The organism is Streptomyces sp. NPDC002754 (assembly GCF_053592315.1).
This window is the reverse complement of sequence record NZ_JBSFVM010000002.1, coordinates 112,967-168,041: the sequence shown is the minus strand read 5'-3', so window position 1 is coordinate 168,041 and position 55,075 is coordinate 112,967. Positions and strand designations below refer to the sequence as shown.

General features: G+C 70.6%; 46 protein-coding genes, 1 tRNA gene, 1 pseudogene and 1 riboswitch (1 of these 49 only partly in view). Of the genes and pseudogenes, 17 read left to right on the top strand and 31 right to left on the bottom strand.

Annotation, left to right across the window (positions count from 1 at the left end; all coding sequences use genetic code 11):
* From ACWD2L_RS08090 to ACWD2L_RS08075, 4 genes and pseudogenes are all read right to left on the bottom strand, one after another.
* Positions 1-475: pseudogene (locus ACWD2L_RS08090) on the bottom strand (cytochrome P450); the annotation flags it as partial.
* A 19-nt stretch (positions 476-494) separates the two neighbouring features.
* Complete coding sequence (locus tag ACWD2L_RS08085; RefSeq protein ID WP_351344036.1) at positions 495-1,160, bottom strand: response regulator transcription factor; 666 nt, start codon at positions 1,158-1,160, stop codon at positions 495-497.
* The gene (locus ACWD2L_RS08080) at positions 1,157-2,539 is read right to left on the bottom strand and encodes a sensor histidine kinase (protein WP_351344039.1); all 1,383 of its coding nucleotides are present in this window, start codon (positions 2,537-2,539) and stop codon (positions 1,157-1,159) included. The genes ACWD2L_RS08085 and ACWD2L_RS08080 overlap by 4 nt, the downstream gene beginning before the upstream one ends.
* Positions 2,540-2,636: 97 nt before the next feature.
* A complete protein-coding gene (locus ACWD2L_RS08075; RefSeq protein WP_351344042.1) occupies positions 2,637-3,521 on the bottom strand; it encodes an alpha/beta hydrolase in 885 nt (294 codons plus the stop codon).
* A 159-nt stretch (positions 3,522-3,680) separates the two neighbouring features.
* Between ACWD2L_RS08075 and ACWD2L_RS08070 the strand changes: the two genes are divergently transcribed.
* On the top strand, positions 3,681-4,316 hold the full coding sequence (locus ACWD2L_RS08070; protein WP_451187860.1) for a TetR/AcrR family transcriptional regulator: 636 nt from the start codon (positions 3,681-3,683) through the stop codon (positions 4,314-4,316).
* A gap of 109 nt (positions 4,317-4,425) precedes the next feature.
* On the opposite strand, the gene ACWD2L_RS08065 is transcribed toward ACWD2L_RS08070, so the two are convergent.
* From ACWD2L_RS08065 to ACWD2L_RS08030, 8 genes are all read right to left on the bottom strand, one after another.
* A complete protein-coding gene (locus ACWD2L_RS08065; RefSeq protein WP_351340108.1) occupies positions 4,426-4,839 on the bottom strand; it encodes a DUF3151 domain-containing protein in 414 nt (137 codons plus the stop codon).
* Between the two features lie 104 nt (positions 4,840-4,943).
* Positions 4,944-5,975, bottom strand: coding sequence for a class II fructose-bisphosphate aldolase (fbaA, locus tag ACWD2L_RS08060; protein ID WP_351340111.1), 1,032 nt, complete (start codon positions 5,973-5,975; stop codon positions 4,944-4,946).
* Between the two features lie 218 nt (positions 5,976-6,193).
* Positions 6,194-6,748, bottom strand: coding sequence for an orotate phosphoribosyltransferase (pyrE, locus tag ACWD2L_RS08055; RefSeq protein WP_351340114.1), 555 nt, complete (start codon positions 6,746-6,748; stop codon positions 6,194-6,196).
* Positions 6,749-6,783: 35 nt separating this feature from the next.
* Positions 6,784-7,578, bottom strand: a complete 795-nt coding sequence (locus tag ACWD2L_RS08050) for an aldose epimerase family protein (RefSeq protein WP_351340116.1) — start codon at positions 7,576-7,578, stop codon at positions 6,784-6,786.
* A 26-nt stretch (positions 7,579-7,604) separates the two neighbouring features.
* Complete coding sequence (locus tag ACWD2L_RS08045) at positions 7,605-8,570, bottom strand: SRPBCC domain-containing protein (protein ID WP_351340119.1); 966 nt, start codon at positions 8,568-8,570, stop codon at positions 7,605-7,607.
* Positions 8,571-9,420: 850 nt separating this feature from the next.
* The gene (locus ACWD2L_RS08040) at positions 9,421-10,944 is read right to left on the bottom strand and encodes a polyamine aminopropyltransferase (RefSeq protein WP_351340122.1); all 1,524 of its coding nucleotides are present in this window, start codon (positions 10,942-10,944) and stop codon (positions 9,421-9,423) included.
* A 113-nt stretch (positions 10,945-11,057) separates the two neighbouring features.
* The gene (locus tag ACWD2L_RS08035; protein WP_351340125.1) at positions 11,058-11,582 is read right to left on the bottom strand and encodes a DUF2617 family protein; all 525 of its coding nucleotides are present in this window, start codon (positions 11,580-11,582) and stop codon (positions 11,058-11,060) included.
* Positions 11,583-11,916: 334 nt separating this feature from the next.
* Positions 11,917-12,234 carry a hypothetical protein gene (locus ACWD2L_RS08030; RefSeq protein WP_351340128.1) on the bottom strand — a complete coding sequence of 106 codons (318 nt, stop codon included), beginning with the start codon at positions 12,232-12,234 and terminating at the stop codon, positions 11,917-11,919.
* A gap of 141 nt (positions 12,235-12,375) precedes the next feature.
* Between ACWD2L_RS08030 and ACWD2L_RS08025 the strand changes: the two genes are divergently transcribed.
* Positions 12,376-13,560 (top strand): pyridoxal phosphate-dependent aminotransferase, encoded by a 1,185-nt coding sequence (locus ACWD2L_RS08025; RefSeq protein ID WP_351340131.1) that lies wholly within the window; start codon positions 12,376-12,378, stop codon positions 13,558-13,560.
* A 104-nt stretch (positions 13,561-13,664) separates the two neighbouring features.
* On the opposite strand, the gene ACWD2L_RS08020 is transcribed toward ACWD2L_RS08025, so the two are convergent.
* Entirely contained in the window at positions 13,665-14,201 is a 537-nt protein-coding gene (locus ACWD2L_RS08020) for a YbjN domain-containing protein (RefSeq protein WP_351340134.1), read from the bottom strand.
* A gap of 105 nt (positions 14,202-14,306) precedes the next feature.
* Entirely contained in the window at positions 14,307-16,904 is a 2,598-nt protein-coding gene (gene clpB, locus ACWD2L_RS08015) for an ATP-dependent chaperone ClpB (protein ID WP_351340137.1), read from the bottom strand.
* A 136-nt stretch (positions 16,905-17,040) separates the two neighbouring features.
* Between clpB and ACWD2L_RS08010 the strand changes: the two genes are divergently transcribed.
* Positions 17,041-17,454: a pyridoxamine 5'-phosphate oxidase family protein gene (locus tag ACWD2L_RS08010; protein ID WP_351340140.1), complete on the top strand. Its 414-nt coding sequence runs from the start codon at positions 17,041-17,043 to the stop codon at positions 17,452-17,454.
* A 126-nt stretch (positions 17,455-17,580) separates the two neighbouring features.
* On the opposite strand, the gene ACWD2L_RS08005 is transcribed toward ACWD2L_RS08010, so the two are convergent.
* Together ACWD2L_RS08005 and ACWD2L_RS08000 are read right to left on the bottom strand one after the other, a co-directional pair.
* The gene (locus tag ACWD2L_RS08005; protein ID WP_351340143.1) at positions 17,581-17,937 is read right to left on the bottom strand and encodes a hypothetical protein; all 357 of its coding nucleotides are present in this window, start codon (positions 17,935-17,937) and stop codon (positions 17,581-17,583) included.
* Positions 17,934-18,137 (bottom strand): hypothetical protein, encoded by a 204-nt coding sequence (locus ACWD2L_RS08000; RefSeq protein WP_351340146.1) that lies wholly within the window; start codon positions 18,135-18,137, stop codon positions 17,934-17,936. The genes ACWD2L_RS08005 and ACWD2L_RS08000 overlap by 4 nt, the downstream gene beginning before the upstream one ends.
* 170 nt (positions 18,138-18,307) lie before the next feature.
* Between ACWD2L_RS08000 and ACWD2L_RS07995 the strand changes: the two genes are divergently transcribed.
* Both ACWD2L_RS07995 and ACWD2L_RS07990 read left to right on the top strand, forming a co-directional pair.
* The gene (locus ACWD2L_RS07995) at positions 18,308-19,279 is read left to right on the top strand and encodes a helix-turn-helix transcriptional regulator (RefSeq protein ID WP_351340148.1); all 972 of its coding nucleotides are present in this window, start codon (positions 18,308-18,310) and stop codon (positions 19,277-19,279) included.
* 47 nt (positions 19,280-19,326) lie between these two features.
* Entirely contained in the window at positions 19,327-20,253 is a 927-nt protein-coding gene (locus ACWD2L_RS07990; protein WP_451188165.1) for a LuxR C-terminal-related transcriptional regulator, read from the top strand.
* 19 nt (positions 20,254-20,272) lie between these two features.
* Here ACWD2L_RS07990 and ACWD2L_RS07985 read toward each other — a convergent pair whose 3' ends face one another.
* The 8 genes from ACWD2L_RS07985 to ACWD2L_RS07950 form a co-directional block, all read right to left on the bottom strand.
* On the bottom strand, positions 20,273-21,397 hold the full coding sequence (locus ACWD2L_RS07985) for a sugar ABC transporter substrate-binding protein (protein ID WP_351340154.1): 1,125 nt from the start codon (positions 21,395-21,397) through the stop codon (positions 20,273-20,275).
* A 217-nt stretch (positions 21,398-21,614) separates the two neighbouring features.
* Positions 21,615-22,136, bottom strand: a complete 522-nt coding sequence (locus ACWD2L_RS07980) for a GNAT family N-acetyltransferase (RefSeq protein WP_351340156.1) — start codon at positions 22,134-22,136, stop codon at positions 21,615-21,617.
* A gap of 71 nt (positions 22,137-22,207) precedes the next feature.
* On the bottom strand, positions 22,208-22,699 hold the full coding sequence (locus ACWD2L_RS07975) for a heat shock protein transcriptional repressor HspR (protein WP_451187849.1): 492 nt from the start codon (positions 22,697-22,699) through the stop codon (positions 22,208-22,210).
* Positions 22,700-22,704: 5 nt separating this feature from the next.
* Positions 22,705-23,892: a molecular chaperone DnaJ gene (gene dnaJ, locus ACWD2L_RS07970; protein ID WP_351340162.1), complete on the bottom strand. Its 1,188-nt coding sequence runs from the start codon at positions 23,890-23,892 to the stop codon at positions 22,705-22,707.
* Positions 23,893-23,928: 36 nt separating this feature from the next.
* Positions 23,929-24,606 carry a nucleotide exchange factor GrpE gene (gene grpE, locus ACWD2L_RS07965; RefSeq protein WP_351340165.1) on the bottom strand — a complete coding sequence of 226 codons (678 nt, stop codon included), beginning with the start codon at positions 24,604-24,606 and terminating at the stop codon, positions 23,929-23,931.
* On the bottom strand, positions 24,603-26,462 hold the full coding sequence (gene dnaK / locus ACWD2L_RS07960; RefSeq protein WP_351340168.1) for a molecular chaperone DnaK: 1,860 nt from the start codon (positions 26,460-26,462) through the stop codon (positions 24,603-24,605). The genes grpE and dnaK overlap by 4 nt, the downstream gene beginning before the upstream one ends.
* 331 nt (positions 26,463-26,793) lie before the next feature.
* Positions 26,794-27,924, bottom strand: a complete 1,131-nt coding sequence (locus ACWD2L_RS07955; protein WP_351340200.1) for a glycosyltransferase family 4 protein — start codon at positions 27,922-27,924, stop codon at positions 26,794-26,796.
* A complete protein-coding gene (locus ACWD2L_RS07950) occupies positions 27,837-28,253 on the bottom strand; it encodes an NAD-dependent epimerase/dehydratase family protein (RefSeq protein ID WP_351340170.1) in 417 nt (138 codons plus the stop codon). The genes ACWD2L_RS07955 and ACWD2L_RS07950 overlap by 88 nt, the downstream gene beginning before the upstream one ends.
* A 208-nt stretch (positions 28,254-28,461) precedes the next feature.
* On the opposite strand from ACWD2L_RS07950, the gene ACWD2L_RS07945 reads away from it, so the two are divergent.
* The 5 genes from ACWD2L_RS07945 to ACWD2L_RS07925 all read left to right on the top strand — a co-directional run bounded on the left by ACWD2L_RS07945 (position 28,462) and on the right by ACWD2L_RS07925 (position 36,479).
* Positions 28,462-30,744, top strand: coding sequence for a (Fe-S)-binding protein (locus ACWD2L_RS07945; protein WP_351340172.1), 2,283 nt, complete (start codon positions 28,462-28,464; stop codon positions 30,742-30,744).
* Positions 30,745-30,888: 144 nt separating this feature from the next.
* Positions 30,889-32,283, top strand: coding sequence for an FG-GAP repeat protein (locus ACWD2L_RS07940; RefSeq protein WP_351340175.1), 1,395 nt, complete (start codon positions 30,889-30,891; stop codon positions 32,281-32,283).
* A 97-nt stretch (positions 32,284-32,380) separates the two neighbouring features.
* Positions 32,381-33,619, top strand: coding sequence for an FG-GAP repeat domain-containing protein (locus ACWD2L_RS07935; protein ID WP_351340178.1), 1,239 nt, complete (start codon positions 32,381-32,383; stop codon positions 33,617-33,619).
* Between the two features lie 395 nt (positions 33,620-34,014).
* The gene (locus ACWD2L_RS07930; protein WP_451187842.1) at positions 34,015-35,496 is read left to right on the top strand and encodes a VCBS repeat-containing protein; all 1,482 of its coding nucleotides are present in this window, start codon (positions 34,015-34,017) and stop codon (positions 35,494-35,496) included.
* Positions 35,497-35,603: 107 nt separating this feature from the next.
* Positions 35,604-36,479 carry a Yip1 family protein gene (locus ACWD2L_RS07925; protein ID WP_351340183.1) on the top strand — a complete coding sequence of 292 codons (876 nt, stop codon included), beginning with the start codon at positions 35,604-35,606 and terminating at the stop codon, positions 36,477-36,479.
* Positions 36,480-36,531: 52 nt separating this feature from the next.
* Here ACWD2L_RS07925 and ACWD2L_RS07920 read toward each other — a convergent pair whose 3' ends face one another.
* Both ACWD2L_RS07920 and dcd read right to left on the bottom strand, forming a co-directional pair.
* Positions 36,532-37,041, bottom strand: coding sequence for a phosphoribosyltransferase (locus ACWD2L_RS07920; protein ID WP_351340185.1), 510 nt, complete (start codon positions 37,039-37,041; stop codon positions 36,532-36,534).
* A gap of 11 nt (positions 37,042-37,052) precedes the next feature.
* Positions 37,053-37,628 carry a dCTP deaminase gene (gene dcd, locus ACWD2L_RS07915; protein ID WP_351340187.1) on the bottom strand — a complete coding sequence of 192 codons (576 nt, stop codon included), beginning with the start codon at positions 37,626-37,628 and terminating at the stop codon, positions 37,053-37,055.
* Between the two features lie 512 nt (positions 37,629-38,140).
* On the opposite strand from dcd, the gene ACWD2L_RS07910 reads away from it, so the two are divergent.
* Positions 38,141-38,214: transfer RNA gene (locus ACWD2L_RS07910), tRNA-Gly, on the top strand.
* A 160-nt stretch (positions 38,215-38,374) separates the two neighbouring features.
* Here ACWD2L_RS07910 and ACWD2L_RS07905 read toward each other — a convergent pair.
* Both ACWD2L_RS07905 and ACWD2L_RS07900 read right to left on the bottom strand, forming a co-directional pair.
* The gene (locus ACWD2L_RS07905) at positions 38,375-39,016 is read right to left on the bottom strand and encodes a LysE family translocator (RefSeq protein WP_351340189.1); all 642 of its coding nucleotides are present in this window, start codon (positions 39,014-39,016) and stop codon (positions 38,375-38,377) included.
* 335 nt (positions 39,017-39,351) lie between these two features.
* Entirely contained in the window at positions 39,352-40,341 is a 990-nt protein-coding gene (locus ACWD2L_RS07900; RefSeq protein ID WP_351340191.1) for a chitinase, read from the bottom strand.
* 188 nt (positions 40,342-40,529) lie between these two features.
* Between ACWD2L_RS07900 and ACWD2L_RS07895 the strand changes: the two genes are divergently transcribed.
* Genes ACWD2L_RS07895 through ACWD2L_RS07885 form a run of 3 tightly spaced genes read left to right on the top strand, consistent with a single transcriptional unit; the run spans position 40,530 to position 44,316 of the window.
* Positions 40,530-40,901 (top strand): hypothetical protein, encoded by a 372-nt coding sequence (locus ACWD2L_RS07895; protein ID WP_351340193.1) that lies wholly within the window; start codon positions 40,530-40,532, stop codon positions 40,899-40,901.
* Entirely contained in the window at positions 40,901-43,243 is a 2,343-nt protein-coding gene (locus tag ACWD2L_RS07890) for a bifunctional polysaccharide deacetylase/glycosyltransferase family 2 protein (RefSeq protein WP_351340195.1), read from the top strand. The genes ACWD2L_RS07895 and ACWD2L_RS07890 overlap by 1 nt, the downstream gene beginning before the upstream one ends.
* A complete protein-coding gene (locus ACWD2L_RS07885) occupies positions 43,240-44,316 on the top strand; it encodes an acyltransferase family protein (protein WP_451187836.1) in 1,077 nt (358 codons plus the stop codon). Before ACWD2L_RS07890 ends, ACWD2L_RS07885 begins: the two co-directional genes overlap by 4 nt.
* A 167-nt stretch (positions 44,317-44,483) precedes the next feature.
* Here the strand turns inward: ACWD2L_RS07885 and ACWD2L_RS07880 are convergent, their stop codons facing one another.
* A complete protein-coding gene (locus ACWD2L_RS07880; RefSeq protein ID WP_351340198.1) occupies positions 44,484-46,250 on the bottom strand; it encodes an ABC transporter ATP-binding protein in 1,767 nt (588 codons plus the stop codon).
* Between the two features lie 94 nt (positions 46,251-46,344).
* The gene (locus tag ACWD2L_RS07875; RefSeq protein WP_351338597.1) at positions 46,345-46,485 is read right to left on the bottom strand and encodes a hypothetical protein; all 141 of its coding nucleotides are present in this window, start codon (positions 46,483-46,485) and stop codon (positions 46,345-46,347) included.
* A gap of 182 nt (positions 46,486-46,667) precedes the next feature.
* Between ACWD2L_RS07875 and ACWD2L_RS07870 the strand changes: the two genes are divergently transcribed.
* The gene (locus tag ACWD2L_RS07870) at positions 46,668-49,145 is read left to right on the top strand and encodes a polysaccharide lyase family 8 super-sandwich domain-containing protein (protein ID WP_351338599.1); all 2,478 of its coding nucleotides are present in this window, start codon (positions 46,668-46,670) and stop codon (positions 49,143-49,145) included.
* A gap of 9 nt (positions 49,146-49,154) precedes the next feature.
* On the opposite strand, the gene cobN is transcribed toward ACWD2L_RS07870, so the two are convergent.
* Positions 49,155-52,985 carry a cobaltochelatase subunit CobN gene (gene cobN, locus ACWD2L_RS07865; RefSeq protein WP_351338601.1) on the bottom strand — a complete coding sequence of 1,277 codons (3,831 nt, stop codon included), beginning with the start codon at positions 52,983-52,985 and terminating at the stop codon, positions 49,155-49,157.
* Between the two features lie 92 nt (positions 52,986-53,077).
* Positions 53,078-53,174, bottom strand: a riboswitch (cobalamin riboswitch).
* A gap of 242 nt (positions 53,175-53,416) precedes the next feature.
* Here cobN and ACWD2L_RS07860 point away from each other — a divergent pair.
* A complete protein-coding gene (locus ACWD2L_RS07860; protein WP_351338603.1) occupies positions 53,417-54,631 on the top strand; it encodes a cobalamin biosynthesis protein CobG in 1,215 nt (404 codons plus the stop codon).
* An 8-nt stretch (positions 54,632-54,639) separates the two neighbouring features.
* A protein-coding gene (locus ACWD2L_RS07855; RefSeq protein ID WP_351338606.1) for a precorrin-8X methylmutase crosses the window boundary here: on the top strand, positions 54,640-55,075 show its 5' portion. 215 nt of this gene lie beyond the right edge of the window; 436 of the gene's 651 nt are visible here — the first part of the coding sequence; it begins with the start codon at positions 54,640-54,642; its stop codon lies off the right edge, out of view.

Below are 55,075 nucleotides of genomic sequence, written 5' to 3'. Positions count from 1 at the left end.
CGAGCATTTCGGCGATGACGGCCACCGGGAGCGGTTCGGCGACCGCCGTGAGCAGGTCGCCGCCGCCATCGGCCACCAGAGCGGAGACGAGTTCGCCCGCCAACTTCTCTACGTAGGGCTGGAGTTGGCGCACGGTGCCCGGGGTGAACGCCTTCGACACCAGGCGGCGGATGCGGGTGTGGTCCGGAGGCTCCAGGTCGAGCATGCCGTGGTCGTTGAGGGTGTGGAACGGCTCGTGCTCGGGCGGTGGGGCCGTGCGGCCGAACTCCTCGTGGGCGTACCGGTGTTGGTAGGTGCGGCCGAGGCGGCGGTCGCGCAGCAGCGCCGAGACGTCGGCGTGGTGCGGGATCAGGTACTGCTTCGAGGGCTCGAACCAGTGCACCCGGCCGGCCTCGCGCAGGTCCGCGTAGGCGGGATACGGGTCGGCGACGAAGGCCGGGGACCACGGGGCGAACTTCTCCACGAACGCGTCCATGCCCGGACGCTAACCCCGCTCACCCCGGCGTGACCAGACGTGCCTCGTACGCGAACACCGCCGCCTGCGTCCGGTCACGCAGCCCCAGCTTCACCAGGATCCGGCTCACATGCGTCTTGATCGTCGACTCGGCGACCACGAGCCGCTCGGCGATCTCGATGTTCGACAGACCCTGCGCGATCAGGACGAGCACCTCCGTCTCGCGCTCGGTCAGCTCCCCGAACGCGCCCGCCTGCCGACCCGCCGTGATGCCCGGCGTCTCGGACAACTTGGCGAACTCGGTGATCAGGCGGCGGGTCACGGTCGGCGCGAGGAGGGCCTCGCCGCTCGCCACCACCCGTACGCCGTCGGCGAGTTCGCGCGCGGAGGCGTCCTTGAGGAGGAAGCCGGAGGCCCCGGCCCGCAGCGCCTGGTACACGTACTCGTCCAGGTCGAAGGTGGTCAGGACGAGCACCTTCGTGCCCTCGTCCGCCGCGACGATCTCGCGGGTCGCCTCGATGCCGTTCAGCTCCGGCATCCGGATGTCCATCAGGACGACGTCGGGGTGGAGCTCGCGGACCTTGGCGATCGCCTCCACGCCGTTGACCGCCTCGCCGACGACCTCGAAGTCCGGCATGGCGTTCAGGAGAACCGAGAAGCCCTCGCGGACCATCATCTGGTCGTCGGCGACCAGCACCCTGATCACGCCTCGTCCTCCGTCCCGGTGGCCGCGGCGCGGGCGACGGGGAGGAAGACCGCCACCTCGTACCCGCCGTCGGCCGTCCCGTCCGCCGTCATCTCGCCGTCGAGCATGGAGACACGTTCGCGCATCCCGGTGAGACCGTGGCCCGCGCCGGTGACGGAGGGCGGGCGAAGCCCTCGTTCAGGGGTGGTGGCCGGGCGGCGGGCGGGATTGACCAACCCGGTCGACGGACCGTTGACGATCCTGAGGCCGAGGCCCCCGAGGACGTACGCCACCTCGACCGCGGCCTGCGAGCCCGGGGCGTGCCGCAGCGCGTTGCTCAACGCCTCCTGCACGATCCGGTACGCCGACAGCTCGACGCCCTGCGGGAGTTCACGGGCCGCGCCCGTCACCGTCCGCGTCACGGTCAGGCCCGCCTCCCGCACGTTCTCCAGGAGCCTGTCCAGGTCGGCGAGGGTGGGCTGCGGGGCGTCGGGCGCCTCGTAGTCCGCGGCCCGTACGACACCGAGGACGCGGCGCAGCTCGGTGAGGGCCGACACCGCGTTCTCCCGGATCGTGACGAACGCCTGCTCCAGCTCGGGCGGCGGGTTCTCGACCCGGTAGGGCGCGGCCTCCGCCTGGATGGCGACGACCGACATGTGGTGCGCCACCACGTCGTGCAGCTCGCGCGCGATGTTCGTGCGCTCCTCCAGGAGCGTGCGCCGGTCCCGCTCGACGGCGGTGACCGTACGCTCCTGGACGACCTGGAGGCGCGCGGTGCGGTTGACGTGGACGAGCGCGACGATCCCGACCCCGATGCCGGACAGCACCATCATCGGGACGGCGATGCCGGAGTTCACGTCGCCGAAGACCGCCGCGGAGAGCAGCGAGTACAGCGTGGACAGGACCCACATCCAGGCTGCCGTACGCGGTCGGGTGCGCGCCGCGACCACCATCATCACGACCGTGTGGCCCATGATGCTGCCGCCCGACCACGGGTAGAGGCCGTCGCCCGTCGCCCACACCAGGAGCGGGGCGGCCGCCAGCGAGAGCCACCAGGCGAGGATCGGGCGGAGCAGGGTGAGCGCCACCGGGACCGACGCCATCAGCCCGGCGACGAGGGCGAAGAAGCTGTCGTCGAGGGCGCCGTAGCTCGCCATGCCCGTGATCAGCGTGAGCCCGGCAAGGCCGAGCACGACGGCGTGCGGCAGGAGCCCCAGGTGCCTACGGAAGCGCTCGGGGAACTGCCGGGCCCACGGCCCGTCCGTGCCCACCCGGGGCAGCGGCCGGTAGGTGAGCACCCCCCGGAACAGGTCCTCGCGCAGCCCCCGCAGCGCCGACTTGGCGAGATTTATCTCAGGGCTGTGCTCGCGCGGGCCCTGCATGGTGGTCGTGTCGGTCATGGCACTCACGGTAGGTCGCGGCAACGCCGGCCCGCGTCCGTACGGAGGAGGGTTCGGGGGCGTCCGTCCCAAGGACTAGTAGTCCCCGGGGCCGTGGTCACCAGGCGAGTTGGGCGATCTCCTCCGCGACCACCGCGCAGGCGTCCGCCGCCGGGTCGATCGGCGGGAAGTGGCCGACCCCCTCCAGGAACGTGGCGCCCACGACCTCGCCGGCCTTCGCCGCCGCGTCCGCGTACGCCTCGGCCAGCTCGAACGGCACGGTGGTGTCCGAACGCCCCTGGACCACGGTCGTCGCGACGCCGGTCGGCAGCAGTTCCACGGGGTCCGCGTACGGACGGCGCTCGTCGAACAACTGCCGCACACCGCCCAGGAGTTGGACGCACGCACCGTCGCAGACGCCCAGTTCCTCGGCGAGCACGAAGCCCACGAGCGGGGCGATGGCGACGACGCCGCGCAGCGCCGCGGAGTTCGGGGTGCGCCAGGGCGCGCCCTCCGGCAGCACGTGCCGGGCGCCCGCCCACAGTGCGAGCTGACCGCCCGCCGAGTGGCCGGTGACGATGGTGCGGCGCGGGTCCGCCGACGGCAGGTGTTCGGCGGCGAGCGCGGGCATCGCGTCGAGCGCGGTCGCCACGTCGTCGAAGGTCTCCGGCCAGCGCCCGGCGACGGGGCCCTCGGCGCCCTGATGCGGCACCGTGCTCCCCCGCCGGTACTCGACGTTGGCCACGGCGAACCCGCGCCGTGCGAGGAAGTCGCAGAACGGGGTCAGGTACTGCCGGTCGTACGGCGCCCGCCACGCACCGCCGTGCAGGACCACGACGAGCGGGGCCGCGGTCGCGCCGTCTCTCGGGGCGTAGAAGTCGACGATCTGATCCGGGTGATCGCCGTACGCGGCGCTGACGTCCGGCGGCACGGCAGGATGCGAGAAGGCCGACGCCTCCTCCGCCTCCTCGCGGGCGGCGCCGGACTGGTCGGGGTCTGGCATGCTCCAACCTCTCGACATCGTGCGGAACTTGACGGATACGCGAACGACCCGGCGGGCAGCCGATGATTCACGGTATGCGGACGCTACCAGGCCCGTGACGTGCGTCAACACGTACAGTGACCGCACAAACGGTTCCTTCGTACCGTTACCCTGTCGGTCATGACCGGTAACCCGACCGAAGCGCACGAACCCGGCACGCTCCGTCCCGGCGGGCGCACGGCCCGTGTCCGCGCGGCGGTGCTCGACGCGGCGGGCGACGTCCTCGCCGAGCACGGCTTCGACCGGCTCGACCTGGGTGACATCGCACGGCGCGCGGACGTCGGCAAGACGACCGTGTACCGGCGGTGGGGCTCGCCCACGGGACTCGTCGCCGACCTCCTCGACCAGATGGCCCAGGAGTCGCTGCCGCGCACCGAGACGGGCAGCCTGCACGGCGACCTGACCGCCAACGCACGCCTCGTGCAACGTACGTTGGCGGATCCCCGGCAGGGTCGGCTGTTCCACGCGGTGATCGCGGCGGCCGCCTGTGACCCGCGCACGGCGTCGGCGCTCGCCCGCTTCTACGAGGTCCGGGTGGCGGAGTGGGCGCCGTGCGTTCAACACGCCGTGGAGCGGGGTGAGTTGCCGCGGGGCACGGATCCGTCGGAGGTCGTCCGGGCGGTGTCCGCGCCGCTGTACTACCGGCTGTTGACGACCGGCGTCGCGCCCTGCGTCGCCGACGCGGAGCGGGCGGTCTCCGCCGTGGTGGCGGCGGCGGGCGCGGGGGCGTACGCATCAAGCCCCTGCGGCGATTGAGCAGCGGGGTCCGGGGCGGAGCCCCGGGCGTAGGACCGGTCGCCCGTCCTCCGGCCTCGGGGCGCTGCCCCGGACCCCGCGCCTCAATCGCCGGCGGGGCTTGAATTGCTCAGGTCAGCGTCTGCGCGGCTGCCTCTGAGGAGTCCTTCAGGAACTGCGTGCAGCGTTCGTACTCCGCCTGCTCACCAATCGTCCCCGCGGCCCGCGCGAGGGCATGCAGCGCCCGCAGGAAGCCACGGTTGGGCTCGTGCTCCCACGGCACCGGGCCGTGCCCCTTCCAGCCGGCACGGCGCAGCGAGTCGAGGCCGCGGTGGTAGCCGGTGCGGGCGTAGGCGTACGACTCGACGACGCTGCCGCGCTCGAACGCGTCGTCGGCGAGCTGCGCCCAGGCGAGCGAGGAGGTCGGGTACTTCGCGGCGACGTCCGCGGGAGCCGTGCCGGACGCGAGCAGCTCGCGCGGCTCCGGGTCGTCCGGGAGCTCGGTCGGGGGCGGACCGCCGAGGAGGTTCTCGTGAAGGTTCATGGGGTCAAGTGTGCCGCGCCCACGCCGTTGCCCGTCGAGCGCCCTCGTGACATGCCACGGGCCCGGCTCCCGCAAGGGGGAGGCCGGGCCCGTGAGCGTCAGGACTACTTGATGCGCGTACCCGTCGAGCGCAGGTTCTCGCAGGCCTGGACGATGCGGGCGGTCATGCTCGCCTCGGCCTTCTTGCCCCACACGCGCGGGTCGTACGTCTTCTTGTTGCCGACCTCGCCGTCGACCTTCAGGACGCCGTCGTAGTTCTCGAACATGTGGCCCGCGATGGGCCGCGTGAAGGCGTACTGGGTGTCGGTGTCGAGGTTCATCTTCACGACGCCGTTCTCGAGCGCGGTGGTGATCTCCTCGACCGTGGAGCCGGAGCCGCCGTGGAAGACGAAGTCGAACGGCTTCGAGCCGGCCGGCTGACCGTACTTCGCGGCGACGCCCTCGTTCAGGTCCTTGAGGAGGTCGGGGCGGAGCACGACGTTGCCCGGCTTGTACACGCCGTGCACGTTGCCGAAGGACGCGGCCAGCAGGTAGCGGCCCTTCTCGCCCAGGCCCAGGGCCTCGGCGGTGCGCAGTGCATCGTCGACCGTGGTGTAGAGGTTGTCGTTGATCTCGTGCGAGACGCCGTCCTCCTCACCACCGGTCGGGGTGATCTCGATCTCGAGGATGATGTTCGCGGCCTTGGCCTTGGCGAGCAGCTCCTGGGCGATCTCCAGGTTGACCTTGAGCGTCTCGGCCGAGCCGTCCCACATGTGCGACTGGAACAGCGGCAGGCCGCCGGCCTCGACGCGCTTGGCGGAGATGTCGAGCAGCGGGCGTACGTAGCCGTCCAGCTTGCCCTTGGGGCAGTGGTCGGTGTGCAGCGCGATCTTGTTGCCGTAGCGCGCGGCCGCGACGTGCGCGAACTCGGCGAGCGCCTCGGCGCCGACGACCATGTCCTTCACGCCCTGGCCCGAGAGGTACTCGGCGCCACCGGTGGAGATCTGGATGATGCCGTCGGACTCGGCCTCGGCGAAGCCCTGCAGCGCCGCGTTCAGCGTCTGCGTCGACGAGACGTTGATGGCCGGGTAGGCGAACTTCCCCGCCTTGGCCCGGTCGAGCATCTCGTTGTACTGGTCCGGGGTTGCGATGGCCATCTGCCGTCTCCTCGTAAAGCGCGGGTTGCGGGGGCTCGGGTTGTCGTTCCGTCGTTCGCGGCGACCCTCACCAAGCGTCAAGGGGTGACATCATCGTCGACCCCATCCTTCCAGACTCGGCCGAATGCTCCAGCCCGAAGTTTCTGCGGGGCTCGGTCCGAAGATTCTGCGGGGCTCAGTCCGAGACTCTGCGGGGCTCAGTCCGAGACTCTGCGGGCTCAGTCCAGGCCGAGCTCGTCCTTCGAGAACGCGAAGAGGTACGGCACCCCGGCGCCCTCGGTGATCTTCTCGGCGGCGCCGGTGGCCCGGTCCACGATGGTCGCGACGCCGACCACCTCGGCCCCTGCCTCGCGCACCGCCTGGACGGCCTCCAGCGGCGAGCCGCCGGTCGTGGACGTGTCCTCGACGACGAGCACGCGACGGCCCTTGATCTCCGGGCCCTCCACGCGCTTCTGCATGCCGTGCGCCTTGGCGGCCTTGCGGACGACGAACGCGTCGAGGCGCTGCCCGCGGGCGGCGGAGGCGTGCAGCATCGCGCCCGCGACCGGGTCGGCGCCCATGGTGAGGCCGCCGACCGCGTCGAACTCCAGGCCGGCGGTCAGGTCGAGCAGCACCTGGCCGACCAGCGGGGCGGCCTCGCCGTCGAGGGTGACGCGGCGCAGGTCGACGTAGTAGTCGGCCTCGATGCCGGAGGAGAGCGTCACCTTGCCGTGCACCACGGCCTTGTTCTTGATCTGCGTCAGCAGCGCGTCGCGCACGTCGTTCGTCGTCATGCCCATGAGCTTAAAGGGCGGGGGGAGGGCGGGTCTCAGAGGTGGCTCCAGGTCCAGGTCGTGCTCGCCTCCAGCGGCTCCACCGGGGTGACGAGGCGCGGCGCCGTGTTCAGGCCGTTCGGCGGCCCGGTCTGCGGCTCCACGCACACCGCCGCGTCCTGCTCGTCGTAGACGACGACCCACTGCTCGGGGCTCCGCACGTCGAGCTGGAGGGCGCCCGGCCAGGACAGCATGACGTCGACGCCGTCGGGCATCCCGAAGCAGTCGTCCCAGGGGCCCGGGGTCGCCTCGATGCGCTTGCCGGTCGGCAGGTGGTCCGCGCCGCGCTCCTCCTGCCAGGCCGGGTCGAAGGCGATCTGCACGCTGCTGCCGCCGTCGGTGATCGTCCGGTTGAACCAGGGGTGCCAGCCGACCTGCGCCGGGAACGAGTCGCCGTACGTCTCGATGCCGAGCGACAGGGTCAGCGAGTTCTCGGCGAGCGAGACGAGCTGTGTGACGCGTCCGCTGTACGGCCAGGGGTCGGTGAGGTCGTACGTGAAGGCCGCCTCGGTGCGGGTTTCGCGCGCGGTGGTCCACTCGGCGCCCCGGGCGAAGCCGTGGATGGCGTGCGGCGGGGAGTTCAGCGGCATCTGGTGGGTGAGGCCGCCGTTGCGGAACTGCCCGTCCCTGATGCGGCCGCACCACGGCACCATCGGGAAGCAGCCGTACTTCTCGCCCTGCCGCAGCAGTTCGGTGCCGGAGATCTTCAAGCTGCTGATACGGCAGCCGTTGCCCGGCGCCACGGTCACTTCCGCGTCGCCCGCGGTCAGCGTCGTTTCCTGTGTCGTCACGACGACTGAGCCTATGCGGGAAGGTGCTACCGGCGCCTGCGCAGGGCCCGGCCGACGACGATCGCCGAGGCGAGCGCGACGGCGGCCGCGGGGGCGGCCCAGCGCAGCGTGGCGCTGGTCGTTACGCCTTCGGGGGCGGGCACGGGGGCGTACCGCCCGCGCGGCGGCGCGTGGTCCACCTCCTCCGCGCTGCGGCCGATCATGGTGCGCCGGGCGTGCGCGGCGACCGGCTCCGCCGGGAGGTCGGACTCGGGTCCCCCGGCCGTCTCCGCCCGGAAGTCGGACTCGGGTCCCGCGGCGGGCGCGGGGTCCGCGTCGGGGTCGAGGGACGGTGGCGGGATCTCGGTGTCGAAGACGGAGGAGTGGTCGGGGGCGTGGTCTTCGGCGTGACCTCCGGAGTCGCCTTCGGAGTGGCCTTCGGTGGGCGCGAACGTCTCGCCCTCCTCACCGTTGCGGAGGTCGCCGACCGAGCTGCTGCCCGAGCCCTCGACCGTGTCGTCGACGGGTCCCGTGTCCGCGCCCGTATCCGCACCCGTATCCGCGCCCATGTCCTCGTCGGGGTCAGAGCCCGGCTCCTGGCGGGCCGCTCCGAGGTTCTCCGCGAAACGGTTCAGCAGACGGTGGGCCGCCGATGCCACGGACTCGCGCGACAGTTCCGCTACCCGGCCGTCGCCGGAGCCGGTGCCGGAGAAGGTGACCGCGGAGCCGCCGGCCGCCGCGGCGACCCGGGCGGTCAGGGCGAACTTCACGCCTCCCGTGCCGCGGGCCTCGCTGCCTTCACCCGTCACGGCGAAGGATCCGTCCGCCGACTGCGTCACGGTGACGCTGCCGCGGTACGTGATGGTGTGCCCGCCGATACGTACCTTCAGGCGGCCTCCGCCACCGGTGGCGTCGCGCTGGTAGCCGGGCAGGGCCCGGTCGACGCGTTGGGAATCGCAGAGCACCGCCCGCAGGGACTCCGCCGGAACCGGAACGAACACCTCATGCTCCATGCCGCCGAGCCTAGCGACTCCGTCGGAACCGTGAACCCTCTTCGCCACCGCGGGTCCGAGTTTCCGGCCCCACCGACGGCTCCGCCGCCCCTACGGCCCGGGCCCCCCGCGGGTCCGAGTTCCCGGCTCCGCCGACCCCCACCCCGGATCAGACGCCCACCCGGGCCCACGCCTCGGGGCTCCGCCCCGGACCCCGCTGGCTCTCGTTCGAACGGCGGGGCTTGATGTGCCCACCGTCTCGGGCGGTCTGCGCCGCCCACCCGTGACGGACGCCGCCCGCCACCCGCTTTGGGCAATCCGCCGCCCGCCCAGGCGTGCCCCGCCGACCGCCTTGAGCGGCAGGGTCGGCGAGGCGACCCCGGGGCCGGGCAACAGGCACCGACACGGAGGGCTGCAGCCCCGGGAGGGGGCGGGTGGGTGGGAGACGAGCGAGGCCGGACGACGCCGAAGACACCGGCTCCCGGCGCTTGCACCGGCGGCGCAGCGCAACAGGCACCACCACGGGGGCCCAAGCCCCCGGAGAGGGCGGGAGGGCGGGAGATGGGCGAAGCCCGGCGCAGCCGAGGGCCGGACAACGCCGAAGACACCGCCGACACCGACCCCGACACCCAGACCCACGGCCCCGCGCAACAGGCGCCACCCCGCGAGGCCGCAGCCCCCGGAGGGGGCGGGTGGGTGGGAGATGGGCGAGGCCCGGCGCAGCCGGAAAGGGGCGGCGCCGCGAACCAGCACCACAGGCCGCGACCCCGGCACAGCCCCGCACACCGTGACCACAGGCCGCCACCCCGGCACCGCCCCAGGACACCGCCCCCGCGCAACCACCCACCGGCCCCGCCCCCACCCCACCGCCTCAGTCGCCAAAGCGTGGGTGCACCAACGTGGACGGGGCGTACCCCACCCCGGGTCGCACCAGGCGCACACCCCCCGGTGGCCCCGGCCGGGCCCAGCCCGCAAGGACCAACCCCACACCCCCGTCGCCGCGATACGCCACCACCCGCAACCCCGCGGAGCGCACCGTCGCGGTGGCCGTCCCCAGCCGCGCCGCGCCGCCCCCCACCCGCACCACCACTCGCCCACGGTCCGCGAGAACCCGCCCCACCAACCCGTAGAACTCCTGCGAGTACAGCTTCGTGCTCGCCGTGCTGCCGGGGTCGGGCAGATCGCACACCACCACGTCGTACGGCCGCCCCCGCGGAGCACTCCGCAGCCACGCGAACACGTCCCCCGTCGCCACCCGCACCCGCGGGTCCCCGAGCGCCCGCCCGTTCAGCTCCCGCAGCCCCGGGTCGGTCCGGGCCAGGCGCACCACTTCCGGGTCGGGGTCGACGACGTCCACGCGCCGCACCCCGCGGGCCCGCAGCGCCTCGCGCGCGGCCAGACCGTCGCCCCCGCCGAGGATCAGGACCCGCGCGCGGGGCCCACCGTGCAGCGCGGGGCCGACGAACTGCCGGTAGGGGCGGCCCGGTTCGCGTCCGCCGGCCCGCAGCTGCCCGTCGAGGAAGAGCGACGTGCGGCGCCGCCCACCGCCCGTGAGCACGACTTCCTGCACGCCGCTCTGCTCGGCGACCCGCACATCCGCCCCGAACAGGGCGTGCCGCGCCGCCCGTTCGAAGTCGTCGACGAGGACCCAGGACGTGGCGAGCACGCCGAGCACCGTGACGTTCGCGACGATCAGCAGCCAGCGCGCCCGCCGGCTGAGGTCCCGCCGGAACAGGCCGAGGACGAGCATCACCCCCGCCACCGCGTTGACCGCCCCGGTGAGCAGCGCCCCGGTCAACTGACCGAGCAGGGGCAGCAGCAGAAAGGGAAACGCCAGTCCGCCCACCAGCGCGCCCACATAGTCCGCCGCGAACAGGTCGGCCACGGCCCCGCTCGCGTCCTGCCGCCGGATCCGCTGGATCAGCACCATCAGGAGCGGCACTTCCGCCCCGATCAGCACCCCGATCGCGAGGGAGAAGACGACGATCAGCCAGCGAGGGCCGTCCGCCCAGGCCCCGCCCCAGTCCCCGGTCCACGCGAACACCGCGTACAGCGCCATGGCACTGCAGCCGCCGACGAGCGCGAGCAGCGCCTCGATCATCCCGAAGCCCACCGCCGCGCGCAGCCGCAGCCGCTTGGCGGCGAGCGAACCGAGGCCCATCGCGAAGACCATGACGGAGAGCACGACGGAGGCCTGGGTGACCGAGTCGCCCATCAAGTACGAGGCGAGCGCGACCAGTTCGAGTTCGTAGACGAGTCCGCAGGCCGCGCAGATGAAGACGCCGACCAGGACGAGGAAGCGGGCGGTGCCCGGCTTCACCGGGAGCGGGGACCGGACCGGGCCGCCCGGGGGCCTGGGGCTCCGGGTCGTCACGGGTGAGTACGGTTCGATCACGCCTGGAACGCTACGTCACCGCTCAACCCCGTCCAGTCACCCACACGTGTGTAACCGATGCACCGCAGGCATACCCGCGACCCGGGCGCCCACCGCGAGCCGGGCTCACGCCACTACAGGGCGGCGGCCACCGGCATCCGCGCGCCCACCCGGGTGCGGGTGGCGACCAACTGGCCGTCCTGCGGGTAGGCGTGCCAGGTGCGCCAGTGCACCTGCCCCTCGTGCCGCTGGGCGAGCATCGCGGTGAAGGCGTGCGGGCTGCCGGGAAAAACGCCCGCCAGACCGTTCGGGTGGTCGGCGACCAGTGCGAGCAATTCCTGGGCGCGGCCGGCGAATTGGCCCGCCGTCAAATGTTCGACGCGGGCCGCGAATTCGTACTCCCAGTCGCCCAGGCGTTTCGCGACGCCCAGCGGGAGCGGCGTACTGCTGCCGGGAATGCACGCCACGGTCTCCGAACAGGTGCCGTGCTCCTCCTCGAGCAGCACCTGGTGCGAGGCGCCGAGCAGCCTCAACTGGAGCCTGGCATCGTCGATGTCGAGGTCGAGCGTGGCGAGCGCGGGCAACGGCTCCCGGCCGAGGGCCCAGGCCAGATCGGCCGCGCTCGTATCGGTGTAGGCGGTGTTCAGGGTCGTGAGCATGGGTCGGCTCCGCTAACACGCAAAGGGAAGTGGGGCCGGCTGGATCAAGGGGGCCGGCTCGGGCCCACGCGAACGCGATAACTACGCAGTACGAGGGCTGTGTTGACGGTTAAAGGGAATCATGGGTGGCTACGCCGTCACAGCGTTTTTACCCAACTTCGGAGGGTTTCCATCCCCCCGAGGGGGGCACAGCTCAATTGTTCAACTTCCACGGGCCTCTTTTGCGCCCGGCGCACAACCTGCGAGGGCACACCCGGACAAGCGTGCGGCCCGCGCGGACCGACTGCCCCGTGTCAGTCGTCTCCGCGCGGGCCGCCCGCCCGGACACGGTGCGTCAGCTTCCGCCGCCGCATCCACCACCACCGCCACCTCCGCACGACGAGCCGCCCCCACCACAGGAGGAGCCACCGCCGCAGGAGGAGCCCCCGCCGCACGAGTGACCGTGATGTCCGCCGCCGGAGTCACCGGACGAGGAGCACCCGTAGCCACCGCCGCCGCTCGCGGCGCCGCCACCGGCCCACCAGCTGCTCCGGCCGGCCCGGTTCTTCTTCAGTGAGGTAGTGGACGAACGGCCGCTGCCGCCCGCCCTGGCCGTTCCGAGCACGATGGCGCCAACCAGCACCACGAAGAACACGACGAAGAACACGCTCATCACCGGCCCTCCTTTCTCTTCCCCCGAATCCCCCGGACCCCGAGTCCCCCGAGGGGCCGCCCCGTGCGGGCGTGACAGGGGGATGCCCCTGCCCGGAGCTCACCAAGCAGGAGTTGAGGAACTCCAGAGGTTCGGCGCAGGATGGCCGCCATGACCTCCAGCGCACGCCCCCTCCTCAACCGCCGCCTCGCCGAGTTCGGGACCACGATCTTCGCCGAGATGTCCGCGCTCGCCGTGCGGACCGGCGCCATCAACCTCGGCCAGGGCTTCCCCGACACCGACGGCCCCGAGGAGATCAGGGAAGCCGCGGTACGGGCGCTGCGCGCGGGGCACGGCAACCAGTACCCGCCGGGCCCCGGCATCCCCGAGCTGCGCACCGCGATCGCCGCCCACCAGCAGCGCCGCTACGGCCTGGAGTTCGACCCCGACCGCGAGGTCCTGGTCACCGCGGGCGCCACGGAGGCGATCGCCGCCTCCCTCCTCGCCCTCGTCGAACCCGGCGACGAGGTCATCGCCTTCGAGCCGTACTACGACTCGTACGCGGCGAGCATCGCCCTCGCGGGCGGCACCCGCGTCCCGGTCACTCTGCGCCCCGACGGCGACCGCTTCCGCCTCGACCTCGACGAGCTGCGCGCCGCGATCAACCCCCGCACCCGCCTCCTACTCATCAACACCCCGCACAACCCGACCGGCACCGTCCTCAGCCGCGCCGAACTGACCGCCATCGCCGAACTCGCGGTGGAGCGCGACCTGCTCGTGGTCACCGACGAGGTCTACGAACACCTCACCTACGGCGACGCCGAGCACATCCCGCTCGCCACGCTCCCCGGCATGCGCGAGCGCACGGTCACCATCGGCTCCGCCGGCAAGACGTTCTCGTTCACCGGCTGGAAGGTCGGCTGGGTGACGTCCACACCGGAGCTCGTCACGGCGGTCCGCTCGGCGAAGCAGTTCCTGACCTACGTCTCCGCGGGCCCCTTCCAGTACGCCGTCGCGGAGGCCCTCGCCCTTCCCGACACGTACTTCTCCGACTTCCGCGCCACCATGACCGCCAAGCGCGAACTGCTCGCCACCGGCCTCGAGGACGCGGGCTTCACCGTCTTCCGCCCCCAGGGCACCTACTTCATCACCACCGACATCCGCCCCCTCGGCTTCGACGACGGCTTCGCCTTCTGCCGCGCCCTCCCCGAACGCTGCGGCGTCGTCGCCGTCCCGAACGCCGTCTTCTACGACGACCGGACCGCGGGCGCCCCCTTCGTCCGCTTCGCGTTCTGCAAGCAGGATGACGTCCTGAACGAGGCCGCGGCGCGACTCAAGGCGATGTAGGACCCCCACGGACCCCCACGCGCGCCCGGCCCGAACAAGCGAGAGCCCGGCCCGCGCGCCGTCGTGGTGACGGGCGCGGGCCGGGCTCCGCGGGGCTCCCCGACTTACTCGGAGTCGCCGTCCTCCGGCTTCTCGGCGGAGTCGACCTCGGCCTCCAGGCCGAGCTGCTCCACCAGCCACCGGTCGAACTCGATCGCGGCGCGCACCCAGCTGACCGTGGACGACACGAAGTGCTCGAGCGAGACTCCGGTGCCGATCAGCATCTGCGCCTCGCCGATGAGGCGGACGGTGCCGTCGTCGTGGGTGTGGCTGTAGACCTTCGGCCACAGGGTGCGGCGGTTCCAGTCGTCGATCGACTCGAGCAGCTGGGGCTTGATCTCGATGCCGTGCGGCCGGTCGTAGAACGTCCGCACCGAGAAGACCTGCTGGTCGTCCTCGCCGCGGAACATGAAGTACGTACGGAACTCCTCCCACGGCGCCGCGAGGTCACCCTCCTCGTCGGTGACGTACTTCAGCTCCATCTGCTCCAGGAGCTGCTTGACCAGCTCCTGGTCGGGAACGACGGGACCTGCCGGCCCCGCGCCGTCCTGCGGCTCGGGCTGTCCCCCGAAATTGGGAATCGAGGTCGGGTCGATGCTCACGTGCGTGGTCCCTTCGTATGGATACCGCCATCCTCTCCCACCGGGGCCCCCCGAGGGCAAGCCCGCGCCCCTTCGCAGGGACGCGGGCGTTTCGCGGCGGCGGGACTACAGCGTCTTCCCCGTCGCCGGCCCCACGATCAGCCCGTCGCCGAACGCGTCGACGCGGACCGTGTCGCCGTCCTTCACCTCGCCGGAGAGGATCTCCTTCGCGAGGCGGTCGCCGATCGCCGTCTGGATGAGGCGGCGCAGCGGGCGGGCGCCGTAGGCCGGGTCGTTGCCCTCGTCGGCGAGCCAGGTCAGGGCCTCGTCGGAGACGTCGAGCGTGAGGCGGCGGTCGGCGAGGCGCCCCGCGAGGCGGTCCAGCTGGAGCTTCGCGATGCGCCGCAGCTCGTCCTTGTCCAGGGCCGAGAAGACCACCAGGTCGTCGAGGCGGTTGAGGAATTCGGGCTTGAAGGACGCCCGGACGACCTCCAGGACTTGTTGCTTCTTTTCCTCCGCCGATGTGAGGGGTTCGACCAAGTACTGGCTGCCCAGGTTCGACGTCAGCACGAGGATCGTGTTGCGGAAGTCGACCGTGCGGCCCTGGCCGTCGGTGAGGCGGCCGTCGTCGAGGACCTGGAGGAGGATGTCGAAGACCTCGGGGTGGGCCTTCTCGACCTCGTCCAGCAGCACCACCGAGTACGGGCGGCGGCGGACCGACTCGGTGAGCTGGCCGCCCTCCTCGTAGCCGACGTAGCCGGGCGGGGCGCCGACCAGGCGGGCGACGCTGTGCTTCTCGCCGTACTCCGACATGTCGATGCGGATCATGGCCCGCTCGTCGTCGAAGAGGAAGTCGGCGAGGGCCTTGGCGAGTTCCGTCTTGCCCACGCCCGTCGGGCCGAGGAAGAGGAAGGAGCCCGTCGGGCGGTCCGGGTCGGCGATGCCCGCGCGGGTGCGGCGGACCGCGTCGGAGACCGCGCGGACCGCTTCGGACTGGCCGATGAGACGCTTGCCGAGCTCGTCCTCCATGCGGAGCAGCTTCTGGGTCTCGCCCTCCAGGAGGCGACCTGCCGGGATGCCGGTCCAGGAGGCGACGACGTCGGCGATGTCGTCGGGGCCGACCTCGTCCTTGACCATGGTGTCCTTCGACACCTCTTCCTCGGCCTCGGAGGCTTCCTCCAAGTCCCTTTCAAGGGTGGGGATTTCGCCGTAGAGGAGCTTGCTCGCGGTGTCGAAGTCGCCGTCGCGCTGGGCGCGTTCGGCCTGGCCGCGCAGTTCGTCGAGCTTCTCCTTCAACTCACCGACCCGGTTGAGGGACTGCTTCTCCTTCTCCCAGCGGGCGGTGAGGCCGCGCAGCTCCTCCTCCTTGTCGGCGAGGTCGCGGCGGAGCTTGTCGAGGCGGTCGCGGGAGGCCGGGTCGGTCTCCTTGGCGAGGGCCATCTCCTCCATCTTCAACCGGTCGACGGCGCGCTGGAGTTCGTCGATCTCAAGGGGTGAGGAGTCGATCTCCATGCGCAGGCGCGATGCCGCCTCGTCGACGAGGTCGATGGCCTTGTCGGGCAGGAACCGGGAGGTGATGTACCGGTCGGAGAGGGCGGCCGCGGCGACGAGGGAGCTGTCGGCGATCTGGACCTTGTGGTGGGCCTCGTAGCGGCCCTTCAGACCGCGGAGGATCGCGATCGAGTCCTCGACGGACGGCTCGGCCACCAGGACCTGCTGGAATCGGCGTTCGAGCGCCGGATCCTTCTCGATGCGCTCGCGGTACTCGTCGAGCGTCGTCGCGCCGACCATCCGGAGTTCACCGCGGGCCAGCATCGGCTTGAGCATGTTGCCCGCGTCCATGGCGGAGTCGCCGCCGGCGCCCGCGCCGACGACGGTGTGCAGCTCGTCGATGAACGTGACGACCTGGCCGTCGCTCTCCTTGATCTCGGAGAGGACCGTCTTGAGGCGTTCCTCGAACTCGCCGCGGTACTTGGCGCCCGCGACCATCGCGCCGAGGTCGAGCGAGACGAGCCGCTTGTCCTTGAGGGACTCCGGTACGTCGCCCTTCACGATGCGCTGGGCGAGGCCCTCGACGACGGCGGTCTTGCCGACGCCGGGTTCGCCGATGAGCACCGGATTGTTCTTGGTACGCCGCGACAGGACCTGGACGACGCGGCGGATCTCCTGGTCGCGGCCGATGACCGGGTCGAGCTTGCCCTCGCGGGCCGCCGCCGTGAAGTCCGTACCGAACTTCTCCAGCGCCTTGTAGGACCCTTCGGGGTCGGGTGTGGTCACCCGGCGCCCTCCCCTGTTCTTGGTGAATGCCTCGACCAGCTTCTTCGCGCCGGCCCCGTTCCGTGTCAGCACGTCGGCGGCGGCTCCGCCCTTGGCCGCGATGCCGATGAGCAGGTGTTCCGTGGAGAGGTACTCGTCGCCGAGCTCCTTGGCGCGCTCGGACGCGTCGGCGATGACGGCGAGCAGTTCGCGGTTGGGCTGCGGCGGCGCGACGGTGGATCCCGTCACGCTGGGCTGTGCGGCCAGCGCCCGCTCGGCGCCCGCCCGGACCTGCGCCTGGTCGGCGTCGACCGCGGCGAGGAGGTCGGTGATGTTCTCGTTGTCCTGGCCTTCGAGCAGGGCCAGGAGGAGATGCGCCGGGGTCAGATCCGGGTGGCCCCCGGACACGGCCCGGCTGCTTGCCGCGTTGATCGCGTCGCGGCTCCGGTTCGTCAGCTCGGCGTCCACGTGCCTGTTCTCCTCCGTCTACGGCTGGGTGTCCCCTGCGGAAACTCTGACTTATCCAACGTGCACAAAGTTGAGTCTATTCCACTCAAGGCCGTCCCGGGAAAGGGCCCGGCCCCTCTGGGATAGGTTCCCGTTCATGGCCAAGCGCATCGACCTCGACGCCCCCGAATCCGCCTTCCTCAGCTTCTGGCGCGAACGGCATCTGTGCACCCTGACGACGCTGCGCGCCAATGGCACGCCCCATGTGGTCCCGGTCGGGGTGACGTACGACGCCGAGGCGCAGGTCGCCCGCGTCATCACGGGCAAGGGCACGAGGAAGGTCGCCCACGCCACGGCGGGCTCGGGGCGGGTCGCGGTGTGCCAGGTCGACGGCCGGTGGTGGGCGACGCTGGAGGGAGCGGCGACGGTGCGCACGGAGCCGGCGGAGGTCGTGGACGCGGAGCGCCGGTACGCCGAGCGCTACGGGCGGGAGCCGCGGCCGAATCCGGACCGGGTGGTCATCGAGATCGCGGTGGACCGGGCGACCGCGAATCTCCCGAAGGGCCCGTAGAACGAAGGGCCCGTAGAACGAGGGGCCCGTAGAACGACCGCAGCGGCGCCACCGTGTTTCAGGTACACGGTGACGCCGCTGCAGGGGGGAAGCACCTGCGCGATCTACAGCGACGGGGGCATCGCGTCAGGCACTGCGGGGGGTGGCTGTGGTGCTGGGGTGGTGGGACTGCGGGGCGGTGTCCGAAAGGGGGTCCGCCTCGCCGACCAGCTGATGGTCCCGCTGGTCGAGGTTCACAAAGATCATCCCGTACCGGACGACCGTACGTACCGGCTGTGGAGCGCCACGCGGTCGGCGCAGGCACCGGTAGGCCCGGATGTCGTCGCCCTCACGGACCACGATGATGGGCTCTCCGAACAGGGTGACCATGAGGGAGTCACCGGAGTTCGGAACCGCGGTCACGAGGTCGATGGTGTGCCAACCGGAGCGGTAGGCGATCGCCATCTCCCGGCGTAACGACCGGTCGTCGGGCGGGGTGATCATGCGCCTGCGTCCGTGGGCGCGGAGTTCCAGATCGCGTCACCGGGGAGTGCCTGAACGGTCGTGGGCGCGGAGTTCCAGATCGCATCCGCCTGGGCCGCGGGTGCGGTGTTCCAGATGGCGTCCATCGGTCCGATCGCGCCGAGGACCAGCCCGGCGGAGAAAGCGCCGGCAACAACGGCGCGAAGTATTCCCTTACGCATAGCGGGTCTCGTCCTCACTTCCATGGATTCTCTCCCCCGGCTCTCCATGACGATGGCTCATTCGGCCACGCAAACACCACAGGGTCGATGCATCATGTTCCTGCACGTTCAGGACCCTGGGGGGTGGAGCTATGCCAAATACCAGCTCAAATCATGCGCATCCACACGCCATGACCGAGCTGTGCGACGCCGGGAGGCACTTGTACGCGACCGCTCTGCGCTCGGGACGCATCGCACGCAGCGAAGTCTCCTCGGCTCCCTGCCTGCTGGACTTCGCTCTCCTGCATCCCGATCCCGATGACTCCGCCTGGCTCCGGCCGGTTCCGCCGACAGCGGCGCTCACGCAACGGCTGCATCCGCTCGAACGCGAGATACAGGAAAGACGGGTTCTCGCGGTCGAACTCACCGATGCCTTCGAGCCATTCCTGGCCATCAGTGCCCAGCGGCAACCGACCACCCACTCCATCACGGTGCTCGAGGGCAAGGAGCGGATCAACGCCGCCATCGAACTGGCCCTCGCCGAGTGCAAGTCCGAGATGCTCACCGTCCAGCCCGGAGGAGGCCGGGACGAGCACACGCTCACCAAGGCCCTGCAGATGGGCAGGGAGATCACCGACCGCGGCATCACGATGCGCACGCTCTACCAGCACACGGCACGGCACAGTCACGGCACCCTCGCCTACGCGGAAGCCCTGGCCCAGGGAAACGTCGACATACGCACCCTTGAAGAGCTCATCGAGCGGCTGATCATCTTCGACCGCTCGGTCGCGTTCATTCCCGCACGCGAAGACCGGCAGTCCGCCCTGGAGTTGCGCCACCCGGGCCTGGTCGAATATCTGGCCAACGTCTTCGAGCAGCTCTGGCAGCGCGGGGTCCCGCTGCTCGACGAAACCCCCTACGGACCACCGACCGACGGCATCACGGGCGTCCAGCGCTCCATAGCCAAACTCCTCATCGAAGGCCACGTAGACGAGGCGATAGCACGCCGGCTCGGTATGAACGTACGCACCTGCCGCGCCCACATCGCCAAACTCGCGGCAGCACTGGGCAGCGGCAGCCGGGCCCAACTCGGCTATCTCATCGCGCAGTCCGGAATGCTCGCGACAGACGCCCCCACACCGAGCAGAAGGTTCGAGTCGTGACCCTCAGGGTTCATTCGCACGACGTCGGCGAGGTGTGCGAGGCAGGCATGCGGCTCTACACCCGCGCCCTGCGCGAAGGCCGCGTACCGCACGCGGACTCCGAGCCGGCTCCCTGTCTCGAAGCGCACGCACTGCTCCGCCCGGACCCCGAGGACCCCGGATGGCTGCGACCGGTACCCCCCGCGATCGCGCTGCCCCGACTGTTGCGGGCCGTCGAGGAGAACATCGCCCTGCGCCGCAGCCAGGAGGCGAAGCTGGCCGAGACCTTCGCCCCGCTCATGGCCCTGGACGCCGAGCGGGCGGCCGTCCCTGACGCCCCCATGATCACCGTCCTGCTCGGCTTCCGGCGCATCAACGACGCGATCGGCGAAGCCATGTCCACCTCGTCGACCGAACTGCTCACCATCCAGCCGGGCGGCCACCGCCCGGCCCCCCTGCTCGCCTCGGCCCTGCCCAAGGAGCAGGAACTGCTGGCCCGCGGCTGTCGGATGCGGACCCTCTACCAGCACACGTCACGCCACTCGCAGGCCGTGCTCGCCCACTTCGAGCAGCTGGCCGGCAACGTCCAGGTCCGCACCCTCGACGAAGTGACCGAGCGCCTCATCATGCTGGACCGCACCGTCGCCTTCATCCCCGCGAACCAGGACCGCACGGTGGCCCTGGAGCTCCGGCACCCGGCGCTGATCTCCTACCTGGCGACCACGTTCGAGCGTCTGTGGCAGCTGGCCACGCCGATGTTCCCGCACGCGGCGGTCGAGGAGCCGGTCTCGGACGGTGTCACGACGCGCCAGCGCACCATCGCGACGCTCCTCATCGAGGGCCACACGGACGCGGTGATCGCGGAGCGGCTCGGCATGAACATCCGCACGGTCCGCGTGCACATCGCGAAGCTCGCGGCGACGCTGGGCAGCGACAGCAGGGCACAACTGGGCTATCTGATCGGGCAGTCGGGCATCCTGGAGGACGCGGACTGACCCGCCCCCGCGGCGGAGATCACTTCAACCCGGCCTCCACACAGGCCTGTTCGTACTTCGCCGTGCAGATCTGCGACAGCTTGAAGATCTTGTCCTTGACGAGGGTGCTCTTGATGTTGCCCTTGGTGAGCGCGACGACGCTGACGCTCGCCGTCCTGATCTGCTTGGTCGTCGGGCTGTCGGTGCGGTCCATCGCCAGCGCCTCGAACTCGATGTCGCGCCCCTGCGAGATCCGCACGGCCATCTCGGCGGCGGTCTGCGCCTCGTCCGGGTACGGCTTGTAGACGCTCATGTACTGCTCGCCGTCCAGGATCCGCTGCACGGCGGCGAGTTCGGCGTCCTGCCCGGTGATCGGCGGCATCTCGCGGACGCCGGCCTCCTTCAGGGCGGCGATCACGCCTTCGGTCATCCCGTCGTTGGCGACGTACACGCCCGCGATGTCGTCCGCACCGAGCGCGTTGATGGCCTGCTCCATGTTGGCCTTGGCGTTGGACGCCTTCCAGCCCGCGGTGTCGTACGACTTCGCGACGGTCACGGCGTTGCCCAGCTCGGCGCGGGCGGCGCTCTTGAACTGCGCGGCGTTGGGGTCGTCGGGCGAGCCGTTGATCATCACGACCTTGTCGCGCTTGGTGGCCTTGGCCCCGCCGAGCGCGGAGACCAGCGCCTTCCCCTGGGTCTGGCCGACGAGCTCGTTGTCGAAGCCGACGTAGGCGTCCACGGGCCCCTGGGCGAGCCGGTCGTACGCGATGACGTGGATGCCCGCGTCCTTGGCCTTGCGCACGGCCGGGGCGATGTTCTCGGCGTCCACGGCGTCGACGACGATCGTGTCGACCTTGGCGTCGATCATCTGCTGCAGCTGCTTGCGCTGGAGGGCGGCGTTCTGCTTGGCATTGGCGTAGACCAGCTGCCCCTTGCCGCCGGTCAGCTTCGCCACCTGACGCTGGAAGATGGGGTGGTCGAACTTCTCGTAGCGCGTGGCCCCCTTCTCCGGGAGAAGCAGGCCGATCTTGACGTCGTTCCCCTTGGTGACGGACGCGCTGGGCTCGTTGTCGCCGCCCGGCAGCACGCCGCCACAGGCCGAGAGCGAGACGACCAGGACGGATGCGGCGCCGGCCATGGCGGCGCAACGCATACGCGTGTTCATGTGCGGATACCTCCCTGACGTGGCCGCAACGGTGCGGCCGAGGTGGCTCGAAGCCAACTCGCCCGCCCGGGGACCGTCAAGAGGTGAAGCCACACCGCAATGAAAACGGGTCCATTAGTTCTTCACATGAAGCCGAAGACGGCGAATACCGGACACCTCCGCGAGGCATCCACGAGCTTCACAGGAATCTCACAGCCCTTGGGTCCCTCATGCCTGCTCACGCCTCGAACTCCGTCAGGTCGATCGCGTACAGCCGGCAGCCCGCCACTTCGCCGGGCAGCGGCGCCATCCCCAGCTTGTGGAGAACCTTCTCCGAGGACGTGTCGTCCTCCGTCGTCACCGCGACGACCCGGTCGATGCCCCGGTCCTGAACGGCGAACTCCAGCGTGGCCTGCGCCGCCTCCGAGGCGTACCCCTGGCCCCAGAACACGCGGCCGAGCCGCCACTGGATCGCGATCTGTCCCGCCACCTGCCGCGGGACCTCCGGCACGTACAGGCCGACGGCGCCCACCAGTTCGCCGGAGCCGAGGAGTTCCACGGCGAAGACCCCGAAGCCCTCGTCGTCCCACTCCTCCTCCCAGCGCTCGATGTCCTCGAAGGTCCCGTCGAGGGAGCGCGGGGCCCGGTCGCCGACGCGGCGCATCACGGCGGGGTCGGCCTGGATCTCGGCGAGCGGGGCGAGGTCGTCGTCCGGCTGCCAGCGGCGCAGGAGGAGGCGGGGGGTGCGGATCTCGGTCATGACACCATCCTGCGGCATCCGAAAGGGCCCCGGAGACAACGCCTCCGGGGCCCTTCACGCATGAGTGCGGACTACTGCTCGGACGACCGCTTCGGCCGCCACACCACGAGCGCGCTCGTCTGCTGGACCTCCTGGTACGGGACCAGGTCCCGGCGATACGAGGCGTGCACCGCCGCCTCGCGCTGCTGGATCGCGGAGGCCGCGCCCTCCACCGCAGCGGAGAGCTCGGCGACACGGGACTGCAGCGCGGCGACCTGGTTCTCCAGCTCGATGATGCGCTTGATGCCTGCCAGGTTGATGCCCTCGGCCTGCGACAAGTGCTGCACCGTGCGGAGCAGGTCGATGTCGCGGGCCGAGTAGCGCCGACCGCGCCCGGCCGTGCGGTCGGGCGAGACCAGGCCGAGGCGGTCGTACTGGCGCAGGGTCTGTGGGTGCAGGCCGGACAGCTGTGCCGCCACCGAGATGACGTACACCGGCGTCTCGTCGGTCAGTGGCGGGGGGTACCCCCTGGACGCAGTCCTTGGGGGAGGGTTGCTGCGCCGACGACCCCGCTGCCCGTCCATCACACTCACGCTCCCTTCGCGGCCTTGAACAGTTCTGCCCGCACGTCGATGTCCTCAGTCGCCTTGCGGTACGACTCGAGGGCGCTGCGGGCGTCCTCCGAAAGGTCCTTGGGGACGTCCACCTCGACCGTCACCAGGAGATCGCCGCGCGTGCCGTCCTTGCGGACGGCACCCTTGCCGCGGGCCCGCATCGTCCGCCCGTTCGGCGTGCCCGTGGGCAGCTTCAGGGTGACGGCGGGACCGCCGAGCGTGGGCACCTTGACCTCGGCGCCGAGCGCCGCCTCGGTGAACGTCACCGGGACGGTGACCGTGAGGTTGTCGCCCTTGCGGCCGAAGACCGGGTGGGCGTCGACGTGCACGACGACGTACAGATCGCCCGCCGGGCCGCCCCGTTCACCGGGAGCGCCCTTGCCGCGGAGCCGGATGCGCTGGCCGTCGGAGACCCCCGCGGGGATCCTGACCTGCATGGTGCGGGAGGACTTCGCCCGCCCGCTGCCCTTGCAGACCTCGCACGGCGTCTCGGCGATCAGGCCGCGGCCCTTGCAGTCCACGCACGGGTCGGTGAGCGAGAAGCCGCCACCGCCGCCCCGCGAGACCTGTCCGGTGCCGACGCACGTCGGGCACACGCGCGGTGTGCCGTTCGCATCGCCGGTGCCGGAGCACGCCTTGCAGGGGGCCTGCGACGACATGCGCAGCGGGACCGTGGCCCCGTCCACCGCCTCGGTGAAGCTGAGCGTCACCTCGGACTCGATGTCCTGGCCCCGGCGCGGCTGCGTACGCGTACCCGCGCCCGCACCGCCCCGGTTGAACAGTCCACCGAACACATCGCCGATGCCGCCGCCGAAGCCGCCCTGACCCGCCTGGCCCTGGGCGCCGCCTCCGAAGAGGTCGCCCAGGTCGAAGTTGAACGAGCCGTTGCCGCCGGCGCCGCCGGGTCCCGGTCGGAACCCGCCGCTGCCGAACAGGGCGCGCGCCTCGTCGTACTCCTTGCGCTTCTTGGGGTCCCCGAGGATGTCGTTCGCCTCGGAGATCTCCTTGAAGCGCTCCTCCGCCTTGTCGTTGCCCTTGTTGGCGTCGGGGTGGTTCTCACGGGCGAGCTTGCGGTACGCCTTCTTGATCTCGGCGTCGGTGGCGTCCTTCGGGACGCCGAGGACCTTGTAGTAGTCCTTCTCGATGAAGTCCTTGGTGCTCATCGGCCTCGACGTCCCTCCTTACCCATGCGTGTGACGTCAGCCCTCTTCCGGGCCACCGTTGTCCTTCTCGGCATCCTTCTCGGCTGCGTCGTCCGCCTTCGCACCCGGCTGCGGCTCGGCCACGGCCACCCGCGCGGGGCGGATGGTGCGCTCGCCGATCCGGTAACCCGGCTGCAGGATCGCCACGCAGGTCGTCTCGGTGACGTCCGGCGCGTAGGAGTGCATCAGGGCCTCGTGCACGGTCGGGTCGAAGGGCTCGCCCTCCTTGCCGAACTGCTGAAGGCCCATCTTCGCGGCGACCGTCTCCGTGGATTCGGCCACCGACTTGAAGCCGCCGACGAGCTCGCCGTGCTCACGGGCACGGCCGATGTCGTCGAGAACGGGGAGCAGCTCGGTCAGGAGGTTCGCGACGGCGATCTCCTTGACCGTGACGCGGTCCCGCTCCACACGGCGCCGGTAGTTCTGGTACTCGGCCTGCAGCCGCTGGAGGTCCGCGGTGCGCTCGTTGAGCGCGGTACGCACCTGGTCCAGCTGCGCCGTCAGGGCAATGTCTGCTGCGGACTGAGCGGAAGCTGAGTCCCCGGCCGGGGCCGCCCCCTCCTCTTCGGAGGGAGCGGCCTGCGGCTCGGCGGCATCATCTGCGGCGGACGCCGCGCTGCCGGAGGGGACTTCAGGCTTCTCGTTCTCGTCGAAGCCCGGGGTCTCCTCGGTCACGCGGCACCGTCCTTGCGGTCCTTGTCCTCGTCGACGATCTCGGCGTCCACGACGTCGTCGTCGGCCTTGGCGTCACCCTGCGGGGCGTCGTCACCCTGCGGGGCCTCGGCGCCACCGGCGGCCTGGGCGTCGGCGTACATGGCCTGGCCCAGCTTCTGCGAGACGGCGGCGACCTTCTCGGTCGCGGTGCGGATCTCGGCCGAGTCCTCGCCCTTGAGCTTCTCCTTCAGCTCGGTGAGCGCCTCCTCGACCTCGGTCTTCACCTCGCCCGGGACCTTCTCCTCGTTGTCCTTGAGGAACTTCTCCGTCTGGTAGACGAGCTGCTCGCCCTGGTTGCGGGACTCGGCGGCCTCGCGGCGGGCGTGGTCCTCGTCCGCGTACTTCTCGGCCTCTTCGCGCATCCGGTTGACCTCGTCCTTCGGCAGCGAGGAGCCACCGGTGACGGTCATCTTCTGCTCCTTGCCCGTGCCGAGGTCCTTGGCCGTGACGTGCATGATGCCGTTCGCGTCGATGTCGAAGGCGACCTCGACCTGCGGGACACCACGCGGGGCCGGCGGCAGACCGGTCAGCTCGAACATCCCGAGCTTCTTGTTGTACGCCGCGATCTCGCGCTCGCCCTGGTAGACCTGGATCTGCACCGACGGCTGGTTGTCCTCGGCCGTCGTGAAGATCTCCGAACGCTTCGTCGGGATCGTCGTGTTGCGCTCGATCAGCTTGGTCATGATGCCGCCCTTGGTCTCAATACCCAGGGACAGCGGGGTGACGTCGAGGAGCAGGACGTCCTTGACCTCGCCCTTGAGGACACCGGCCTGGAGCGCGGCGCCGATGGCGACGACCTCGTCCGGGTTGACGCCCTTGTTGGCCTCGTTGCCCGCGGTCAGTTCCTTGACCAGCTCGGCGACGGCCGGCATACGGGTCGAACCACCGACGAGAACGACGTGGTCGATCTCCGACAGGTTGATGCCCGCGTCCTTGATGACGTTGTGGAACGGCGTCTTGCAGCGCTCCAGAAGGTCGGACGTGAGCTGCTGGAACTGGGCGCGCGTGAGCTTCTCGTCCAGGTGCAGCGGGCCCTCGGCGGACGCCGTGATGTACGGCAGGTTGATCGTGGTCTCCGTGGAGGAGGACAGCTCGATCTTCGCCTTCTCGGCGGCCTCGCGCAGGCGCTGAAGCGCCATCTTGTCCTTGCCCAGGTCCACGCCGTGGCCGTTGTTGAACTGCTTGACCAGGTAGTCGACGACGCGCTGGTCCCAGTCGTCACCGCCGAGCTGGTTGTCGCCGTTCGTGGCCTTCACCTCGACGACGCCGTCGCCGATCTCCAGGAGCGAGACGTCGAAGGTGCCGCCACCGAGGTCGAAGACCAGGATGGTCTGGTCGTCCTTGTCCAGGCCGTAGGCCAGGGCCGCGGACGTCGGCTCGTTGACGATACGCAGGACGTTCATGCCCGCGATCTCGCCGGCTTCCTTCGTCGCCTGCCGCTCGGAGTCGTTGAAGTAGGCCGGGACGGTGATGACCGCGTCCGTGACCTTCTCGCCGAGGTAGGACTCCGCGTCGCGCTTCAGCTTCTGCAGGATGAACGCGCTCATCTGCTGCGGGTTGAAGTCCTTGCCGTCCAGGTCGATCTTCCAGTCAGTGCCCATGTGGCGCTTGACCGAGCGGACCGTCCGGTCCACGTTCGTGACCGCCTGGCGCTTCGCGACCTCGCCGACCAGCACTTCGCCGTTCTTCGCGAAAGCGACGACGGACGGCGTGGTCCTGGCGCCCTCGGCGTTCGCGATGACGGTGGGCTCACCGCCCTCCAGAACGCTGACGACGGAGTTAGTCGTGCCCAGGTCGATGCCGACCGCACGTGCCATTTCGATTCCTCCAGCTACCTACTTGAGTGGAACTGACTCAAGACTGCAACACCCTCCCCCTCCGCGTCAACAGACCTGAGTCGCAGGCACTCAACTTTTATCCTGCCTTTATCGGCATGGCGACTGAGAGGAGGCTCTGACCTGGTGCTTTACGAGTGCCATCGGCGCGCGACGGCGCGGCGACGCCGACCGTCCCCGGCCGAGCAGAGGGCCGACCGGAGCCCCCGGAGGGGGCGGGCGGTGGGAGGCGGGCGGGAAACGTGTCCGCCCAGCGGCCGGTGCCCGTCCAGCGGCATGGTCGCACCGCACGTCGGCGTGCGCGACTCGCGGCCTACGCCGACAGACCGGCGTACAGGCGCTCCGTGCGCTCGGTCCACACGGCTTCCCCGTACCGCTTCGCGTACACCGCGCGGCAGTGCTCCCGCAGCGTCGGGAAGATCTTGGCGGCCACATCGAGTGCGTCGGGCAGGTGCGCGTCCAGGGTGGTGACCGTACCCGTGCCCTCGGACCGTACGGCACGCGGCACCGCCGACGCCCCGGCCCCCTCGAAGGCCAGCACCGGCAGCCCCGCCGCGAGCGCCTCCGCGTACACGAGCGGCACCGCCCTGCGCGCCCACCGCCCCGGCAGCACGATCCCCCGGTACGCCGGCAGCGCCCGCCTGAGCTCCCCCCGCCCCACGGCCCCGCACATCCGCACCGACGCGGGCGCCGCCGCCCGGCACCGCCCCTCCAGCGGCCCGGACCCGACCATGTCGAGGCGCTCAGCCGCGGGCCAGCGGCGGAGGAGTTCCAGCACGCCCCGGTCCGGCGCAAGCGGGCCGACGCACACCCAGGCGGCACCCGCCTCAACCTCCACCTCCGCCTCCGCCTCCGCCTCCGTCTCCGCCTCCGCCTCCACCTCCGCCTCCGCCCGGGCCTCCGGTTCCGCGACCGTGGGCACGAAGTCGGGCACCACGTCGAGGCGTTCCCGGGGCAGCCCGGCGCGCGCGCACGCGTCCCGGCTCGCCTCCGAGAGGACCACGAGGCGGTCGGCCCGCCGCAGCAGCGGGTCCTGCCGCAGCCCACCACGCGCCGCCCACGGGAACTGCAACGCGGCGAACCGGGAGCCGCGGTGGGGGCCGTGCCGCAGGGTGGCGACCACCGGGCCCGTCCACTCGGTGACCCAGGCGCGGCCGAAGGCCGGGTACAGGTTGTGGACGTGCACGACGTCCGGGCCGAACGCGCGCAGGGTGGCGAGCGGGCCGCGACCTCGCCCGTCCACCGCCACGAGGCGCACCTCGTGCCCGGCGCGGGTGAGCGCGGCGACCTGGTCGAGGACGGCCTCGTCCTCGCCGCCCGGAGCGCCGAACCCGTGCACGACGGCGATCCTCATGGTCAGACCCCGGCCGCGGCGGGCTGCGCGGCGGGCTCGGCGAGCAGCCGCAGCAGCGCGTCGACCGTGTCGCCCACATCCCCGCCCCAGTCCCCGTACCCGTCCTCATCGGAGACGATCAACAGCCGACGGCCGAGCCGGTGAGCGGCCTCGGCGACGGGGCCCGCGCCCACCGCTGCCAGATGGACCACCGCGTCGCAGCGGCCCGCCAGTTCGGCGACGAGCCGGGCGTCGAGGGCCGAGCCGCGCACGAAGCGGAGCCGGGGGCTGGGCCAGGCGGCGGCGAGGTTGGCGCGGCCACCCGTGGACAGGTCGTCGAGGACGACGACGGTGTGTCCCTGAGCGAGCAGCGCGTCGGTGAGGCGCGAGCCGACGAGGCCCGCGCCACCGGTGACCATGTATGTCAAAGGTGCGGTCATCCCCATAAGTTATTCCGCTATGTCCAAATATGGGGTGAATAACACGATCCGCCTTGGAGCCCGCAATAACCCCCGCAGTGATCCACGCAGTGGGACCTGCGCGACACAGATCACCAGCCTGGCGACTACATTGCGCACAGGTAAGTGGGTAGTCTCAGACGGACAACCTAAGTTACCGCTTAGTAACGCAGGCCCGAGGAGCCCCCAAATGCAACTCGCCGCGATCATCGTGTCGCTGGCCCTGATCGTCGTCGGCGTGGCTCTGTTCGCCCGAGCCATCGCGCAGATCTACCGCTACGTGCGGCTCGGCCAGAACGTCCCCGCGGGGACGCGTACCGACGAACCCGTGCAGCGCACCGTCACCGTGGCCAAGGAGTTCCTCGGCCACACCCGCATGAACAAGTGGGGCGTCGTCGGTGTCGCGCACTGGTTCGTGGCGGTGGGCTTCTTCTCGCTGCTGCTGACGATCGTCAATGCCATCGGCCAGCTGTTCGAGGCCGACTGGCTGCTGCCGATCATCGGCGAGTGGGCCCCGTACAACATGTTCGTGGAGCTCATCGGCACCCTGACGATCCTCGGCATCGCCGTACTGATCGCGATCCGCCAGCTGAGCCACCCGCGCAGGCCGGGCCGCAAGTCCCGGTTCGCGGGCTCCAACTTCGGCCAGGCGTACTTCGTCGAGGCCGTCATCCTCATCGTCGGCGTCTGCATCTTCATGCTGCACGCCCTCGAGGGTGCCCAGCACCACGTCGACGGCTACGAGGCCTCGTTCTTCATCTCGTACCCGGTCGTCGACTGGCTCTCGGGCCTGGACCTCTCCACGCTCCAGAACCTCACGTACCTGTTCGCCGGTGTGAAGATCGCGACCTCGTTCATCTGGATGATCACGGTCGCCCTGAAGACCGACATGGGTGTCGCCTGGCACCGCTTCCTCGCCTTCCCGAACATCTGGTTCAAGCGCGAGGCCGACGGCGGTGTCGCGCTCGGCGGGCTCCAGCCGATGACCTCCAAGGGCGAGCCGATCGACTTCGAGGACCCGGGCGAGGACGACGTCTACGGCGTCTCCCAGGTCGAGCACTTCTCCTGGAAGGGCCTGCTGGACTTCTCCACCTGCACCGAGTGCGGGCGTTGCCAGTCGCAGTGCCCCGCGTGGAACACCGGCAAGCCGCTCTCCCCGAAGCTGCTCATCATGTCGCTGCGCGACCACGCGCACGCCAAGGCCCCGTACCTGCTCGCCGGTGGCGGCAAGGACATGGAGGGCAACGAGCAGGCGACCGAGGAGCAGCTGAAGGACGTCCCCGCCGCCGCCCTCGCGGAGGCCGAGCGCCCGCTGATCGGTACCGCCGAGGAGAACGGCGTCATCGACCCGGACGTGCTGTGGTCCTGCACCACGTGCGGCGCCTGCGTCGAGCAGTGCCCGGTCGACATCGAGCACGTCGACCACATCGTCGACATGCGCCGCTACCAGGTGATGATCGAGTCCGCGTTCCCGTCCGAGGCGGGCACGATGCTCAAGAACCTGGAGAAGAAGGGCAACCCCTGGGGCCTGGCGAAGAAACAGCGCCTGGAGTGGCTCAAGGAGCTCGACTTCGAGGTGCCGGTCGTCGGCAAGGACATCGAGGACCTCACCGAGGTCGAGTACCTCTACTGGGTCGGCTGCGCCGGCGCCCTGGAGGACCGGGCGAAGAAGACCACCAAGGCCTTCGCCGAGCTGCTCAACATCGCGGGCGTCAAGTTCGCAATCATGGGCGGCGACGAGAAGTGCACCGGTGACTCCGCCCGCCGCCTCGGCAACGAGCCGCTGTTCCAGCAGCTCGGCCAGGAGAACGTCATGTCGCTGAACATGGCCTTCGGCGAGGAGTACGACGAGGACGGCAAGGTCACCGAGGAGTCCAAGAAGCCCCGGACCGCCAAGAAGATCGTCGCGACCTGCCCGCACTGCCTGAACACGATCGGCAAGGAGTACCCGCAGATCGGTGGGGATTACGAGGTAATCCACCACACGCAGCTGCTCCAGCACCTGGTCGACGAGGGCAAGCTGACCCCGGTCACGCCGGTCGAGGGCATCATCACCTACCACGACCCGTGCTACCTGGGCCGTCACAACAAGATCTACTCCCCGCCGCGCGAGATCATCGCCAGCGTCCCCGGCATCCGCAACGAAGAGATGCACCGCCACAAGGAACGCGGCTTCTGCTGCGGCGCCGGTGGTGCGCGGATGTGGATGGAGGAGCGGATCGGCAAGCGCATCAACAACGAGCGTGTCGACGAGGCGCTTTCGCTGAACCCGGACATCGTCTCCACCGCCTGCCCGTTCTGCCTCGTCATGCTGACCGACTCGGTCAACGGCAAGAAGAACGACGGCAAGGCCAAGGAGTCCGTCACGGTCGTCGACGTGGCCCAACTGCTGCTCGACTCCGTCAGGACACCGGTCGACCCGGCCGGCGAGGCGGAGACCGAGGACGCGCCGGAGCCCGAGCCGGTGAAGTAGACCGGTCGCAGTACGTCCCGGCGGGCGCCCCGTTCCTGGAACGGGGCGCCCGCTTTTGTGGTTTTGGGGGATCCGTACAACCATCACGTGCACCTCACGGGTCACACCAGGGAGCCCACCCCCACGCTCTCACTGGAGTTGACTGTGCAGATCAGAAGAATCGCCGTCGCCACGGGCGTGGCCGCCCTCGTCGCGGGCGGCCTCACCCTGCCCCTCGCGGGGACCGCGACCGCGGCGAGCACGCTCAAGGACGACTTCAACGGCGACGGCTACCGCGACCTCGTCATCGGCACGCCCAAAGCCAACGCCGTGACGGTGACGTTCGGTTCCTCGTCCGGCGTGGGCACCGGCAAGGCCGTGACGATCACGCAGGAGACCGCCGGTGTGCCCGGAGCCACCGAAAAGGAGGACGAGTTCGGGGAGAACGTCACCAGCGGTGACGTCAACGACGACGGCTACGCCGACCTGATCGTCGGCGCCCCCGGCGAACAGGTCACCGACTGGGCGAGCGGCTCGCTGAACGTGGTGTGGGGCGGCGCGAACGGCTTCACCGAGGGCGCCACCGTCTACCACGCGCCCTCCGCCGACGACGAACGCTTCGGCGAGGGCGCCGTCTTCGTCGACCTCGACGGGGACGACCACGCGCAGCTCGCCGTCGTCAGCGCCAAGAAGTACTGGTGGTACTCCGACTCCAACAAGCCCGAGGACGCCTACGCGCCGGAGGTCGAGTTCGTACCGGCCGACGTGACCCTCGAAGGCCTCACCGCCGACCAGTTCCACGGCACGGGCGCAGGCAGGACATACACGTACGTCCTCTACGGAAAGCACGCCGACGGCAGCCCCTACACGGGGTGGGTCGACGGCGGGCCCGGCGACATCGGCTACCACTCCGGGCGGATCGACGGTCAGTTCGCCGGCTCCACCACCGAGGCCGCCGCCACCGGCGACGTGAACTGCGACGGCTACCCGGACCTTGTCACCGGCCAGGCCGACGAGAACTCGGTGTGGGTGTTCTCCGGCGGATCCACCATCTTCACCGACGAGATGGAGGGCATGGACAAGGTCACCCAGGACAGCGAAGGGGTGCCGGGAGCGACGGAGGCCGAGGACCGGTTCGGCGCGTCCGTGGCGGTCGGTGACGCGGACGGCGACGGCTGCGACGAGGTCGCGGTCGGTGCGCCCGGCGAGACCGTCGACGGTGTGCGGGGCACGGGCTCGGCCGTCGTCCTCAAGGGCGGCTCCTCCGGTGTAGCCGGGGGCCGTTCGTACCACCAGGAGACCAGCGGGGTGCCGGGCGTCGCCGAGACCGGTGACCGCTTCGGGTCCACGGTCCGCCTCAAGGACATCAGCGGGGACGGCCGCGCGGACCTGTCCGTCGCCGCGTCCGGCGAGGACATCGGCTCGGCGGCCGACGCGGGCGCCGTCACGGTGCTGCGGGGCTCGTCGCCGTACCCGACGACGAGCGGCGCGACCTCGTTCAACGGCTCGGACTTCGGCCTCCCCGGCGCGGGCATCTCGTTCGGTACGTCCCTGCGCTGACGGCCCCGTCCCCGCCCCTGCCATCATGTGGCTGTAGTCAACTCATGGGACGGGCGGGGGCGTTGTCGATGGGGACATGTCGATGGGGGCGTTGTTGATGCCGGGTCACATACGAAGAAGCGGCGGGGTCGTCCTGTGCGCGGTGCTGCTCGCCGCCGCGCTCACGGCGTGCGGCAGCGGTGACGGCGGCGACGGGGGCGGTGCCCACCGGCCCGTGACCGTCGCGGGAAAGCAGCAGCGGAGCGCGCCGTTGCCGGTCCCGCGCGGCAAGGGCAGCAAGCTCCCGAGCGACTTCAACGGGGACGGCGCCCCCGACCTCGTCCTCGACGACCTCGCCCACGACGGGCTCGGCGACGACCCCGGCATCGGCATCGTCTACGGCAGGAAGGGCCACGGACTCGTCGACGGGACCCGGCAGTTGCTGACCCCGGCGAAGTACGCGGCACGGACCAAGGGGCGGGCCCCGGCGACGTTCGCGTCGGAGGCGAGCTGCGACCTCGACCGGGACGGCTACGCCGACCTCGTGGTGTCGACGGACCCGCCGTACGACGGCCAGGGCATGCCGCCGGTCCCGCTCCAGATCCTCTTCGGCTCGCCCACCGGGATCTCCGGCAAGGGCGTCACGCTGAGGATCCCCGCGCGGGCCAGGTTCGGCAACGAATGGCCCGACCAGCCGGTCTGCGGGGACTTCGACGGCGACGGCAGGAACGACCTGGTGGTGCACGCGAGCGGGGGGCGGCTCAGCGTGCTGCCGGGCCCGTTCACGCGCGCGGGCGCCCCGCGCGGCGCCACCGGCATCGCGCAGCCTGGCGGAAACGTTCCGACGGGCCCCGCCGCCGACCTGAACGGCGACGGCGCCGACGACGTCATGGTCCGCGCCCACGCGGGCACGGCACGCTCCGCCGTCGCCCTCGGCGGCCCGGACGGCTTCACGAAGGGCGCCACGTACCCGGCGGGCACGGATGCCGCCCTCGGCCGCTCCGGGGCGGCGGTCCTCACCAAGGACGGCCTCAAGCTGTACGCGCCCGGGGGCACGGCCACCCGCACCGTCCGGGTCACCGGGGACCGCCTCGCCGCGGCGGACCTGAACGGCGACGGCCGCATGGACCTGGCCGTGTCGGACGCCTCGGACCGCGTGCACCTCGTCATCGGCACGGGCAAGCCCCGGCGGGCCCCGGCGAAGGGCCACGTGATCGCGGTCGCGGACTACGACGGGGACGGCCGCGACGACCTCGCCCTGCAACACACCGCCGCCACCACGGACAAGGTAACGATCCTCTCCGCAGGCCGAACCACCCCTCAACCCCCCTTCTCCACAACCCTGTTCACCCCCTGACACCACGAGGCTCCATATGGAGCCCCTGCGCCGCTTGAGCAGACCTCTCAAGCCCCTGCGCCGCTTGAGCAGATCTTCCAAGCCCTGCGCCGCTTGAGCAGGCCTCTCAAGCCCCTGCGCCGCTTGAGCAGACCTTTCAGCCCCTGCGGCGCTTGAGCAGATCTTTCAAGCCCCTGCGGCGATTGAGCAGGCCCGTCCGGCAGGACTTTCGGGAAGGGGCGGGGTGGGGCAGACGAATAGCCCCGCCACCACGTACAACCCTCCCGCCCCATGAACAGTCTCCTGTTAGCCGACCGCAGGCCAACGCCGGACACAACTCCGGCCGAACGCCAGTGAAACGGCACCCCGTTGACGGGACGACCCCCAGCCGTCCCCTTCTCGCAGGAGCCAACCGAATGGCCAAGCACAGACGTACCCCCGCCCCGTCCAAGGCCGGCCTCCGCCTCGCCATGGCCACCGCCACGGCCGCCGCCCTGACCGGCGGGCTCTTCGTCGCCACGGCGGGCACCGCGACCGCGGCCACGCCCGGCGTCGCCGCCTCCGACGCCGACTTCAACGGCGACGGTCTGGCCGACGTCGCCACCTCCGCACCGCTCGCCTACGTGGCCGGCCACGCCGGTGCCGGACAGGTCAGCGTCCTGTACGGCGGCGGCAAGCACACCACCATCAGCCAGAACTCCACCGGCGTGCCCGGTGCGGCCGAGGCCAACGACGGCTTCGGCTCCGCCACCGCCTACGGCGACTTCAACAGCGACGGCTACGACGACCTGGTCGTCGGCACCCCCGGCGAGGACGTCGGCACCGACAAGGACGGCGGCACCGCGGCCATCCTGTGGGGCTCCGCGAACGGCCTGAACGGCGGCAAGACCGGCAAGACGCTCACCGACCCGCGCGCCTCGAAGCACGACGCCTTCGGCGCCCGCCTCGCGGCCGGCGACTTCGGCGACGTCGGCACGGACCAGATCGCCATCGCCACACCCAACTCGGCCACCATCGCCATCGGTTCGGTGAGCGTCGACGAGACCTGGCGCACCACGACGGCCCCCGTGCAGAGCGGCACCGCCGGCGTCGGCATCCACAACCTGCACTCCGGCGACGTCAACGGCGACAACATCGACGACCTGCTCGTCAACGGCTTCGAAGCCGACTCCGACATGGGCTGGAACGCCAACTACTACCTGCCCGGGTCGACCAGCGGCCTCCAGCCGTCCGCCGCGGTCAAGCTGCCCGCCGGCGTGATCACAGACATCGGCGACGTCGACAGTGACGGCTACGGCGATGTCGTCATCGGCCTGGAGTGGGACACCGACTCCGGCGTCCCCGGCGCCCAACTGGGCGGCGCCGTCAAGATCGCCCACGGCTCCGCGAGCGGCCCGGTCGCCTCCACCGTCCAGACCATCGACCAGGACACCTCCGGCGTCCCCGGCGGCGGTGAGACCGGCGACGACTTCGGCGGCGAGCTCGACCTCGGCGACATCAACGGCGACGGCCACCTCGACCTCGTCGTCGGCTCCGTCGGCGAGAACCTCGCCGGGGTCGCGGACGCGGGTGCCATCACCGTCCTGTACGGCAAGGCCGACGGCTCCGGCATCACCGGCGCGGGCGCCAAGCTCTACAGCCAGAACACCCCGGGCGTCCCCAACTCCGATGAGAAGGACGACAACTTCGGCTCCGACGTCCACGTCGACGACCTCAACGACGACGGCCGCGGCGACGTGATCGTGGGCGCCCTGGGCGAGAACGGCGGCAACGGCGCGGTCTACGCCCTGACCTCCAAGGCCGACGACACCCTGTCCGGCTCCGCCGGCACCTACGTCTCGACCCTCGGCATCTCCGGCTCCGGCACCCCGCTGCTCGGCGCCAACTTCGCCGACTGACGCACCCTCCCGGGCATCCCCTAGGGGATGTCACAGCTCAGCCGCAATGCCGGGCCCGAACCCCGGGCCCGGCATCGTGGTCCCGGAAACCAGGTACGTTCGAGTACGTGGCTGGATTCAGGAACGGACGCGGCCGGGACAACCGCGAAGCGCCCCAGGGGCCCCCTCCGTACGCACCCCCTCAGCAGCAGCACGGGTACGGACAGCAACAGCAGCAGCAGTGGCCGCAGGCCAACGGTGGACACGCCGGACAGCGCGGGCACGGTGAGCCGGAGTACTTCGGCGACCCGAACGCGCCCCGCGCCCACGACCCGTACGCGGCGAACAACCCCGGTCACACCCAGGCGTTCACGGTGAACCCGGACGACGGGGCCCCGTACGCGTACAACCAGGGCGCCACCTACCAGGCGGGCGCGGCGGCGGGCCCGGCCGGGCCGATCGGCCCCCGCCTGCACTGGAAGCCGCTGCTGTCCGGGATCGTGCTGCGCCCCTCGGCCACGTATCTCCAGATGCGCGACTACGCGATGTGGGGCCCGGCCCTGATCGTCACGTTCCTCTACGGGCTCCTGGCGATCTTCGGCTTCGACGGCGCCCGCGAGGACGTCATCAACGCCACGATGTCCTCGGCGATCCCGTACGTCCTGACGACCGGCATCGCGATCACGATCAGCTTCTTCGTGCTCGGCGTGGTCACCCACACCCTGGCCCGCCAGCTCGGCGGCGACGGCGCCTGGCAGCCCACGGTCGGCCTGTCCATGCTGATCGGCTCCCTCACGGACACGCCGCGCCTGATCTTCGGCATGTTCCTCGGCGGCGACGCGATGTTCGTCCAGCTCATCGGCTGGGCGACGTGGATCGCGGCGGGTGCCCTGCTGACCACGATGGTCTCCAAGTCCCACGACCTGCCCTGGCCGAAGGCGCTCGCCGCCTCGGCGATCCAGCTGATCGCACTGCTCTCGATCATCAAACTGGGCACGTTCTAGGACGCGCAACGCGAAAAGGGGCCCCAGGGGCCCCTTTTCCGTGTGCGGCGGCTCAGGCGTCGAGAACCTGCCCGTCGCGCTTCACGACCGGCGGCTCGACACTCCACGGGAAGTTGATCCACTCATCGGTCCGCTTCCACACGTACTCGCACTTCACGAGCGAGTGGGACTTCTCATAGACGACGGCCGAGCGGACCTCCGCCACGGTGTCGAGGCAGAAGTCGTGGACGAGCTTCAGCGTCTTGCCGGTGTCCGCGACGTCGTCGGTGATCAGGACCTTCTTGTCGCTGAAGTCGATCGCGTTCGGCACGGGCGCGAGCATGACCGGCATCTCCAACGTGGTCCCCACCCCCGTATAGAACTCCACGTTCACCAGGTGGATGTTCTTCACATCCAACGCGTACCCGAGCCCACCGGCGACGAAGACGCCGCCGCGCGCGATGCTCAGGATGATGTCGGGCTCGTACCCGTCGTCGGCGACGGTCTGCGCGAGCTCGCGCATCGCGACCCCGAACTTCTCGTACGTAAGGTTCTCGCGCTCGGGGTTCACGCCGTCACTCATGTCGCTGCTGCTCACACCTGGGTCCGATGGAAGTTGAGGAAGGAACGGGAGGCGGTCGGCCCGCGCTGCCCCTGGTAACGCGAACCGTAGCGCTCGCTGCCGTACGGGAACTCGGCGGGTGAGGACAGCCGGAACAGGCACAGCTGCCCGATCTTCATGCCCGGCCACAGCTTGATCGGGAGCGTCGCGAGGTTCGACAGCTCCAGCGTCACGTGGCCACTGAACCCGGGGTCGATGAACCCGGCGGTGGAGTGCGTGACGAGGCCGAGCCGCCCGAGCGAGCTCTTGCCCTCGAGCCGCGAGGCGAGATCCTCGGGCAGGGAGATGACCTCGTACGTCGACGCGAGCACGAACTCGCCGGGGTGCAGGATGAAGGGCTCGTCACCCTCCGGCACCACCGTCCGCGTCAGCTCCGCCTGCTCGACGCTCGGGTCGATGTGCGGGTACTTGTGGTTCTCGAACACCCGGAAGTAGCGGTCGAGCCGCACATCGATGCTCGACGGCTGAACCATGGATTCGTCGTAGGGATCGATCCGGACCCGTCCGGAGTCGATCTCGGCCCGGATGTCCTTGTCTGAGAGAAGCACGTAGCGAGGATACGCAGAGCGCGCGTGCCCACCACAATCGGCGGGCCCGCGCGCTCTGTCGCTGGTGCTTGCTCTTACCGCTCGTCCGGTCCCACAGGAACGGCGTGCCGAAGTCGCGCGCACCGCGGACACCGAATAAGCCGGCTTGGACCGAGACGGTCCGCCTGCTGCATCGGGAACGAAGCGGTGCTGAACACGTGCCCTTCGGCACATCGGACGACGGTGCGATCCATCGAGTCCATCAAGTCCCGGAGTCCCTTCCCCACGGAGCCATTGGGCCAGTTTCCTGACCGACGACGAAAGGCAACATTACGGGATGAAAGGGACGCCAATCCAGGCGGCACCCCGAGGCGAATCGTCCTCGGCCGGAATCCCCACCGTACGCCCCAACTCCCCTTACCCGCAGTCACTTCCGCCCCGCACAACGCAGCCGGGCCCCGGGGGCTTCGACGCCCGGGGCCCGGCATGGGGTACAGTGTCGCCAGTACGGATCGCCTCAACGGCCGTACCGCGCGGGTGTAGTTTAATGGTAGAACATAAGCTTCCCAAGCTTAGAGCGCGAGTTCGATTCTCGTCACCCGCTCCATCAGCTCAAGCAGCCAAGGCCCAGGTCACCGACCGGGGCCTTTTTGCTGTCCGCATCCGATCAGTCGTCGCGTGCCACATCCGTGCCAGAAGCATGACGGCATGGCGCCCCCATCCGAACCCATGACGGTCTCAAGCTCACCGACGCACCGGGTAGCCAGTCAGCGTGCCTCTGTCGCCAGCTTGAGGCCGAGGCCGACCAGGACACCAGCGGAGATCCGGTCCAGCCACCGCTTCACCCGCTGCCGCAACAGAAGTCGCCGAGCCTTCGAGGCCGCCCACACCAGCGGCGAATACCAAAGGACGCCCACGGTGAGGTGAATGGCCACCAGGAGGAACCCCCACGCACCCGAGGACGGGCCGTGTGGCATGAACTGCGGCAGCACACTCATGTAGAACACGCCAACCTTCGGATTCAGAAGGTTCGTCACCATGCCGGCCCGAAGCGCCGCCAGCGCTCCCGTCGTCGCCGGAGCTTCGTCCTGCTCGCCCACCGCCGCTGCGGATCGATTACGCGGGAGCGTCCTCCACAACGCCGAACCGCCGAGCCACAGGAGGTACGCGGCACCCAGGACACGCACCACGTTGTAGGCGAGCTGCGATGCGGTGAGCAGTGCGCTCAGGCCGACGATGGAGGCAGTGCCCCAGGCCAGGCAGCCGAGCGTGATCCCGGCGATCACCGTAAGTCCGGCGCGACGCCCGCCGAGCATCGTGTGCCGCAGTACGAGCATGGTGTCGAGCCCCGGAGTCATCACTCCCAGCAGTGCGACAAGCATCCACCCCAACAGTGAAGCACTGGACATGCCCAACCCCCCTATTTTTCCGCCGACTTGAACCGAGCGCGAGTTCGATTCTCGTCACCCGCTCCACCAGAAACCCCCAGGTCATCGACCCGGGAGTTCTTTGTTGTCTGGACCGATTCAGCGCTCGCGCACCATCTCATCCAGGCCGGCCGCGAGCGGTGCCGTCAGCGCCATCGACCCGACCAGCAGGCCGAGTACCGCCGACAGCATGCCAAGCAGACGCAGGCGTGTGAGCCTCCGTCCGCTTCCGGGTCTCCACCAGCTCCGCTGCGCCCGTTATGGCACGCCATCCGATTGACGGCCTATCAGGCATTTCGCCCGCCCGGCGGCACGGCTCAGCCGGACAGTGCCCTCCCGTACGCGCCCTCGCTCTGCCGCACCCCGCTGCAGTTGGTGGCCGCGTCGTCCGTGTCCGTGCCCGACTCGCACGGCGCGTCGCGGAACGTCGCCCACGTCGAGACCCACGCGATGCCCTTCTTCTCCGCGAAGGTCCGCAGCTGTGCCGCGTCCGCGAGCGTGAACGTCTCGCCGTCGATGTCGTTCACGCCGAGCATCGAGGTGAGCGCCATGCCGCGCCAGGCCTTCTCGTCGGAGAGGCCGAAGACCTTTTCCAGCTGTGTGTGGGTGGCCTTGGCCGCGGTGCGGGCGTAGTCGCTCATGTCCCCCTGGTAGGACTCGCCGTAGTTCATGGTCATGATGTTGACCGTGGAGACCTGGACGGACTGATTGTTGGCGGCTTCGAGGAGGTCGACGCTGTCGTCGTCCAGGCCGGAGGGCATCACGGGCAGTGTGAAGGTGACGTCCACGTCGCGCTGCTTCTGCAGCAGCGCGATCGCCTCGGCCCGCCGGGTGTTCGCGGCGGAGTCCTTCAGGGTGTCGCCCTCGATGTCGAAGTCGGCGTGCGTGGCGCCGCCCGCCGCGTCCAGCGCCTCGGCGTAGGCGGCGGCCAGGTCGGACGCGGTGTCGCAGGTCGTGGCGAGCTCGCTGCCGGAGGCGCCACCGAAGGAGACGCGGAGCGTGCCGTCGGAGGAACTGAGCTTCTTGATACGGGAGGTGACCCCGGCAGCGTCGATCTTCGAGTGCCCGCCCCAACTGGGCGTGCAGCCCGTGCCGTTGGCGACGACGAAGGCGAGGTTGTACGCGTCGGGAGAGCCGGCCGAGTCGGTGGCGTAGGCGGTCGAGGCGCTGACGTACGGGGCGTAATCGGTGTCGGAGGGGGCCGCGGACCGGGTCGCGGACCGGGTGTCGGACGACGTGGCGCAGCCCGCGCACCCGAGCACGACCAGGGCCAGCATTCCGGCGGCGGACTTCAGCGGAATCGGCATACGGAGAACCTCGCACCCGAAACTGTGCCAACCGGCCTTCTCCACCCAGGGATTGCACAGACAAGACCAGGCACAACGACCGATACTCCCCCAGTCGCCCAGGCCTCTGACAGTCTTCTCCCGATCTCACGGACAGCTGACAAGAAACGCTCAGCACCGGCAACAGAAGCCTTCCTACGCTGCACGGAATGCGCCCCGATGTCGTTCTCGAAACCCCTTCCGCAGGTCGCGGTCGTCGCCGTAAACCCCGCCGCACTCCTGTCGACGGCCCCGTGTTCGTCGACTCCTCCGGCCGCAGAGCACGGCTGCTGCGCCGCTTCGGTATCGCCGTGTGCGTCGGCTGCGCGGGCTACGTGACGCTGCTGTGTCTCGCGTTCATGGGCGTCGGCATCCCGCTGACCTCCTCGGACCTGCTGCCCTTCGGTGACGCGGGCAACGGCGACCGGGCTCCCGCCGGGCCCCGGCTCGGGGCGCCGAACGGCACGGTTCCGGACGCCCCGTCCGCGACCCCGTCCTCCTCCGCCTCCATCAGCGCCGGGCAAGGGGGCCCGGCCCAGTGATGTCCCCGACGACGAAGACGCCCTCCGCACGCAGCCGGCGGCACGCCAACCCGAGCCGGATCGCTCGCATGCGAGGCCGGGCCGCGGCGCTCCAACGCCCGCGCACCCTGCTGGCGTTGACCCTCCTGCTCGCGCTGACCTGCGCGCTGCTGCTCGACGGCTACGTACGCGGCGAAGTGTTCAACGACAAGCGGGTCCGCGACGGCGCCGCCTACGACCAGGTGTCGGAGTCCACCCTGGAGTCCGGTCCGATCTGGACCTCACGCAACGGGAAGGTCCAGTCCGAGTCCGTCCCCGACAAGACCATCGTGCTCACCTTCGACGACGGCCCGAACGCCCAGTACACGTCCAAGGTCCTCGACATCCTCGACGAGAACGACGTGCCCGGCACGTTCTTCCTCGTCGGCTCGATGGCCGCGCGCTACCCGAGCCTGGTGAAGCAGACGGTCGACCAGGGCAACGAGGTCGGCATCCACACGTTCTCGCACGTGGATCTCTCGTACCAGTCCGACGCACGTCTCAAGCGTGAGCTGAAGCAGACCCAACTGGCGATCGCGGGCGCGTCGGGCGTCACCACGACGCTGTTCCGTGCGCCGTACTCGTCCGAGACCGACGCCATCGACAACTACAGCGTGGGGATCTACAAGAAGGTCGCCAAGCTGGGCTACACCAGCGTGTTCATCGACACCGACAGCGACGACTGGAAGCAGCCGGGCGTCAAGAGCATCGTCAAGACGGCCACCCCCAAGTCCGGCGAGGGTGCCTCGGTGCTCTTCCACGACGCGGGCGGCGACCGTGACCAGACGCTGAAGGCGCTGCCGCAGTACATCAAGAAGATGAAGGCCAAGGGCTACACCTTCACCACGGTGAGCGGCGCCCAGGCCATGAACCAGCAGGCGCGGGCGAAGGCCCAGGAGAAGGCCGACGCCAAGGCCGCCGGTGCCGAGGCAGGGGGTGCCAAGGCCGTGGGTGGCGGTCCGAACGGGATGCCGGGCGCCCGCGAGCAGGACCTCGACCCCACCTCCACCGCCGTCGAGCAGTCCGCCATGCACCAGGCGACCGGCTCCACGCTGTACGTCGGCAAGTCCCTCATCGTGGCCACCGCCATCGCCGAGTGGACGATGCCGGTGCTCTCCGGATTCCTGGCCGTCGTCGGCGTCGCCGTCATGGCCCGGTTCCTGCTGATGCTGGTCGTGGCCCGCCGCCACTACCGGCAGCGCAACGAGCCCTCCTTCTCCTGGGGGCCGCCCGTCACCCGCCCGGTGAGCGTGATCGTGCCCGCGTACAACGAGAAGGAGTGCATCGCGAACACGGTGAACTCGCTCATGGACAGCACCCACCCGATCGAGGTCATCGTCGTCGACGACGGCTCTTCGGACGGCACCGCGGACATCGTCGAGTCCCTCGGCCACCCGAACGTCCGCGTCGTCCGGCAGGAGAACGGCGGCAAGCCCGCGGCCCTCAACAACGGTGTGCGCCATGCCTGTTACGACATCGTCGTGATGATGGACGGCGACACGGTCTTCGAGCCGGACACCGTCGCCAAGCTCGTGCAGCCCTTCGCCGACCCCGAGGTGGGCGCCGTCTCCGGCAACGCCAAGGTCGGCAACCGGGACACGCTCATCGGCTCCTGGCAGCACATCGAGTACGTGATGGGCTTCAACCTCGACCGCCGCATGTACGACACACTGCGCTGCATGCCCACCATCCCGGGCGCCATCGGCGCGTTCCGGCGGGACGCGGTGCTCGGCGCCGGCGGGATGAGCGAGGACACGCTCGCGGAGGACACCGACATCACCATCGCCATGCACCGGGCGGGTTGGCGCGTCGTGTACGAGGAGCACGCGCGGGCCTGGACGGAGGCGCCGGGTTCGTTCAAGCAGCTCTGGTCGCAGCGCTACCGCTGGTCGTACGGCACGATGCAGGCGCTGTGGAAGCACCGGAAGTCCCTGACGGACAAGGGGCCTTCGGGACGCTTCGGACGAGTCGGGATGCCGCTGGTCGTCCTCTTCCAGATCTTCACGCCGGTCTTCGCGCCGCTCATCGACGTGTTCACCGTCTACTCGATGATTTTCGTCGACTTCCAGGCGTCACTGTTGGCGTGGCTGGCGGTGCTGGGCGTCCAACTGGCCTGCGCAGCCAATGCGTTCAAGCTCGACAAGGAGAAGTACCGCTACCTCCTGATGCTGCCGCTGCAACAGTTCGCGTACCGGCAGATGATGTACCTCGTCCTCATCCACTCCTGCGTCACCGCCCTGACGGGTGGCCGACTGCGCTGGCAGAAGCTGAAGCGCACGGGCGAGGTCGGGACGCCGACGGCCGGTACGGGAGCGGGCCGGTGATCGAGGACACTCCGACGCGGGAACTGCGCGCGGTGAGCGGGCCGCCGGCTCCCGTGAGCGCCCCGACTCCCGTACGGGACCGGTACTTCGACGCCCTGCGCGCGGTCGCACTGGTCCGCGTCGTCACGTACCACTGCTTCGGCTGGGCCTGGGCGGGTCTGCTGTTCCCCTCCATGGGCGTGATGTTCGCGCTCGCCGGATCGCTGATGGCCCGTTCGCTCCAACGGCCCGCGCTCTCGGTGATCCGCAGCCGGATGCGGCGGCTGCTCGTGCCGTTCTGGGCGTGGGGCGCCGTCGTCGTGGCGGCGATGCTGGTCCATGGCTGGATGCCCGGCTGGCGGATCGTCTACTGGGTCGTCCCCCTCGGCGATCCGCCGGGCAACGCCTGGGGTGAGCAGGCCTGGGAGATCCTCTGGTACCTGCGCTGCTACCTGTGGTTCGTGCTGCTGTCGCCGCTGCTGCTGCGGGTGTTCCGGTGGGCGCCGGTTCCTGTCCTGCTGGCCTCGCTCGTGCCGATCGCGTTCTTCGACGACGCCGGGGGCGTCACCGATTTCTGCATCTTCGTCTTCTGCTGGCTGCTCGGATTCGCGCACCGGGAAGGGCTGTTGGAGCGGTGCAAGCCGACGCCGGTCGTGCTGTTCTCGCTGGCCGCGCTCGCGTTCGGCGGCTGGTACGCGTTCGCCCACCAGGGCGAGTACGGGACGTACGACCTGGACGATGTGCCGCTCGCGCAGGCCTTCTGGTCGGCCGGGTTCGTCACGCTGCTCTTCTACGCGAAGGTGCTGTGGCGGATCGACTTCGCGTGGCTCGCCCGGTACCGGCGGCTCGACCGGGTCGTCACCGTGTTCAACGCGCGGGCCGTCACGATCTACCTCTGGCACGAGATCGCGCTGATCCTCGCGGTGCCGCTCGTTGACACGTTCTGGAACGTGCCGGCGTTCGAGAGGTGGCTGCCGCTGGAGAGCCAGTGGTTTCTGTTCGGCGTCGGGTGGCTGCTGATCGCTGTCGCTGTGCCGATGTGGGGGTGGGTGGAGGACGTCGCGGCGAAGCGGGCGCCGCGGCTGCTGCCGTAGGCGTCTCCTACGCCACGGGGCTCCGCCCCGGACCCCGCGCCTCAAACGCCCGCGGGGCTGAAAGAATGGGGCTCCGCCCCGGGCCCCGCGCCTCGAGCGCCGACGGGGCTGGATGTGCTCAATCGCCGCACGGGCTTGATGTGGCCGTACCGCCGAAAGGGGCCGGTTCACCTGGGCCACGAGCCCCCGGGCCTACCCGGCAGTTCCGGGTGTGCCAAGGGGGCGGTCCGGCCCTCGTCCAGGAACAGCACCCGGTCCGCGTACGGGGCCAGTGTCAGGTCGTGGGTGATCAGGATCGTCGTGCGGTCCCGCATCAGGTGGCGCAGCGGCTCCACGACGCGGTGGGCCGACTCCGCGTCGAGGCCCGTGGTCGGCTCGTCGAGGACCAGGACCGGGGAGGGCCTCAGCATGGCGCGTGCGATGGCGACGCGCTGGAGCTGGCCACCGGAGAGCGCCGCCGTGCCGGGGGCGATCTCCGTGGCGTAGCCGTCGGGGAGCGCGGTGATGAAGGCGTGCGCGTCGGCGTCCCGTGCCGCCCGCTCGACCTCCGCGTCGCTCGCACCCGGGCGGCCCGCCGCGATGTTCTCGCGGATGGTGCCGTGCAGGACGTGGGTGCGTTGCGGGAGCAGGGTGATCCGGTCGCGGACGTCCGTGAGCGACAGTTCGGGCAGCGGAACCCCGTCCAGGCGGACGACTCCGGAGGTCGGGTCGTAGAACCGGACGAGGAGCTGGGTGAGCGTGGACTTGCCGGCGCCGCTGGGCCCGGTGACGAGGACGAGTTCGCCCGGTTCGGCGGCCATTGTCACGTCGTGCAGTGCGGCTTGGACGGTGTCCGGGTATTGATGGGTGACGTGGTCGAGGGTGATGCGGCCTGGATGAGCACATTCAAGCCCCGCCGGCGCTTGAGGCGCGGGGTCCGGGGCGGAGCCCCGAGGCGTGGGAACCGCTGGGTCCGACACCGCCGGGCGCGCGTCCAGGATCTCCGCGAGGCGGCGCGCTCCCGCCGTCGCCGCCGTGAGCGTGAGTCCGAGCTGCCCGAGGTCCCGGACGGGTGGATACAGGTAGCCGATGAACGCGGCGAAGGCCAGCAACTGGCCGAGGGTGAGGCGCTGTTGGGAGATCTCCCACGCGCCGAGCCCGATCACCGCAAGCACGCACACCGTCTCGACGACCTGGACCAGCTGCTCGTACATCTCGGTGGCCCGCGCCCCGCGCACGGACGCGCGCATCCAGTTGCGGGCCTCGGTGGCCAGGCGCTGTTCCTCGGCGCGGTGCCGGTTGTAGGCCTGGGTGAGCTCGATGTTGCCGAGGGACTCCTCGACGACGGAGGTGATCGCGCCCTCGGCGGCGCGTTCGTCGCGGGCCGCGCGTCCGATGCGGCCGGAGAAGCGGCGGGCGGCCAGCAGGAACAGCGGGGCCAGCACGAAGGTGACCAGGGCCAGGTCCCAGCGCAGCCAGAGGGCAGCCGCCCCGTAGAAGAGAGCGGAGAAGACGGCGGACACGGTGCCGACCACGCCTGACACGACCATCTGCTCGATGGCCTCCACATCTCCGGTGAGCCGGGACACGAGATCGCCCCGTCGGTGTTTTCTGAAGAAATGCGGCGGCAATTCCTGGAGGTGTGAGAAAACTTTCGCCCGCAGCCGCATGACAAATCTCTCGGCGGTCCATACGGCGAGCGAATTGCCCGCGTATCCGACGAGCGCGCCGACGGCGGCCGCGCCGAGCCAGGCGAGCGCGGGCCCCCAGAACGCGGACGGCGACCCGGCCTGCAGCGCATGGTCGGTGATCTCCGCGAACAGCAGGATCGCGGCGGTCTCGGCGAGCGCCGCCACGATCACGCAGCCGACGATCACGACGAGCCGCCCACGGTCACCCCGGGTCAGTGGCCAGAAGCGCCGGAACGCCTCCGTGATGTCACGTGTGCCGCGCATGGACAGGGTCAACTCCCGGGCAGGAACCGGACAGGGAAGAGCAGAGGCGGGGCCGCCGGAAGGGACGGCCCCGCCTCTCGGTGAGGGGAACGGGTCAGCGCTTGCCGCCGACCGGACGACGCTTCGCGTGCGCCTTCGGGGCGCCCTTCTTCGGCTGCGCGTGCCGCTTGGCCGGGGCGGCCGGGGTGGCGCCCTTGCGGTTCTTGGCGACGGGGGCAATCTTGTGGAAGCTCATGGCGTTCTCCTAGAATTTCTGGGTCAATTCACTGTTTTTCTTTTCCGCCGGCGTTGTTCGTCGGCGACATGGAAAACACTACCGGGCCGAAAAGAGTGACCGGAACCAATTTCGTTTAGAGGTTGGTTAATTGCGAATGAGTCGGTTTCTCATAAGGAAAAACCGGCCGGAGGGACGGATCAATGGAGATCACCCGTAGACGTCTGCTGAGCGTGCTGGCCGCGAGTGGGGTGCTGGCCGCCGTGCCCGTACGGTGGGCGAGTGCCGATGAACTCGCCGTGGGCGCAGAGCAGTTGCTCGCCAATACGGTGGCCATGTTCGCGGGCACCGCCGAGTCCAACTCCCGTAAGGAGACCGCAGCCAAGCTCGCCGCGATCGAGAAGACGGCGCGCGCGAATCTCGCGGCGATGGACGCGGCGAGCGGTGACGGTGAGCTGTTCAAGGGGCTGCCGCTCGGAAGCAGCGATCCGAACCTCAACACCACGTATCAGAAGGTCTACGAGATCGCGCTGGCCACGCGGACGTCGGACGCCTCGGACATCCCCCGTGCCCGCGTCGTCGACGCGTTGACGTGGCTGCACGAGAAGTACTACGGCGACCAGTCCACCGGCTATTACGGCAACTGGTTCACCTGGGAGATAGGCGTCTCGCAGCACGTCAGCCGGACGCTGGTGCTGCTCGGGGACGCCGCCCCCGCCGAGCTGACCAGCACCTACATCGCCTCCATGGACGCGTATCTGCGCAGCGGCAAGGACGGCGACGTCGACCTCGACTCGCGGTTCCACACCGGTGCCAACCTCGCCGACATCACCACCAACCGCATCCTCCAGGGCGCGCTGACGGGCGACGAGGCCCGTATCCGCAAGGCGCTCACCGATCAGCTGACCGTCTTCGCGACGGTCGATCCGTACCGGCTCCAGCACGGCGTCACCGACGGGCACTACGCCGACGGCTCCTTCATTCAGCACTCCTCCGTCGCGTACACGGGCTCGTACGGGAAGGGGCTGCTCACGCGCGTGATCCAGACGCTGAAGCTGCTGGACGGGACGGGCTTCGCGTACGGCGAGGAACTCGTGCCCACCGTGCACAAGTGGGTGCGCGACGGGTTCGCTCCGCTGATCTTCGAGGGCTGGATGATGGAGGCGGTGAAGGGGCGGGCCGTGTCGCGCACGGGCAGCGGCTACGCCGATTCCGCCACGATCGTCGAGGGCGTCGTCGACCTCGCGTCGCTGTCGACGGGGGAGGAGGCAGGGGCCCTCAAGGCGTACGTGAAGCACATCCGGGCCACGTCGAAGGCGAGCCTGGACCCGGCGACGTTCGTCTCGCCGCTCAGCATCGTCCGGTACGCCGACATCCTCGCGGACCCCGACGTCCGCCCGGCCGACCTCAACCCGCCTGCCCGCTCCGTGGCCTTCAACGCGATGGACCGGACCGTTCACCGCCGTCCCGGTTACGCGTTCACGCTCTCCCGCAGTTCGCGGCGCATCAGCAAGTACGAGTACATGAGCGGCGAGAACCTGATGCCGTGGTTCCAGGGGGACGGGGCTCATTATCTGTACCTGGCGGGGCAGGATCAGGCGACGTCCTTCGGCGTCGACTACTTCACCGCCGTCTCCCCGTACGGGCTCGCGGGCGTGACCGCTCCCGTCGAACACCGGGGAACGGTACCGGAGTTGTACGAAGGCAAGCTGTTCTACGACAACCCGGACCACCCCCTGAACTTCACTGCGTCCAGCGAATCGCAGAACAAGTACGTGTACTTCCCGACGGCCACGCAGGCGTACTCGGGCGGCGCGGTGCTGGACGGTGTGTACGGCGCGGTCGGGTGGGTCGCCTCCGACGATGTGCCGTGGCGGGACAAGCGGGCGGGGGTGCTGCCGGACGACTTCGTGGCGTATCGCGGGGCGCGGGCCACGAAGTCGTGGTTCCTGCTGGATGACGAGATCGTGGTGCTCGCGGCGGGGGTCGGGGACGCTCCCGGTGGCGGGCGGGCCGTGACGACGACCGTCGACGCGCGCGTGGCGCCCGCGGGCGACGCGGTGACCGTGGCCGAGGGCGACGGATGGGTGCGCTGGGCGGACGGTTCGCGGGACGCGGCGGTCGGCTACGTCCGGCTCGCCGGGCCCGTCGCGAAGGCGCGGCTCGACACGGTGACGCGCAGCCGTCGCGTCGTACGCACCTCGAACCCGGACACGGCGGTGACGAAGCGGGTGTTCTCGCTGACGGTCGAGCAGGCGGCCGGGGCCAAGCCCGCCTCCTTCGCCTACGCGTTGCTGCCGAACGCCTCGGAGGCGGCGGTGCGCGCGTACAAGGGTGCGCGCGTGCTCGCGAACACCTCGCGGATGCAGGCCGTGGGCCACGACGGGCTCGGGCTCACGGGGGTGAACACCTTCGCCGGCGGCGCGCACCGGGTCGCGGGGCTCGACGTCGAGGGTCCGGCGTCCGTGCTCGTGCGCCGGCGGGACGGCGGGGTCACCGTCGCGGTGTCCGACCCCACCACCGAACGGGACACCGTCACGCTCGTGTTGCGCGGCCGCCGCCTGCGCAAGGCCGACGGCGACGACGTGGTGCGCGTCAGCACCGTGCCGGGCGGCACCCGGCTCGACGTCGACACGCACCACGCGTACGGACGGAGCTTCGCCGTGACGCTGCGGCGGTGAGGGTGGGGCCTACTCGTCCGCCTCCAGGTCGCCCTCCGACTCCAGGTACACCTGGCGGAGGGCCTCCAGCGTCTGCGGGTCCGGCTTCTCCCACATGCCGCGCGACTCGGCTTCGAGCAGGCGCTCCGCGATGCCGTGCAGGGCCCACGGGTTGTTCTCCGTGAGGAACTGGCGGTTCGTCTCGTCGAGGACGTACGTCTCGGTCAACTTGTCGTACATCCAGTCGGCGATGACGCCGGTCGTGGCGTCGTAGCCGAACAAGTAGTCCACCGTCGCGGCGAGTTCGAAGGCGCCCTTGTAGCCGTGGCGGCGCATCGCCTCGATCCACTTGGGGTTCACGACGCGGGCCCGGAAGACGCGGGAGGTCTCCTCGACGAGCGTGCGGGTCTTGACCGTCTCCGGGCGGGTGGAGTCGCCGATGTACGCCTCGGGGGCGGTTCCGCGCAGCGCGCGCACGGTGGCGACCATGCCGCCGTGGTACTGGAAGTAGTCGTCCGAGTCGGCGATGTCGTGCTCGCGGGTGTCGGTGTTCTTGGCGGCGACCGCGATGCGCTTGTAGGCGGTCTCCATCTCCGTACGGGCGGACCTTCCGTCGAGTCCGCGGCCGTACGCGTATCCGCCCCACACCGTGTAGACCTCGGCGAGGTCGGCGTCCGTGCGCCAGTCCTTGGAGTCGATCAGCTGGAGGAGACCGGCGCCGTACGTACCCGGGCGCGAGCCGAAGATACGGGTCGTGGCGCGGCGTTCGTCGCCGTGCTCGGCGAGGTCGGCCTGGGCGTGGGCCCGTACGTAGTTGTGCTCGGCGGGCTCGTCGAGGGACGCGGCGAGGCGGACCGCGTCGTCGAGGAGGCCGATGGTGTGCGGGAACGCGTCGCGGAAGAAGCCGGAGATCCGGAGGGTGACGTCGATGCGGGGTCGGTTCAGCTCCTCGTACGGGATCGGCTCCAGGCCGGTGACGCGGCGCGAGGCGTCGTCCCAGACGGGGCGGATGCCGAGGAGGGCGAGGGCCTCCGCGATGTCGTCGCCGGCGGTGCGCATGGCGCTTGTGCCCCACAGGGACAGGCCCACGGAGGTGGGGTATTCGCCGTTGTCGTCCTTGTACCGGGTGAGGAGGCTCTCGGCGAGGGCCTGCCCCGTCTCCCAGGCGAGCCGACTCGGCACGGCCTTCGGGTCGACGGAGTAGAAGTTCCGCCCGGTCGGCAGCACGTTCACGAGCCCTCGGAGCGGCGACCCACTCGGCCCTGCGGGTACGAAGCGGCCGTTCAGCGCGCGGACGGCGTGATCCAACTCGTCCGTCGTGGCACCCAGCCGGGGCACAACCTCGCGGGCGGCGAAGTCCAGGATCGCGGAAACGGGGTCGGGCCCGTCGTTATCGGTGCGCGGCACCGTGGTCCGCCTTGCCCACCCTGCCGCCCCAGGCGGCAGATTGCCCAAGGCGGGGGCGGCGGCATCGCCCCCTTCGGCGTCGGCGGGGTCGGGCAAATCAAGCCCCTGCGGCGATTGAGCAGGCTCTTCAAGCCCCGCCGGCGTTTGAGGCGCGGGGTCCGGGGCGGAGCCCCGAGACGTGGGGGCAGCTGTGGCGATTGCTTGCGGTACCGCGTCCGGGGACCAGTCGGCCGCCTCCATGGCTTCCACCAAGGACCGGGCCATGGCCTCCACCTCGTCCGCCGCGACGCGGGTCGCAGCCGACTCGTCCAGGCCGAGCGCCTCCCGCAACCCCGGCAGGGCCTGGTTGCCGCCCCAGATCTGGCGGGCCCGCAGAATCGCGAGGACCAGGTTGACGCGGTCGGCGCCGGCCGGCGCCTGGCCCAGGACGTGCAGACCGTCGCGGATCTGGACGTCCTTGATCTCACAGAGCCAGCCGTCGAGATGCATGATGAACTCGTCGAAGCCCTCGTCCTCGGGCCGGTCCGCGACCCCCAGGTCGTGGTCGAGCTTCGCGGCCTGGATGAGGGTCCAGATCTGGGCGCGGATCGCGGGCAGCTTCGCCGGGTCCATGGCGGCGATCTGGGCGTGCTCGTCGAGGAGTTGCTCGAGCCGGGCGATGTCGCCGTAGGAGTCCGCGCGGGCCATCGGCGGCACCAGGTGGTCGATGAGCGTGGCGTGCACACGGCGCTTGGCCTGCGTGCCCTCGCCGGGGTCGTTGACCAGGAACGGGTAGATGAGGGGCAGATCGCCGAGCGCCGCGTCCGGCCCGCACGCCGCCGAAAGCCCCGCGTTCTTGCCAGGCAGCCACTCCAGGTTGCCGTGCTTGCCGAGGTGGATCATCGCGTCCGCACCGAAACCACCGTCACCGGCCGACGCCGCGATCCAGCGGTACGCCGCCAAGTAGTGGTGGGACGGCGGGAGATCGGGGTCGTGGTAGATCGCGATCGGGTTCTCGCCGAAGCCGCGCGGCGGCTGGATGAGGATGAGCAGATTGCCGCGGCGCAGGGCGGCGAGCACGATGTCGCCCTCGGGGTTGCGGGACCGGTCCACGAACATCTCGCCGGGCGGCGGCCCCCAGTGCCGCTCGACGCCGTCCCGCAGCTCCTGCGGCAGCGTCGCGTACCAGCGCTTGTAGTCGGCGGCCGGGATGCGGACCGGGTTCTTCGCGAGCTGCTCCTCGGTCAGCCACTCCTGGTCGTGGCCGCCCGCGTCGATGAGCGCGCGGATCAGCTCGTCGCCGTCGCCGGAGGCGAGGCCGGGGATCTCGGCCGTGTCCCCGAAGTCGTAGCCCTCTTCGAGGAGTCGGCGCAGGATCGCCACCGCGGAGGCCGGGGTGTCCAGGCCCACCGCGTTGCCGATGCGCGAGTGCTTCGTCGGGTACGCGGACAGGACGAGCGCGAGCTTCTTGTCCGCCGCCGGGATGTGCCTGAGGCGCGCGTGGCGCACCGCGATCCCGGCCACCCGGGCCGCCCGCTCGGGGTCGGCGACGTAGGCCGGGAGCCCGTCCTCGTCGATCTCCTTGAAGGAGAACGGGACGGTGATGAGGCGGCCGTCGAACTCCGGCACCGCGATCTGGCTCGCGGCGTCCAGCGGCGAGACGCCCTCGTCGTTCGCCTCCCAGTCGGCGCGGGAGGAGGTCAGGCACAGGGCCTGGAGGATCGGGACGTCGAGCTGCGTGAGCGCGCCCGCGTCCCAGGACTCGTCGTCGCCTCCGGCGCTCGCCTGAGCGGGCTTCGTGCCGCCGGCCGCGAGGACCGTCGTGACGATCGCGCCGACCGGGCGCAGGGCGTCGATCAACTCCGGTTCGGGGGCGCGGAGGGACGCGACGTACAGCGGCAGGGGGCGGGCGCCCGCGCGCTCGATCTCGTCGCAGAGGCCGTGCACGAACGCCGTGTTGCCGCTCATGTGGTGGGCGCGGTAGTAGAGCACCGCGACCGTCGGGCCTTCGGCGGTCGAGGGCTCGCGCTCCAACTCGCCCCAGGTCGGCGCGGCGACCGGCGGCTCGAAGCCGTGGCCGGTCAGCAGCACCGTGTCCGAGAGGAAGCGGGCCAGCTGGCCCAGGTTCTCGGGACCGCCGTGCGCCAGGTACTTGTGGGCCTCGGCCGCGATGCCGACCGGCACCGTGGACGTCGCCATCAGCTGGGCGTCGGGGGCCTGTTCACCGGTGAGGACGACCAGCGGGATCCCGGCGGCGGTCAGCCGGTCGATGCCGTCCTGCCAGGCGCGGACGCCGCCGAGGAGGCGTACGACCACCAGGTCCACGCCGTCGAGGAGACCCGGCAGGTCCGTCTCGACGTCGATACGGGAAGGGTTGTCGAAGCGGAAACCGACCGGGGCGTCGGCGGCGTTGGCCGCACGGGCGCTGAGCAGGTCGGTGTCCGACGTCGACAGGAGCAGGAGCTGCTGAGGCATGCGTCGTCTGGCCTTCCTCGGGGTGTCCGCGCCCCGGGTGGTCTTGGGATGGGGTCTCCCCTGCTCGAGGTTGTTCGAGAGCTTGGGGAAAGGAGTTCCTGGCTCACTCCGGCCTGGGGCCGGGGCTCACAGTGGCGGGACCGCGCCGGGTTCGCACCGGGCTTCCTCCTGTGTCGCCGTCGCTGGCGATGTGCGGCGGGCCGGACGGGCCCACCGCGCCTCATCGTACGGGGGCGGGTGCCGGACTCGGTACGGGACGCCGTCGGCGCCCGCTCCGGGGCGGGGGCGTCTCGGAAAGGTGTGACGGTTTCCCGAGATGTGTCACGCTTTTCCGTCGCGGGTCCCCGCGCCTTCCGTCGCGGGTCCCCGGCACCTGTGCCGTGGTCGGCGTCACGGAGGCGACGCGGGGACCGGTGGGTATGCTCCCCGGCATGCCCGCCTCCCCCATACCCGTCGGCCGCGGTACGTCCGGTGCGCCCGGTTCGTCCGGCGACGACGCCTGTCCGGGGGCGTTGCGCCTGCACGCGGCCGATGACGGTGGGCTCGCCCGGATCCGGATACCCGGCGGGCTGCTTCCGCGGCACCGGGCGCGGGCGCTCGGCGACGCGGCGCGCGAGTTCGGGGACGGTGTCGTACGAATCACGTCGCGCGGCAACGCGGAGGTGCGCGGTGTCGACGCCAAGCGCGGCGCCGAGTTCGGGGCGGCCCTGCGAGCCGCAGGCCTGCTCCCCTCGGCCGCGCACGAACGCGTCCGCAACATCCTCGCCTCGCCGCTCTCGGGCCTCGACGACCGGAGCCCCGCCGACGTACGCGAGTGGCTCCTCGACCTCGACCAGCTGCTGTGCGCGAGCACGGTGACGCCCACGCTGAGCGGCAAGTTCCTGTTCGCCCTGGACGACGGCCGCGGCGACGTCGCCGCACTCGCACCCGACATCCTGCTGCGGGCGACGCCCGGGGGCCGCGCCGTGCTCCGCCTCGCCGCCGAACCGTACGAACTGCGCCTGGCGTACGAGGATGCGGCGCGGGCCGCGGTGGCGGCGGCGGAGGAGTTCGTCGCGGCGGCCCGGGACGATCCGGGGCGGGGCTGGCGGGTCGCCGAACTCACCCTCGTACCAGGGGAGTTGACGGAGCGTGTAGCGCGGAGGACCGGGGCCGAGGTCGCCGCGGCGCCGGAGCGGCCGGTCGCACGGCCGCCGAAACCCGGGCCGGTCCTCGACGCCGCCGGCGCCGTACGGGCGTGGTCCGTGCAGGCCCCCTTCGGTGCCGTCACACCCGACGCCTGGTCGGCGCTGCTCGACTCGGCCGACGGCGAGGTGCGGCTCACCCCGTGGCGCGGGATCGTCGTGCCCGGCGCAGACTCCGAACCGCTCGCCCGCGCGGGCTTCGTCACCGCACCGGACTCACCGTGGACGCGGGTGAGCGCCTGCGTCGGCCGACCCGGCTGCGCCAAGTCCCACGCGGACGTGCGCGCGGAGGCCGCCGCGCACCTCGCCGACATGGACTCGTACGGCGGCCTGCCCGTGTACTGGTCCGGCTGCGAGCGGCGCTGCGGGCACCCCACCGGCCCGTACGTGGACGTCGTGGCGCAGCCCGGCGGCGGCCACACCCTCACCGTTCCCTCCGTCCCCCATCACACCGAGAGCTGAGAGCAACCGTGTTCGACTACGAGAAGGACGGCGCGGCGATCTACCGCGAGTCCTTTGCCACGATCCGCGCGGAAGCCGCGGACGGACTCGCGGCGCTGCCCGCCGACCTCGCCCAGGTGGCGGTCCGCATGATCCACGCCTGCGGCCAGGTGGATCTCGTACAGGACATCGGCCACTCGACCGGCGTCGTGGCGAACGCGCGGGCCGCGCTGCGCGCCGGGGCGCCCATCCTGTGCGACGCCCACATGGTCGCCAGCGGCGTCACCCGCAAGCGGCTGCCCGCCGAGAACGAGGTGATCTGCACGCTGAGGGACCCTCAAGTACCGGACCTCGCTGCCAAGTTGGGGACCACGCGCAGTGCCGCCGCGCTCGAACTGTGGCGTGACCGGCTCGACGGCGCCGTCGTCGCGATCGGCAACGCGCCCACCGCGCTCTTCCACCTCA

Bases quoted from the DNA above. Each gene is read 5' to 3' on its own strand.
- ACWD2L_RS07890 (WP_351340195.1), top strand. From the start codon at position 40,901: ATGTCCCCGACGACGAAGACGCCCTCCGCACGCAGCCGGCGGCACGCC.
- ACWD2L_RS08025 (WP_351340131.1), top strand. From the start codon at position 12,376: ATGGCCGCCATGACCTCCAGCGCACGCCCCCTCCTCAACCGCCGCCTC.
- ACWD2L_RS07950 (WP_351340170.1), bottom strand. From the start codon at position 28,253: ATGACCGCACCTTTGACATACATGGTCACCGGTGGCGCGGGCCTCGTC.
- ACWD2L_RS07905 (WP_351340189.1), bottom strand. From the start codon at position 39,016: ATGTCCAGTGCTTCACTGTTGGGGTGGATGCTTGTCGCACTGCTGGGA.
- ACWD2L_RS08010 (WP_351340140.1), top strand. From the start codon at position 17,041: ATGGCCAAGCGCATCGACCTCGACGCCCCCGAATCCGCCTTCCTCAGC.
- ACWD2L_RS08065 (WP_351340108.1), bottom strand. From the start codon at position 4,839: ATGAACCTTCACGAGAACCTCCTCGGCGGTCCGCCCCCGACCGAGCTC.
- ACWD2L_RS07975 (WP_451187849.1), bottom strand. From the start codon at position 22,699: ATGGACGGGCAGCGGGGTCGTCGGCGCAGCAACCCTCCCCCAAGGACT.
- cobN (WP_351338601.1), bottom strand. From the start codon at position 52,985: ATGCCTCAGCAGCTCCTGCTCCTGTCGACGTCGGACACCGACCTGCTC.
- ACWD2L_RS08005 (WP_351340143.1), bottom strand. From the start codon at position 17,937: ATGATCACCCCGCCCGACGACCGGTCGTTACGCCGGGAGATGGCGATC.
- ACWD2L_RS07900 (WP_351340191.1), bottom strand. From the start codon at position 40,341: ATGCCGATTCCGCTGAAGTCCGCCGCCGGAATGCTGGCCCTGGTCGTG.
- ACWD2L_RS07895 (WP_351340193.1), top strand. From the start codon at position 40,530: ATGCGCCCCGATGTCGTTCTCGAAACCCCTTCCGCAGGTCGCGGTCGT.
- dnaK (WP_351340168.1), bottom strand. From the start codon at position 26,462: ATGGCACGTGCGGTCGGCATCGACCTGGGCACGACTAACTCCGTCGTC.
- ACWD2L_RS08070 (WP_451187860.1), top strand. From the start codon at position 3,681: ATGACCGGTAACCCGACCGAAGCGCACGAACCCGGCACGCTCCGTCCC.
- ACWD2L_RS07870 (WP_351338599.1), top strand. From the start codon at position 46,668: ATGGAGATCACCCGTAGACGTCTGCTGAGCGTGCTGGCCGCGAGTGGG.
- ACWD2L_RS08080 (WP_351344039.1), bottom strand. From the start codon at position 2,539: ATGACCGACACGACCACCATGCAGGGCCCGCGCGAGCACAGCCCTGAG.
- ACWD2L_RS07875 (WP_351338597.1), bottom strand. From the start codon at position 46,485: ATGAGCTTCCACAAGATTGCCCCCGTCGCCAAGAACCGCAAGGGCGCC.
- ACWD2L_RS07935 (WP_351340178.1), top strand. From the start codon at position 32,381: ATGCCGGGTCACATACGAAGAAGCGGCGGGGTCGTCCTGTGCGCGGTG.
- ACWD2L_RS07920 (WP_351340185.1), bottom strand. From the start codon at position 37,041: ATGAGTGACGGCGTGAACCCCGAGCGCGAGAACCTTACGTACGAGAAG.
- ACWD2L_RS08035 (WP_351340125.1), bottom strand. From the start codon at position 11,582: ATGCTCACGACCCTGAACACCGCCTACACCGATACGAGCGCGGCCGAT.
- ACWD2L_RS08000 (WP_351340146.1), bottom strand. From the start codon at position 18,137: ATGCGTAAGGGAATACTTCGCGCCGTTGTTGCCGGCGCTTTCTCCGCC.
- ACWD2L_RS07880 (WP_351340198.1), bottom strand. From the start codon at position 46,250: ATGCGCGGCACACGTGACATCACGGAGGCGTTCCGGCGCTTCTGGCCA.
- ACWD2L_RS07860 (WP_351338603.1), top strand. From the start codon at position 53,417: ATGCCCGCCTCCCCCATACCCGTCGGCCGCGGTACGTCCGGTGCGCCC.
- ACWD2L_RS07990 (WP_451188165.1), top strand. From the start codon at position 19,327: ATGCGGCTCTACACCCGCGCCCTGCGCGAAGGCCGCGTACCGCACGCG.
- ACWD2L_RS07930 (WP_451187842.1), top strand. From the start codon at position 34,015: ATGGCCAAGCACAGACGTACCCCCGCCCCGTCCAAGGCCGGCCTCCGC.
- pyrE (WP_351340114.1), bottom strand. From the start codon at position 6,748: ATGACGACGAACGACGTGCGCGACGCGCTGCTGACGCAGATCAAGAAC.
- dnaJ (WP_351340162.1), bottom strand. From the start codon at position 23,892: ATGAGCACCAAGGACTTCATCGAGAAGGACTACTACAAGGTCCTCGGC.
- ACWD2L_RS07985 (WP_351340154.1), bottom strand. From the start codon at position 21,397: ATGAACACGCGTATGCGTTGCGCCGCCATGGCCGGCGCCGCATCCGTC.
- ACWD2L_RS08030 (WP_351340128.1), bottom strand. From the start codon at position 12,234: ATGAGCGTGTTCTTCGTCGTGTTCTTCGTGGTGCTGGTTGGCGCCATC.
- fbaA (WP_351340111.1), bottom strand. From the start codon at position 5,975: ATGGCCATCGCAACCCCGGACCAGTACAACGAGATGCTCGACCGGGCC.
- ACWD2L_RS08045 (WP_351340119.1), bottom strand. From the start codon at position 8,570: ATGGAGCATGAGGTGTTCGTTCCGGTTCCGGCGGAGTCCCTGCGGGCG.
- ACWD2L_RS07980 (WP_351340156.1), bottom strand. From the start codon at position 22,136: ATGACCGAGATCCGCACCCCCCGCCTCCTCCTGCGCCGCTGGCAGCCG.
- ACWD2L_RS07995 (WP_351340148.1), top strand. From the start codon at position 18,308: ATGACCGAGCTGTGCGACGCCGGGAGGCACTTGTACGCGACCGCTCTG.
- ACWD2L_RS07945 (WP_351340172.1), top strand. From the start codon at position 28,462: ATGCAACTCGCCGCGATCATCGTGTCGCTGGCCCTGATCGTCGTCGGC.
- ACWD2L_RS08075 (WP_351344042.1), bottom strand. From the start codon at position 3,521: ATGCCAGACCCCGACCAGTCCGGCGCCGCCCGCGAGGAGGCGGAGGAG.